Annotated in this window: 37 protein-coding genes and 1 pseudogene; 20 read left to right on the top strand and 18 right to left on the bottom strand. The window is 72.0% G+C overall.

Annotated features, from left to right (window positions below):
* The first annotated feature begins 75 nt into the window (after positions 1 to 75).
* From EAO76_RS01190 to EAO76_RS01180, 3 genes are read left to right on the top strand one after another with little or no spacing between them, the layout of a single operon-like run.
* Positions 76 to 423, top strand: a complete 348-nt coding sequence (locus EAO76_RS01190; protein WP_148832389.1) for an acyl carrier protein — start codon at positions 76 to 78, stop codon at positions 421 to 423.
* Positions 416 to 7,216 carry a type I polyketide synthase gene (locus tag EAO76_RS01185; protein WP_148832387.1) on the top strand — a complete coding sequence of 2,267 codons (6,801 nt, stop codon included), beginning with the start codon at positions 416 to 418 and terminating at the stop codon, positions 7,214 to 7,216. Before EAO76_RS01190 ends, EAO76_RS01185 begins: the two co-directional genes overlap by 8 nt.
* Positions 7,200 to 9,098, top strand: a complete 1,899-nt coding sequence (locus EAO76_RS01180; protein WP_148832385.1) for a non-ribosomal peptide synthetase — start codon at positions 7,200 to 7,202, stop codon at positions 9,096 to 9,098. The genes EAO76_RS01185 and EAO76_RS01180 overlap by 17 nt, the downstream gene beginning before the upstream one ends.
* A gap of 291 nt (positions 9,099 to 9,389) precedes the next feature.
* Here the strand turns inward: EAO76_RS01180 and EAO76_RS01175 are convergent, their stop codons facing one another.
* A complete protein-coding gene (locus tag EAO76_RS01175; protein WP_148832382.1) occupies positions 9,390 to 10,934 on the bottom strand; it encodes a PH domain-containing protein in 1,545 nt (514 codons plus the stop codon).
* 262 nt (positions 10,935 to 11,196) lie between these two features.
* On the opposite strand from EAO76_RS01175, the gene EAO76_RS01170 reads away from it, so the two are divergent.
* Complete coding sequence (locus EAO76_RS01170; protein ID WP_148832380.1) at positions 11,197 to 11,433, top strand: hypothetical protein; 237 nt, start codon at positions 11,197 to 11,199, stop codon at positions 11,431 to 11,433.
* Between the two features lie 93 nt (positions 11,434 to 11,526).
* On the opposite strand, the gene EAO76_RS44290 is transcribed toward EAO76_RS01170, so the two are convergent.
* The 3 genes from EAO76_RS44290 to EAO76_RS01160 all read right to left on the bottom strand — a co-directional run bounded on the left by EAO76_RS44290 (position 11,527) and on the right by EAO76_RS01160 (position 14,466).
* Positions 11,527 to 12,399 carry a hypothetical protein gene (locus EAO76_RS44290; protein WP_187438416.1) on the bottom strand — a complete coding sequence of 291 codons (873 nt, stop codon included), beginning with the start codon at positions 12,397 to 12,399 and terminating at the stop codon, positions 11,527 to 11,529.
* 3 nt (positions 12,400 to 12,402) lie between these two features.
* A complete protein-coding gene (locus EAO76_RS01165) occupies positions 12,403 to 13,767 on the bottom strand; it encodes a hypothetical protein (protein WP_187438415.1) in 1,365 nt (454 codons plus the stop codon).
* Positions 13,768 to 13,872: 105 nt separating this feature from the next.
* Entirely contained in the window at positions 13,873 to 14,466 is a 594-nt protein-coding gene (locus tag EAO76_RS01160; RefSeq protein ID WP_148832424.1) for a TetR/AcrR family transcriptional regulator, read from the bottom strand.
* A 292-nt stretch (positions 14,467 to 14,758) separates the two neighbouring features.
* Here EAO76_RS01160 and EAO76_RS01155 point away from each other — a divergent pair, with 292 nt between their 5' ends.
* On the top strand, positions 14,759 to 15,940 hold the full coding sequence (locus tag EAO76_RS01155; protein WP_148832378.1) for an NAD(P)/FAD-dependent oxidoreductase: 1,182 nt from the start codon (positions 14,759 to 14,761) through the stop codon (positions 15,938 to 15,940).
* 56 nt (positions 15,941 to 15,996) lie between these two features.
* Complete coding sequence (locus EAO76_RS01150) at positions 15,997 to 16,530, top strand: hypothetical protein (protein WP_148832375.1); 534 nt, start codon at positions 15,997 to 15,999, stop codon at positions 16,528 to 16,530.
* Positions 16,531 to 16,643: 113 nt separating this feature from the next.
* On the opposite strand, the gene EAO76_RS01145 is transcribed toward EAO76_RS01150, so the two are convergent.
* From EAO76_RS01145 to EAO76_RS01125, 5 genes are all read right to left on the bottom strand, one after another.
* Positions 16,644 to 17,423 carry a sporulation protein gene (locus tag EAO76_RS01145; protein ID WP_148832373.1) on the bottom strand — a complete coding sequence of 260 codons (780 nt, stop codon included), beginning with the start codon at positions 17,421 to 17,423 and terminating at the stop codon, positions 16,644 to 16,646.
* Positions 17,424 to 17,495: 72 nt separating this feature from the next.
* On the bottom strand, positions 17,496 to 18,824 hold the full coding sequence (gene thrS / locus EAO76_RS01140) for a threonine--tRNA ligase (RefSeq protein WP_262375209.1): 1,329 nt from the start codon (positions 18,822 to 18,824) through the stop codon (positions 17,496 to 17,498).
* A gap of 157 nt (positions 18,825 to 18,981) precedes the next feature.
* Positions 18,982 to 19,446, bottom strand: coding sequence for a hypothetical protein (locus EAO76_RS01135; RefSeq protein ID WP_262375208.1), 465 nt, complete (start codon positions 19,444 to 19,446; stop codon positions 18,982 to 18,984).
* Between the two features lie 43 nt (positions 19,447 to 19,489).
* A complete protein-coding gene (locus EAO76_RS01130) occupies positions 19,490 to 20,971 on the bottom strand; it encodes a HAMP domain-containing sensor histidine kinase (protein ID WP_148832420.1) in 1,482 nt (493 codons plus the stop codon).
* An 89-nt stretch (positions 20,972 to 21,060) separates the two neighbouring features.
* Positions 21,061 to 21,753: a response regulator transcription factor gene (locus EAO76_RS01125; RefSeq protein WP_148832367.1), complete on the bottom strand. Its 693-nt coding sequence runs from the start codon at positions 21,751 to 21,753 to the stop codon at positions 21,061 to 21,063.
* 149 nt (positions 21,754 to 21,902) lie between these two features.
* On the opposite strand from EAO76_RS01125, the gene EAO76_RS01120 reads away from it, so the two are divergent.
* Genes EAO76_RS01120 through EAO76_RS01105 form a run of 4 tightly spaced genes read left to right on the top strand, consistent with a single transcriptional unit; the run spans position 21,903 to position 25,649 of the window.
* A complete protein-coding gene (locus EAO76_RS01120) occupies positions 21,903 to 22,583 on the top strand; it encodes a hypothetical protein (protein WP_148832422.1) in 681 nt (226 codons plus the stop codon).
* Complete coding sequence (locus EAO76_RS01115; protein WP_148832365.1) at positions 22,580 to 23,659, top strand: peptidoglycan-binding protein; 1,080 nt, start codon at positions 22,580 to 22,582, stop codon at positions 23,657 to 23,659. The genes EAO76_RS01120 and EAO76_RS01115 overlap by 4 nt, the downstream gene beginning before the upstream one ends.
* Positions 23,656 to 24,459: an ABC transporter ATP-binding protein gene (locus EAO76_RS01110; RefSeq protein WP_148832362.1), complete on the top strand. Its 804-nt coding sequence runs from the start codon at positions 23,656 to 23,658 to the stop codon at positions 24,457 to 24,459. Before EAO76_RS01115 ends, EAO76_RS01110 begins: the two co-directional genes overlap by 4 nt.
* Positions 24,456 to 25,649, top strand: a complete 1,194-nt coding sequence (locus EAO76_RS01105; protein ID WP_148832360.1) for an ABC transporter permease — start codon at positions 24,456 to 24,458, stop codon at positions 25,647 to 25,649. Before EAO76_RS01110 ends, EAO76_RS01105 begins: the two co-directional genes overlap by 4 nt.
* 58 nt (positions 25,650 to 25,707) lie before the next feature.
* Here EAO76_RS01105 and EAO76_RS01100 read toward each other — a convergent pair whose 3' ends face one another.
* From EAO76_RS01100 to EAO76_RS01085, 4 genes are all read right to left on the bottom strand, one after another.
* Positions 25,708 to 26,298: an SMI1/KNR4 family protein gene (locus tag EAO76_RS01100; protein WP_148832357.1), complete on the bottom strand. Its 591-nt coding sequence runs from the start codon at positions 26,296 to 26,298 to the stop codon at positions 25,708 to 25,710.
* 58 nt (positions 26,299 to 26,356) lie between these two features.
* Positions 26,357 to 26,923: an SMI1/KNR4 family protein gene (locus EAO76_RS01095; protein ID WP_148832418.1), complete on the bottom strand. Its 567-nt coding sequence runs from the start codon at positions 26,921 to 26,923 to the stop codon at positions 26,357 to 26,359.
* A gap of 136 nt (positions 26,924 to 27,059) precedes the next feature.
* Positions 27,060 to 27,455, bottom strand: coding sequence for a hypothetical protein (locus tag EAO76_RS01090; protein ID WP_148832355.1), 396 nt, complete (start codon positions 27,453 to 27,455; stop codon positions 27,060 to 27,062).
* Positions 27,456 to 27,634: 179 nt separating this feature from the next.
* Positions 27,635 to 28,291, bottom strand: coding sequence for a maleylpyruvate isomerase N-terminal domain-containing protein (locus tag EAO76_RS01085; protein ID WP_148832353.1), 657 nt, complete (start codon positions 28,289 to 28,291; stop codon positions 27,635 to 27,637).
* A 269-nt stretch (positions 28,292 to 28,560) separates the two neighbouring features.
* Here EAO76_RS01085 and EAO76_RS01080 point away from each other — a divergent pair, with 269 nt between their 5' ends.
* Complete coding sequence (locus EAO76_RS01080; protein ID WP_148832351.1) at positions 28,561 to 29,547, top strand: alpha/beta fold hydrolase; 987 nt, start codon at positions 28,561 to 28,563, stop codon at positions 29,545 to 29,547.
* Positions 29,548 to 29,637: 90 nt separating this feature from the next.
* Here EAO76_RS01080 and EAO76_RS01075 read toward each other — a convergent pair whose 3' ends face one another.
* Entirely contained in the window at positions 29,638 to 30,852 is a 1,215-nt protein-coding gene (locus EAO76_RS01075) for a beta-ketoacyl synthase (RefSeq protein WP_148832349.1), read from the bottom strand.
* 229 nt (positions 30,853 to 31,081) lie between these two features.
* On the opposite strand from EAO76_RS01075, the gene EAO76_RS01070 reads away from it, so the two are divergent.
* Complete coding sequence (locus EAO76_RS01070; protein ID WP_148832347.1) at positions 31,082 to 31,825, top strand: GntR family transcriptional regulator; 744 nt, start codon at positions 31,082 to 31,084, stop codon at positions 31,823 to 31,825.
* 311 nt (positions 31,826 to 32,136) lie between these two features.
* Positions 32,137 to 32,514, top strand: coding sequence for a peptidase inhibitor family I36 protein (locus tag EAO76_RS01065; RefSeq protein ID WP_148832345.1), 378 nt, complete (start codon positions 32,137 to 32,139; stop codon positions 32,512 to 32,514).
* 177 nt (positions 32,515 to 32,691) lie between these two features.
* Here the strand turns inward: EAO76_RS01065 and EAO76_RS01060 are convergent, their stop codons facing one another.
* Both EAO76_RS01060 and EAO76_RS45750 read right to left on the bottom strand, forming a co-directional pair.
* Complete coding sequence (locus EAO76_RS01060) at positions 32,692 to 33,267, bottom strand: ankyrin repeat domain-containing protein (protein WP_262375215.1); 576 nt, start codon at positions 33,265 to 33,267, stop codon at positions 32,692 to 32,694.
* 106 nt (positions 33,268 to 33,373) lie between these two features.
* Positions 33,374 to 33,637, bottom strand: a pseudogene (locus tag EAO76_RS45750) (alpha/beta hydrolase); the annotation flags it as partial.
* Positions 33,638 to 33,749: 112 nt separating this feature from the next.
* On the opposite strand from EAO76_RS45750, the gene EAO76_RS01050 reads away from it, so the two are divergent.
* The 3 genes from EAO76_RS01050 to EAO76_RS01040 all read left to right on the top strand — a co-directional run bounded on the left by EAO76_RS01050 (position 33,750) and on the right by EAO76_RS01040 (position 36,052).
* The gene (locus EAO76_RS01050) at positions 33,750 to 34,310 is read left to right on the top strand and encodes a hypothetical protein (RefSeq protein ID WP_148832343.1); all 561 of its coding nucleotides are present in this window, start codon (positions 33,750 to 33,752) and stop codon (positions 34,308 to 34,310) included.
* A 417-nt stretch (positions 34,311 to 34,727) separates the two neighbouring features.
* Complete coding sequence (locus EAO76_RS01045) at positions 34,728 to 35,108, top strand: peptidase inhibitor family I36 protein (protein WP_262375204.1); 381 nt, start codon at positions 34,728 to 34,730, stop codon at positions 35,106 to 35,108.
* A gap of 272 nt (positions 35,109 to 35,380) precedes the next feature.
* Positions 35,381 to 36,052: a hydrolase gene (locus tag EAO76_RS01040; RefSeq protein WP_148832339.1), complete on the top strand. Its 672-nt coding sequence runs from the start codon at positions 35,381 to 35,383 to the stop codon at positions 36,050 to 36,052.
* Between the two features lie 92 nt (positions 36,053 to 36,144).
* Here the strand turns inward: EAO76_RS01040 and EAO76_RS01035 are convergent, their stop codons facing one another.
* A complete protein-coding gene (locus EAO76_RS01035; protein ID WP_148832337.1) occupies positions 36,145 to 37,788 on the bottom strand; it encodes a TROVE domain-containing protein in 1,644 nt (547 codons plus the stop codon).
* A 298-nt stretch (positions 37,789 to 38,086) separates the two neighbouring features.
* Here EAO76_RS01035 and EAO76_RS45745 point away from each other — a divergent pair, with 298 nt between their 5' ends.
* The 4 genes from EAO76_RS45745 to EAO76_RS01025 all read left to right on the top strand — a co-directional run bounded on the left by EAO76_RS45745 (position 38,087) and on the right by EAO76_RS01025 (position 40,516).
* A complete protein-coding gene (locus EAO76_RS45745; RefSeq protein ID WP_262375203.1) occupies positions 38,087 to 38,212 on the top strand; it encodes a hypothetical protein in 126 nt (41 codons plus the stop codon).
* Positions 38,191 to 38,448, top strand: a complete 258-nt coding sequence (locus tag EAO76_RS47455) for an ankyrin repeat domain-containing protein (protein WP_376470420.1) — start codon at positions 38,191 to 38,193, stop codon at positions 38,446 to 38,448. The genes EAO76_RS45745 and EAO76_RS47455 overlap by 22 nt, the downstream gene beginning before the upstream one ends.
* Positions 38,427 to 38,801, top strand: coding sequence for an ankyrin repeat domain-containing protein (locus EAO76_RS01030; RefSeq protein ID WP_148832335.1), 375 nt, complete (start codon positions 38,427 to 38,429; stop codon positions 38,799 to 38,801). The genes EAO76_RS47455 and EAO76_RS01030 overlap by 22 nt, the downstream gene beginning before the upstream one ends.
* Positions 38,802 to 38,950: 149 nt before the next feature.
* Positions 38,951 to 40,516, top strand: coding sequence for a hypothetical protein (locus EAO76_RS01025; protein ID WP_148832333.1), 1,566 nt, complete (start codon positions 38,951 to 38,953; stop codon positions 40,514 to 40,516).
* 21 nt (positions 40,517 to 40,537) lie between these two features.
* Here the strand turns inward: EAO76_RS01025 and EAO76_RS01020 are convergent.
* A partial coding sequence (locus EAO76_RS01020) for an SGNH/GDSL hydrolase family protein (RefSeq protein WP_222872128.1) occupies positions 40,538 to 41,278 on the bottom strand: 741 nt, incomplete at its 5' end.

The following is a 41,278-nucleotide window of genomic DNA, read 5'->3' as shown; positions in this document are numbered from 1 at the left end:
TCTCCCAGCCGTCGAGTAGGGGGCGTGCGCGGAAGTCTTCCGGTTGCTCTCCCGGCTCCTCTTCCGGCCCCCGCGGTGCCGGAAGAGGAACCGGGAGAGCAACCGGAAGACTTCCGCGCACGCCCCCTGCTCGACGGCTGGGAGAAGGCCGCCGACTCCTCGGAACGGCTCTGGCTCATCCGGTCCTTCCTGGAGCGCACCCTCCTCGGCGTCCTGGGCGAGACGGGCGACGAACGCCCGCGCGTCGACCCCGACAGCACCTTCGAGGACCTGGGCGTCGACTCCATGTCCCTGCTGGAGCTCCATGACCTCGTCACGGCCGCCACCGCGGTGGAACTCCAGGAGTCCGCGCTCTTCGACCACCCGACGATCAACGACCTCACGGCACACCTGAACACCGAACTGGAGGCACTGCGTGGCTGAGAACACAACGGGGCCCGAGGACATAGCCGTCGTGGGCATGGCCTGCCGCTACCCCGGCGGCATGAACACCCCGGAACAGCTGTGGGCGATGGTCGACGAGGGCCGGGACGCCATCACCGACTTTCCCGACAACCGAGAGTGGCACACCGAGGATCTCTACGACCCGAGTTTCGTGCGGCAGGGCGGGTTCCTCCACGACGCGGACGTCTTCGACGCCGACTTCTTCGGGATCAGGCCCGCCGAGGCGATCTCCATGGACCCGCAGCAGCGGGTGCTCCTGCAGGTCGCCTGGGAGGCGGTCGAGCGGACGGGCATCGTTCCGTCGAGCCTGAAGGGCTCCCGGACCGGCGTCTTCGTCGGGCTGATGCCGAACGAGTACGGAATGCCGCTGTGGAAGTGGCAGGACGCGACAGCCGGTTTCATGGGCACCGGCACCTCACCGAGCGTGGCGTCCGGACGGATCGCCTACCTCCTGGGCCTGGAAGGCCCCGCCCTGACCATCGACACCGCCTGCTCGTCGTCCGGCGTGGCGATCCACACCGCCGTCCGGTCCCTGCGCAGCGGCGAGACGGACCTGGCGCTCACGGGCGGCTGCACCGTGCTCACGGGGCCCGGGATGTTCGTGGACTACGCCAAGAAGGGCGCCCTCTCACCGGACGGGCGCTGCCGTACCTTCTCCGACACCGCCAACGGAACCGTCTGGGCCGAAGGCGCGGGCGTCCTCGTCCTGGAACGCCTCTCGGCGGCCCGGCGCAACGGGCGCCGCATCCTCGGCGTCATCAAGGGGACCGCCGTCAACCAGGACGGTGCGAGCAACGGCCTCACCGCACCGAGCGGCAGGGCCCAGGTCAAGGTGATCCAGCAGGCGCTCGCCGACGCCCGGCTCGCGCCCGGCAGGATCCAGCTGGTGGAGGCGCACGGTACGGCCACCAAGCTCGGCGATCCCATCGAGGCCAACGCCATTCAGGCCACCTACGGAGCGGACCGCGGCGACGAACCCGTGTGGATCGGTTCGTTCAAGTCGAACGTCGGCCACACCATGGCCGCGGCGGGGGTCGGCGGTGTCATCAAATGCCTGAGCGCGATGCGCGCCGGCACCATGCCCAAGACGCTGCACGTCGAGAACCTCAACTCCCATGTGGACTGGTCCTCCTCGGTGAACGTCCTGCGGGAGAGCAGGCCATGGCCCGAAGAGCCGGACGGCCTGCGTCGGTGCGCCGTCTCCTCGTTCGGAGTCAGCGGCACCAACTCCCATGTCATTCTCGAAAGTTGGAAGGAGGAATCGACGGCTCCCGTGACCCCGGCGGACACCTCCGACGACACCACGCAGGCGCTCACCCTCTCCGCCAGGACACCGACCGCGCTGCGCTCGCACGCCGCCAGGATCGCCGGACACCTCATCTCCGGGACCTCGTCCGTGGCGGCGACCGGCCGGGCACTCGCGACCCGGCGCGAGCACTACACCCACCGCGCCGTCGCCGTCGCGGGAGGACGGGAGAACCTGGCCGCCGCGCTCCGGGCGTTCGCCGACGACACCGGCCCCTCGGAAGTCGTGCACGCCGAGGCACGGCGCATCCGGCGCCCGGTCTTCGTGTTCCCCGGGCAGGGGTCCCAGTGGGATGCCATGGCCGTGCAACTCCTCAAGAGCTCCGACGTCTTCCGGCTGAGGGTCGAGGAGGTCGCGGGAGCCTTCAAGCCCTATCTCGATTACGACTTGCTGGCGGTGCTCAGAGGCGAGGACCGGGAGACGGACCGGGAGCGCACGGACGTCGTCCAGCCGCTCATCTTCACCATGATGCTGGGCCTCGCGTCGATGTGGGGGCTCGCCGGTGTCCGGCCCGCCGCGGTGGTCGGGCACTCCCAGGGCGAGGTCGCCGCCGCCTGCCTCGCCGGTGCTCTCAGCCTCGACGGGGCGGCTCGTGTGGTCGCCTGCCGCAGCCGCGTTCTGGAGAACGAGGGACGCGGCGGCATGGTGGCCGTGGCGCTCGGCGCCGAGGAGGCGGTGATCGCCACGCGCGAGGCGGATGCGCGACTCACCGTCGCGGCGATCAACGGGCCCGCCTTCACCATCCTGTCCGGTGACGACGAACCCGGCCTGCGACGTCTGCTGGACCAGTGCGAGGACCAGGGCGTCTACGCCCGCCGGGTCCCGGCCAAGTGCGCCTCGCACTCCCCCGTCGTGGCCGAACTCGAAGGCCCGATCAAGGCCGGACTCGACAGTCTCCAGACCTCCGCGGAGGACGTGGCCTTCTTCTCCACGGTCGAGGGCGACCGAGTGCGGGGCCAGGACCTGACCGCCGCGTACTGGTACCGGAACCTGCGCGAGCCGGTCCGGTTCGCCGAGACCGTCACGGCCATGGTGTCGCACGGCTACGACGCCTTCATCGAGATCAGCCCACATCCCGTGCTCCTCACCTCGCTGAACCAGATCCTGGAGCAGGCCGACAGCGATGCCCCGGTGTGCGCGACCCTCCACCGGGACCAGGGTTCGTACGAGCGGTTCCTGACGGCTGCCGCCGAAGCCCACGTACAGGGGCACGACATCGACTGGGCCGCCCTGCACACCGGTACGTGGTCCAAGGCTCCGGCTCCGGAGGACCTTCCCACCTACCCGTTCGCAGGACGCCGGTTCTGGCTCCCGTCGCAGATGGACACCACGGCGGTCCCCGCGCCGCCCGCCGTTCGGCCGAGCTCGAACAGGGCACGGATATCGGCCGGCGGCCACCCGTTCCTGACCTCCGTGGTCGAGACGGTCGACGGCACCACGGTGCTGAGCGGGCACCTGTCCGTCCGCAGCCACCCGTGGTTGCTGGACCACCGGGTCGAGGACACGCCCCTGCTGCCCGGTACCGCCTTCGCGGAACTGCTGCTGTCGGCGGGGCACGAACTCGACTGTCCCGCCCTCGACGAGATGGTGCTCCGGGACCCGCTGCTCCTGCCGATGGACGGGGCCCGGGTCGATGTACAGGTGACCGCGCGCCCCGCCGACGCACAGGGGCAGCGGGCCGTGGCCGTGTACTCGCGTCCCGCGGCCGGCGCCGAGTGGCGGCATCACGCGGAGGGCCTGGTGTCCCCCGGGACCACGCGGCCGAATCCCGCCGGCCTCCCGACCGGACCCGGTGCCGGACGCCTGGAAACCGGCACGCTGTACTCGCGGCTGCGCGAGAGGGGGTACGGCTACGGCGACGCGTTCCGAGGAGTACGCGAGGGAGAGCACGGCGACGGCTGGAGCCGTTCCCGCGTGGTCCTGCCGGACAGCGCCCGTATCAACCACAGCGGCTTCGCGCTGCACCCGGCGCTGTCCGACGCGGCCCTGCACGCCGCCGTGGCCGGTGGCCTGATCGACACGCCGGCGGCCGGGGACATCGCAGTCCCCTTCGTCTTCAACGGCGTGCGCACCGGTGACCGCGACGACGCCGACCAGTGCTGGGCCGTTGCCCGGCGGGTCGCTCCCGACGCGATCGCCCTCACCCTGACCGACGACGACGGACACGTGCTGCTGAGCGTCGACCGCATGGTGGTCCGCGGCCTGGAGCGACCCGCCCGGCAGCCGGAGCAGGATGAGGCCGGGCTCTATACGACCGACTGGGCGGAGGCCGAGGGCGAACCCGGCGCGAAACGCCGTCTGTGTGTCGTGGGCGCCGACGGGCCGCTCGCCCCGTTGCTGCGCGACACCGCGCACGGCGGGATCACCGTGGCCACGCTCGACGAAGCCGTCATGGTCGTCAGGGCGCTGCCCGGCGACTGGCAGGTCGTCCTGCCCGCCCCGTCGACCGGCTCCGGGACCGCGGCTCACGTCCATGACACGGCGGAGTGGACGCTGAGGGCCGTCCAGCAGTGGATGCTCGCCGAGGACCTCGCCGGGCGGGCCCAGCTCACGTTCGTCACGCGGAACGGGGTGGCCGTGCCCGGCGATGACGCGCATGACCTGGCATCGGCCGCTCTGTGGGGGATGGTGCGCACCGCGCAGACCGAGACCCCGGGGCATATCCGCGTCATCGACGTCGACGACGCCGCGGTCGCCGCATCGGGCCCGACCGAGGCGGCGCTGCAACGGTCCGAGGCCCAGCTGGCCGTGCGCGCCGGCCGCGTACTGCGCCCGTACCTGTGGCCCCACTCCTCCGTCGCCGACACCTTCCCGGACTGCGGCGACGGCACCGTCGTGATCACCGGCGGCACCGGCACGATCGGCCGTGCCCTGGCCCGCCACCTCGTCACCCGGAAGTCCGTACGGTCCGTGGCGCTGCTCAGCCGCAGCGGTCGGCAGGCGCCCGGCATCGCAGCCGTCACCTCCGACCTCGAACGTCTGGGAGCCTCGGTCCGCGTGTTCGAGGCCGACGTCACCGACGCGGAGCGCCTGCGCACGGTCCTGGCCGAACTGCGCACGGAACGTCCCCTGGTCGGCGTCGTCCATGCCGCGGGGCTCCTCGACGACGCCATCGTGCCGAACATGACGCCCGGACAACTGCAACGGGTGCTGGCGAGCAAGGTCGACTCGGCACTCGCCCTGGACGCCGCGACGCGTGAGGACGACCTGCGCTTCTTCACCGTCTTCTCCTCCCTGTACGGCGTGCTCGGCGGCCCCGGGCAGGCCAACTACGCCGCGGCGAACACCTTCCTGGACCACTTCGCGCAATGGCGCCGGGCACAGGGCCGACCGGCGAACTCCATCGCCTGGGGGCTGTGGGACGAGGCGACGGGCATGACGGGACACCTCAACGAGGCGGATCTGCTGCGACTGCGGCGCAACGGAGTCGCGCCGTTCACGGTGCCGGAGGGACTTGCCCTGTTCGATGCCGCACTCAGCAGCGGCACCACCGCCGTGACAGCGGCGCGTCTCGCGGTGTCCGACGCGATGGAGGACGGCCCGTTCCTGTTCTCCCGCCTCGTGGAACTCGAAGCGGCACGGACCGGGAAGGCGCGGACCGGGAAGGCCCGGACGCCCGTACCCGCCGTCGTCCCACCGGCGCCGGTTCCGCAGCCGCAGCCGGAGCCGCGGGAGACGCGGCAGGCGCACGAGAAACAGGAGACGCCCACCGCTTCCGCTCAGCCGCGTGCCGGGGCGGACCGGCCCACCCGTCCGCAGGAGACGGCCACCATCCTCGACCTCCTGAACTCGACGGACGCCTCCCACGACCAACGCGTCGCCGGCCTGCTCGCGGTGGTCAAGGAGAGCGTGGCCGCGCTGCTCGGCACCGAACCCCGGCGCGTGGATGCCCAGCAGTCCTTCTACGAGATGGGCTTCGACTCCCTGACCTCCATGGAACTGCGCGTCCGTCTCGGCCGCAGGCTCGACATCCGGCTGGGCGCCACCGTGGTCTTCGACCACCCGACTCCGGAGGCACTCGTCTCCCATGTCGTGGAGCTTTTCCGGCCCGACGACGGGCAGGAGTCGGACGACTCAGAGGAGTCCGACCCAGGCCGGGTCACCGAGCCGGGCTCCGCGCAGGCCCCGGGGGCGGCGGAGCCCTCCGGGCCCGACTCCGCCCCGTTTCCCCTGACCAAGCTGCAGGAAGCGTATCTCGCGGGGCGCGCGGGCGACTTCGAACTGGGCAACGTATCCACGTACTTGTACGTCGAGGTCGACCTGACCGACTTCGACGTGGCGGCGGCCGGGCGCGCGCTCGACCGGCTCGTACGGCGTCACCCGATGCTGCGGGCCGTCTTCGACCCGAAGGCCGGGAGCCAGCGGGTGCTGGGCACGGTGCCACGTGTATCGATCCCCGTCGAGAACCTGACCCGGCTCACGGAGGACGAGCGCGAGAAGAGGCTCGCCGCCATACACACGGAGCTGAAGGCGAAGGAGTTCGACGTCACGGCCTGGCCCTTGTTCACGGTGCGTGCCACGGTCATCAGCCCGACCGTGACGCGACTGCACTTCGGCATCGACGTCCTCGTCTCGGACGGCAGCAGCACCTCCGTCCTCTTCAGGGAGTGGGCGCAGCTCTACGACGCCCCGGACCGGGAACTCCCCGAGCTCCGGTCCGGGTTCGACGAGTTCGCGATCGGGATGCGAGAGCGGGCCACGACGGCGGAAAGCAGGCAGAGCAGGTCGTACTGGGAAGGCCGGCTCCCGGGCCTGCCCCCCGCTCCGGAACTGCCCCTCGCCGTCCGCCTCGCCGATGTACGGCGCCCCGTGTTCACCAACCGCTTCGTACGCGTCGAGGCCCCGGACTGGGAACGGTTCAGGCGCAATGCTGCGGCAGCCGGCCTGACGGCGTCGGGCGCCGTGCTGGGGGCGTACTGCCATGTGCTCGCTGCATGGTCCAAGACACCGGACTTCACGATCACATGCCTGGTGTCGCAGCGGGACGCGATGGCCGACGTGGACACATCGAATGTCATGGGCAACTTCTCCTCCACCAGTCTGCTCGAAGTGCGTGTCGACCGGGCCGCTCCGTTCCGGGACACGGCCCGGCGGATCCAGCGCCGGTTGATGCAGGACATGGAACACACCGTCCACTCCGGCCTCGACGTGCTCAGGGACCTCGGCCGCATGGACGCGAGCGCGGGGCGGGCGCGTATGCCGGTTGTCTTCAACAGCACGATCGGTGGGGCCGCGGCGGGCGGCCAGGAGACCGGACCGGTGGGTTGGCTGTGCCGCATGGGGAAGACCGGCACGCCGGTGTGGAGCGGGGTCCGCACCCCGCAGGTCATCCTCGATCACACGGCGTTCGAGGAAAACGGAGGTCTGATCCTCAACTGGGACGTGGTGGAGGAAGTGTTCCCGGAGGGCGTCGTGGACCGCATGTTCGCGGCATACGAAAGGCTGATTCGTGAACTCTGTCGCTGACTCCGCCTGGTTCGCGCCCGCCTGGGCGAACGACCCCGAGTTGGGCCCCGGCGGGCTCCGGCCCGCTCCGGAGCACGAGTTCCCCTCGGACCACACTCTCCATTCCCGTTTCATCGAGCGAGCCGCGCGTACTCCCGGAGCCGTCGCCGTGATCGCCCGGGACCGGCGGCTCAGCTATGCCGACGTCGACGCGGAATCGGCTCGGGTGGCGTCCCTCCTGGCAGCACACGGCACCACCACGGGAACGCTGGTCGGCGTGGTGATGGACAAGGGCTGGGAGCAGGTGGTCGGCAGTCTGGGCGTGTTGCGGGCGGGAGGCGCGTACGTTCCCATGGACCCGCACTGGCCGGCCCGGCGCCTTGCCGATGTGATCGCGGCCGCGGGGCTGGACACGATCCTCGCCCAGCCCGCGGTACGCGATGCCGTCGACTGGCCCGACGGCCTCACGGTGCTGGACGTCGAGGCGCCCACCCCGTTAGGGAGGACCGCGGCCCGCACGGCGGCGGACCTCCCGGTGACACCTCGTGACGTCGCGTACGTGATCTACACCTCGGGCTCCACGGGCGTCCCGAAAGGGGTGGTGATCGAGCACGGGGCGGCGGTCAACACGATCCTGGACGTCAACGACGAGCTGTCGCTCACCGCGGACGACCGTGTTCTCGGCCTCTCGGCTCTCAACTTCGACCTGTCGGTCTACGACATCTTCGGCCCTCTCTCCGTCGGTGGCGCGGTCGTGCTGCCCGGTCCGGAGGACGCACGCGAACCCGGCAACTGGCTTTCCCTGATGGCCGAGGAGAGCGTCACGGTGTGGAACGGGGTTCCCGCCCTGATGGCCATGGTGTGCGAGTACCTGACGTCGTCGCAGTACACGGACCCCCGGTCCTCGAACGCCCGGTCCGCACTGCGCGCCGTCCTCATGAGCGGGGACTGGATTCCCGTGGCCCTGCCCGTCGAGATCCGGCGGTTCTTCCCCCGCGCGGAACAGTGGAGCCTGGGAGGCGCGACCGAGGCGTCGATCTGGTCGATCCGGCACCGGATCGTGCCCGAGGACACGGCGTTGCCGTCCATCCCCTACGGCACGTCCATGCGGAACCAGAAGGTCTTCGTGGCCGACACACTCCTACGGGCACGCCCCACCTGGGTCGTGGGGGAAATCTGCATCGCCGGCATCGGCCTGGCCCGTGAATACCTCGGCGACGCGGAGAAGACGGCGAAGAGTTTCACCGTCTCCCCGGACACCGGAGAACGCGTGTATCGGACCGGTGACTGGGGACGTCTCCTGCCCGACGGCGAGATCGAGTTCCTCGGCCGCGACGACATGCAGGTCAAGATCGGCGGTCACCGGATCGAGCTGGGTGATGTGGAAGCCGCGCTGCTGCGATGCCCGGAGGTCGCGGGCGCTGTCGTCACGGCCCCGGGCGACCGCAGACGCAGGCGACTCGTGGCGCACGTCGTGCTGGAGGCGGGCGCCGGACGGACGGGCGCGGACATCAAGAAGGCCGCGGGGGAGCTCCTGCCGCCGTACATGATTCCGGCCCTGGTGACCGTGTGGGACGCACTGCCCCTGACGGCGAACGGGAAGGTCGACCGCGCCTCGCTGGCCCGGCACGAGGAGGAGCCGGACACGGAGGGCGAGAACGCACGCCCTGCCACGGAGGAGGAGCAGACCCTGCTCTCGTTGTGGAAGGGGTTCTTCGAAACGTCCTCGCTCTCCGTCCTGGACAACTTCTTCGAACTGGGCGGAGATTCCCTGCAGGCCGTACGTCTGATGGCGAAGGTGAGAGAGGAGCTGGACGCCTCCCTGCCCGTTTCGGCGCTCTTCTCCGCACCGACGGTCCGGTCGCTGGCGGCCCGCGTGCAGGAATCGCGCGCGGCCGCGTAACCGCACAGGTCTCCGGCCGGTGTCACCGACACCGGCCGGAGACATCCGTCGGGTGGCGGACCGACACCGGGGAGCCGCGCGCGAGGAGTGAGGTCCGCGCTCCTGCTCAGGGGCACACCGCCCGGCGAACCGATCGCGGCGGTACGGATCACCGCCGGTGTCATGCCGTCGGCACCGGCGGTGACGTGCTGTCGGCACCGGCGGTGACGCGGCGCCCGGTCGCAGGGTCCGCCCCTCGCCCACGGCCCTCGCGACCGCTGCCGAGCACCCCGGACATCGTGACCGGAGGTCTCACCCCGTCGCCGGGCGCAGTTCGCGGAGGATGCGGGAGAGGTCGTCCGGGGCGGCCGCGAGGCGGACCGGCTCGCCCGCGTCGTCGAGTTCGGCGATGTGCCAGCTTCCGGGGACGATGTCGCCGTCGCCGCCCCGGACCCGCCGGACGGTCTTGAGGACGAGCCGTTCCACCGGGATCGGCTTCGCCGCGAAGCGGCCGGGGCCGGGGTGGGGTGTCACCGCGGGTGGCCCGTCACCGAGGACGATGTGGGTACCGAACAGATGCGGGTTGTAGTCCGTGGGCTCCAGGAAACGGGCGGCCACGAAAACCTCCTCCGTCCGGGCCTCTCCCTCCTCCCCGACGGACTCCGCGGCCGTTCGGGGCGTACGGACCCGGGTGGCCCGCCAGGCCAGGACGAACATGACCAGCGTGGCCGACGAGCCCACGGCCGCCCAGATGATCGACGTGGGAGAGCCGAACGGGGTCGTGGGGTGGAGGTAGCAGAGCGGCAGCAACCACAGGGCCGTACCGACCAGTGCGCCCGCGAACGGCAGCACCGACGGAAGCACCTCGTCGTCGGGCAGTCGGCGCCCGCGCAGATGCAGCAGCACCCGAGCGCCGGGAAAGCCCGCGAGCAGGGCCAACAGGGCCGCCAGGACGGCCACTTCCCCACCGGAGGGGACATGCTCGCGCCACACGTGGTGCGCTCCGGCGACCTTCCGTGCCCCGCCGTGCCAGAAGGTCACCTCGACCCTGTCGCCCGGCTCGAACCCCTGGGCACCCTCCTGGGAGACCGAGAGCCGTTCCAGCGGGCGGCCGTCGGTGAAGTACAGCCAACTCTTCTTCTTGGGCCGGCCGATCTCGGTCCTCTCGATCACGGCGGGCACGATGGTCAGGCACTCGCGGCGCTCCTCGGCGGTCGTCCCGGCGGTGCACGGGGTGGCCGATTGCCATGCCCGCGTGCGCGAGGCGGCGTCCGGAACGGCCGGGGCGGTCGCGCCCGCACCCACGAGCAGCAGCACGCACAGCCCCAGGGCCCCGACCGGAACACGTCCGGCGGTGCGGTACGAGATGACGGGAACGCGACTCGAACCGGGATTTCCGTACCGGGCGTGCAGCGCGCGGAGCGCGTCCAGTTCCGCGTCGAAGGCCGCGCGGTCGTCGGACGACCAGCTCTGCGGCAGCGGCAGGAGCGTCCTGCGCCCGTCGCGCAGCGCCATGCTCACCCGCCGGACTTCCGGAGACCGGGGGTTGTGCTCGTGCTTCAGGAGTATGCGCAGGTCGGCGATGTCGTCCCACGGCACGCTCCGGCGGCGCAGCAGTGTCCGGACGTGCACGCCGTACGCGTCGGCACGCACCCGCCCGGTCACCATGCCCAATGCCAGGACGCCCACCGGTGCGAGCAGCAGGCCGACGCCCATCCACACGTCCGGGAACCCGCCCCCGTACACGACGCGCACCGCGACCAGGCATGCCCCGGCGGCCCCGAGGTGGACGAAGAACCACAAGGGGCGCTGCCGGAGGGGGCGACAGCTCACTTCCCGTTCCCGGACATCGTTCATGTGCGGAATCCTGGCATCGGCCGGGCCACGCCTTCTTGTGCGATGTCCGGCAACCCTCGGCCCGCCACACTGCCGACCTGACGCAGCCGCCCTTCTCGCCGATGCCGGGAGACCGCCCCCGCTCCAGCGGTCCCGCCATGCGTCGCCCCGCCATCTGGTTCCCGTACGACGGGTACTGAGTCACCATCAGCGGAACAGGCCGTGCGGGACTACCGTGTGAGGAGGCCGGCGGCGACCGGCTGTCGTGGAGAGGGAGGGAAGCGTGGGGAAGAACCTCCTCGTCCTGCTCTGCCTCTTCGGGGGAATCGGCCTCGTGTCCCTCCTGCCGATGCTCCTCATCGCCACGCCCGAGCAGTGGTGCCGTACCTGCAAGCACCAGAGCCGTGACCACGAGGGCGGGACCGGGGCATGCACCGGGGACGACTTCGCCCCGGGCGAGTTCACACCGAGTGGCACCTGCCACTGCGCGGCATACGTGCCGAACAGGGAACTCGGCTGAACCATGCCCCCCTCACCGCGACGCCTCCGGTCCTCCGACCAGGACGGCCCTCCCAGCCTTCGGTGGGGAGGGAGGGCACCGGCCCGGCCGGGGTCATGCCAACCAGCGTTCCGCCCTGGCCTGCTTGTCCGGGTCGCCCGATGCCCGGGCCCCTTGCAGGAGGCGGGCTCTGAGCGGTGCGGGAAGGGCGTCCACGTCCTGCTTCTGCTCGGGCCGGCTCTTCCAGCCGACGAGGTGACGGACCGCCCCCGCGTCGTGGCGGGCATCGGCCCGCGGGTCCTGCAGACCGGCGATGATCTCCACCATGGGCACGTCCCCGAGCAACAGCCCCGGTACCGCCTCGTGCGAGGGGAAGCCCGAGCACAGGCCGCTGCCCGCACCGCACCAGGCCAACAGCAGCAGCGCCCGGTTCATCGGATCCGGGACCGACTGCCGCAGCCGGTCCCGTGCCGCGGCCAGGAGCTGGGGCGACGCGCTCCCGCCGGTTCGGGAGAGCCTGAGCATCGCCTCGGAGAACTCGCTCAGGGCGGGCGGCATCGCCGCGAGCCACGACTTCTCCTCCTCCTTCGCCTGCTGGTACCGGAGCTCGTCCTCCTCGAACTGCCGCAGGGGGCCGGGAACGCCGTGCAGGTCCAGCCAACGCAGGAGCGACCGGCCGTCGACGAGGACCGCGTCGCCGTCCCAGCCGTCCCAACGAAGCGTCACACCGTGGTGGAGGAACGCGGCGGTCAGGAACAGGCCGCGTGCGTCCAGGAACTCGAACTGGATGTCCCCCGAGCACATGCACACACCACCGGGCAGTGAGTCCACCGCCATGGCCGTCCGCAGACCACCGAGCTCGTCGGGACGGGAGAGGTCCACGACGACCCCGCTGCCCGCCGAGTCCTCGTGGAACGCGGTGGCCTCCGTCAGCCGGACCTGGGCGGCGTACCCCAGGACACTGTCCAACGCGGACAACTCACCCATCACTCAACTCCGTTTCGCTCCACTCGGTTTCACCTCGTGCCGACCCATTCCATCGCACCCCGCCGGACTCACCGGAACCGGTCCGGGTGCGGCGGGTCCATGCCGCCCGGTCACGGACGCGCCGGGTCTCTCCGCCTCCGTCCCCGTACGGTCGAACCCGGTGGCGCAGACGGGGCGGGTGCGGGCGTAGTAGGAGCGGGAGGCCAGGAGGAGGCCGAAGCCCAACCCGCCGAACGCCAGCCCTCCGAAGGCCGCCAGCCACAGGGTTCCGGCGGGGGTGGCGCCCAACTCCGCGTCGGGTTCCGGGGCGGGCAGTACCCCGAGGGCCGCGAGCGGGGCGTAGACCACCAGGACGACGCCGTACACCGACAGGCCGACGGCCGTCAGCCAGGCCGGGACCAACGGCAGCAGGCGCGGCACCCGACGCCCGGAAAGGAACGGCACCCAGCGGGGAAACACCTGCCCCCACCGGTACATCAGGCCGGTCAGCAGGAAGACGCCCAGCCCCGCGGCCAGTACGGTGACGTCGATGCCCACCGCGGCGAGCGCCCGTACCGCCTCCGATCCGCCGGAGTCGGACTCCTTCCACTTCTCGGCGGTGACACCGAACGCGTCACCGCCCAGCGTCCAGACGGTCTTGACCGCGGCCCACGGCAGCAGTCCGCACAGCAGCAAGTAGGCCGCCTTCCGGGTACGGGGCGGGGCGGGGGAGGCGTCGGGATGGCGGACCGGTGCGTCACGACCGTCGTCGTGTCCGTGCCCGCTCCCGTCCCCGCTTCCGTTCCCGCTTTTGCTTCCGCAGCGGGGGCATCTGCCGGTCAGCCGTCGGCGGTGTGACAGCCCGACCAGGACGAGACAGGAGACGAGGGCCGTGCTCAGCAGCACATGGACCAGCCCGGTGACGCTCTCCGGTCCCGAACCGGACGCCAGGGTGACGAAATAGGCGGGCAGGGCGGCCATGCCCATCGCGAACACCGGGACGGTGAGGGCCAGTCCGGCCGTCACCACCCGCCGGCCCCACCGCCCCGGCGGTTTCCCGGCGACCCGGCAGACGGCACCGGCGACGAGGGCCAGAGCGGCCAGGACGAGCTGGGCGGTCGGCGAGTACGGGGTGTGCCGGGCGAAGGGCACGGTGCTTCCCGTCACCGCCCACGTGGTCTCGACGGCGGCGTACACCACACTGCTCGCGACGGCGGCCGCAGGAACCCACTCGGGCCATCGCCGGCGCCGCACCCCGCCGTGCCCGTGTCCTGCCGAAGCATCGGACGATGCCCCGCCCTGCGCGTTGCCCGTCGCGGAGACGACCACGATGACCTCCGGGTTCCTCGATTCCTGGTCACCATGCTGGCCGGGTGCGCCTTCACCCACATCACTCCTGAGAGCGGTGCTCCTCACCCGCGTGGGGGAGGTGGGGAGGTGGGGAGAACAGGGAAGGTGGAAGAGCCCCGTGGCCGGTCGGGGTGTGCGACTGCTTCACCCCTCGGCGGGGGCGAGGCCGTGCCAGCCGTTCTCCAGCAGTTCGAAGGCGCGGACGACGGCCTGGCGGGGGTCGTCGTGGCCGAGGGCGGCACGGGGTGCTTCGAGGGCGAAGTGGGCCAGGGCGGTGCAGGCGGGATCGTCGGCCGGCAGACCGCTCTCCTCGGTGATCACCCGGGCCAGGGCGGAGGTGTGGCGCAGCCACATGGCCTGGAGGTAGTCGCGCAGGGGCGGAGTGTCGTTCACCAGACGGGAGAAGGAGGCGAAACGGGCGTCGCCGTCCACGGACGCCATGCGATGGCGCAGCGCGTGCTCGCGCAGGGCCGCGGGAAGGGACTGGTCCCGGGGACGCTCGCGCACGGCCGCGAGCAGCCGTGCTTCCTGGTCGGCGTCCTCGTCGAAGACGAGAGCTTCCTTGACGGGGAAGTGCTTGAACAGCGTCGTGGTCGACACGTCGGCGGCGTCCGCGATCTCGCGGATGCCCACGTCGTCGTACCCGCGCTCCAGGAACAGCTGCAGGGCCGCGTCGGCGATGGCCCGGCGGGTGGCGGCCTTCTTGCGCTCGCGGCGGCCCATGGGGGCTGACGTCATCGGGACGTCGGCGGCAGTACTGGTGTCGGCGCCGGTGCTGACACCGGCACCGGTTTCGGTATCGGCCATGCCGGGACCTTACCTCTTCAGTTGCCCAGCTTCAAAAGTTGACTCGTTGCACTTAGTGAGTCGTTGTGCTTTTCTGGGACGGCGGTCGTGAGGGTCCGTCAGGCCCCGGCCCTCCTTTCCTGCTCTCCGCCCTCCTTCCACCTGCCCTTCGGCACCGTCCCGGGGCCCGGGACTCGCCAACCACACTCCACGGCACCGCCGTGCGCGCGAACGGAGCACCACCATGAACACCGCCCCTTCCCCCCGGATCGTCATCGTCGGTGCCGGACCAGGTGGACTCACCTGTGCCCGCGTCCTCCAGCGGCACGGCATCGCCGTCACCGTCTGCGACCTGGACACCTCTTCCGAGGCGCGTGGCCAGGGCGGCACCCTTGACATGCACCCCGAATCCGGCCAGTACGCCCTGCGCGCGGCCGGACTGCTGAACGACTTCCTCGCGCTGTCCCGCCCCGAGGGCCGGCAGATGCGCGTGGTCGGCCGGGACGGCCGGATCGTGTTCGACGGCATACCGCCCGAGACCGACAGCGCCGAGGGCGCCCCCGAGATCGACCGCGGCCGACTGCGCGGGCTCCTGCTGGACTCCCTCGAACCCGGCACCGTCCGCTGGGCCCACAGACTCACCCGGGTCGAGCCCCTCGGAGACGGCGTCCACCGCCTGCACTTCGCCGACGGCACCACCACTGACGCGGATCTCGTCGTCGGCGCCGACGGGGCCTGGTCCAGGGTCCGCCCTCTGCTGACGGACGTGACACCCGGCTACACCGGTGTCACGTTCGTCGAGGCAGGCTTCGACGACGCCGACACCCGTCATCCCCGACTCGCCGCGCTCACCGCCGCCGGCACCATGATGGCTCTGCACGACCACCGGGGCTTCGTCGCCCAGCGCAATGGCGACGGGCACATCCGCGTCCACATCGGCATGCGCGTCGACGAGGACTGGCACCGGCGGGCCGGGCTCGACCTCACCGACACCGCCGCCGTGCGCGACGCCCTCCTGAAGAAGTTCACCGGCTGGGGCGACGACCTGCTCGGCTTCATCACCGACACGGACACGGGCTACGTCAACCGGCCCCTGTACGCCCTGCCCGTCCCGCACACCTGGCCCCACACCCCCGGCCTCACCCTCCTCGGCGACGCCGCCCACCTCATGTCCCCGTTCTCCGGGATGGGTGCCAACCTCGCCATGCTCGACGGCGCCGACCTCGCCCGGGCCCTCATCGACCACGCCACCACCGCCGACGCGGCCATCGACAACACCATCGTCGACCGGGCCGTCACCGCCTACGAGCAGATCCTCCTGCCGCGCTCCGTCGAGGCCGCCGAAGGAGCGGCCGAGGCCATCGACGAGGCATTCGGCCCCGACGGTGCCGCTCAGGTACTCGCCCACATGACCGGCCGGCACTGACCCCGGCGCCCGTGGCGACGCACACGCGTGCGGGCGAGCTCTCTGGGCCGGCACACATGAGTGCGCCGGGACGGAGAAGCTATCCATATGTGGGACCGGCCGAGTTGAGGGCCGCGGTCCGGCCCGGGAGCGGCGGTCGCCGGATCGGTTCGGCGGCCGACTTCGACAGCTGGGCCGGTGGGCTGTCCGTGTCGGAACCGGCCGAGCCGTTCACCTTCGTGGTCGCCACGGACGGTGTGCTCCGGTTGGCGCCGCGACGGAGCGAGCACGTGGCCTGCGCCGGTGGGGAGCCGGTCCTGGGCGCCGGTGAGATCGGCTTCGTCCACGATGCGGGCCGGTGGGCCGTCGACGGGGTCAGCAATCATTCGACCGGGTACTGCCCGGATGTCACCTCGTGGCCGGCGGTCGCCCGGGCCCTGGACCGTACGGGCCTCGGGCGTCCGTCAGGCTTCACCCACGAGGTGGTGTTCCGGCGCTGCCCCGGCTGCCGGGAGCACGACATCGTGCGCGAGGACGACTTCGTCTGCGTCTTCTGCGGCGACGACCTGCCCCGGGAGTGGAACATGGGCCCCACCGGTCCGTCGCACTGACACGACGGACCGTCATCCGCCCTTGCTCGCCCGGGGCCCTCGCCGGGGTGGTGACGTACGTCTGTCACCGGGGCCGCGTCGGTCGGCGAGCGCCGTGCCCGGGGGCCCGAACCTCAGCGGTCCAGGAGCGCGAGCTCGGCGAGCGCACCGCGTACCCGCTCCCCGAAACCGACTTGTCCCACCTCGTGGTGCGCGGCCGGGAAGGAGCGTACCGGGGGCTTCTCCTCCCACTCGAACACGGAGCGGGCGGCGCGGCGGACGTAGACCATGGCGCCGACCACGTTCTGGTGGAAGACGACCTCCAGCTCCCCGAACCGGCCCGGATTCGCGGGGTTGTTGACGAAGAAGATCTGGTACAGGCCCTGGTGCGCCTCCACGTCGGGGATGTACGAGTCGATCAACTGCGATCCGTCGACCCGGTAACCCTCCTCGGCGAACGTTTCCAGGACCGCCTCGTACAGCGGCGGTGCCACGATGTGCAGGAAGTCCAGGTCCCTGACCGGTGATTCGCTCTCCCAGCGCAGCCGGGTGGTCAGGGACACATCGACACCGAGGGCCTGGCCGCCGAGCTCGGTGACCGGACACTCCCAGGGCAGCCGCCCGTTGAACGGAACCCTCTGTTCCGTGCCGGGCTCCACATCGAACGAGTAGCGGCCGACATCCAGGCCGACCACGTTCTCCTCCCTGAGCGTGCCGTTGTAGTAGTAGCTCTTGGCCTCGACGTCGAGGTTGAGGTGATCGACCTTGAAGCCCTGGCCGCCGCCCTTGAGGACGACTTCGCCCTCGATGATGTGGCCGGGCAGCGGAGCGATCGTGGTGATGTGCGTGTCGATCTCCGGCGGTTCCTGGTCGGCACTGTTGTTCTCCAGCCCGAACAGTCTGCGAAAGCCCATGTGTGTTCCCTCCCCTATGGCTACGGCGCAGCATAACCACTGGTCAACAGCGGATCCCGGGCGCGTCGTCCGCTACGGGGCGGTGTCGGACCACAGCTCGGTGCCGTGGGCGGCGACGAGGGCGGCGATACGGGCGAGCACCTCGTCGACCGGTCGCGGACCGATCCGGCGGCCGTCGCGCAGCCGCAGGGCGGCATGGTCGTCCACGGCCTCCCTGGCGCCGATGACGGCCTGGTAGGGAACCAGGCGGGCCTCCCGGATCCGGGCACCCAGGCTGCCGCGGTCCGGCGCCACGACCTCGGCACGCAGCCCCAGGTCGACGCAACGCCGCACGAACGCCTCGGCGTTCGGCAGTTCGGCTTCGGAGACCGGGAGGGCCACCAGTTGGGTGGGGGCGAGCCAGGCGGGGAAGGCGCCGCCGTGCCGTTCGACGACGTGGGCGACAGCCCGCTCCACGCTGCCGATGATGCTGCGGTGGACCATGACCGGGCGGTGCCGGGCACCGTCCGCGCCGATGTAGTGCAGGTCGAACCGCTCGGGCTGGTGGAAGTCGATCTGGATGGTGGACAGGGTGGATTCCCGGCCGGCCCCGTCGGCGACCTGGACGTCGATCTTGGGCCCGTAGAACGCTGCTTCCCCCTCGGCCGCCTCGTGGGGCAGACCGGAGCGGTCGAGGACGTCGACCAGCAGGTCGGTGGCGCGCCGCCACTGCTCGGGCGCGGCGACGTACTTGCCACCGGGGCCGGGCAGGGAGAGCCGGTGGCGGGCCGGGGCGATGCCGAGTGCCTCGTACGCCCGGCGGATCATCTCCAGCGCGGCCCGCGCCTCCTCGGCGACCTGGTCCAGGGTGCAGAAGATGTGCGCGTCGTTGAGCCGGATGGCCCGGACCCGGGTCAACCCACCGAGCACACCGGACAGTTCGGAGCGGTACATGCCGCCGAGCTCGGCCATGCGCAGGGGCAGCTCGCGGTAGCTGTGGGAGCGGGAGCGGTAGATCACCGCGTGATGGGGGCACAGGCTCGGCCGCAGCACGACCTGCTCGCCGCCGAGGTCCATCGGGGGGAACATGTCGTCGCTGTAGTGCGCCCAGTGCCCGGAGATCTCGTACAGCTCCCGCTTGCCGAGCACCGGCGAGCAGACGTGCCGGTATCCGGCCCGCCGTTCGGCGGCGCGGATGTACTCCTCCAGGGCGTGCCGGACGGTCGCGCCGTCGGGCAGCCAGTACGGCAGGCCCGCGCCGATCAGCGGGTCGGTGTCGAACAGGCCCAGTTCACGGCCGAGTTTGCGGTGGTCGTGCATGGCGGTCTCCTCGCGGACATCGGGCGGGTGACCGCAGGACGAAGCCCCGGGGCACTCGCCCCGGGGCTTCGGACTGAGACATGGGTCAGCGCGCCGGGACACTCTCCGGCGTCGTCGTCATGGCGGCACGCTTCATGCCGGGGACGTTAGCAGGGCGGGCCGGCGTCCGCCCGGGCTTTTCCCGTCGGGCGGGTTCGCGAGGGTCCGATCCGCCGTTGCGGACCCGTCCGCCCGGCCCGCTGTCGCGGACCCGTCCGGCTCACCTGTTGAGGAAGTCCGCACACCGGTAGGGGCCCAGCGCGGCGCCCTCGGACGGCCGCAGGGTCACCTCCACGTCATCGGCCCCGACCTTCGGTTCGAGCACGGACTGGGCGCGCGCCAGCGTGCACACCACCTGTCCCGTGCCCTGGTCGCGCCCCGAGTCGCCGTAGAGACCGTCGATGCTGACCGTGACACGGGGGCCCGAGCCGACCGCCGAGTAGCCGCCGAGGTGGACGAGGGAGATGAGCCCCTCGGGCGGCTCCTGCCCGAGCATCTTCAGCACCCCGCCGAGGTCGTCGATCTCCTTGTCGATCAGGGGCACCGCGCGCAGGCCGTCGGCGGACGCGTAGTACAACCGCATGCCGCGCGTCAGCCCGGACGCGGGTTCGCCCGCGCCTATCACCCCGGTCGGCTGGACCCCGCACCCCACCAGGACGATCCCCAGCACAACAGCCGCTCCCACCGGTCGACCCCTCACTCCGCTCCCTCTCCCGTACGTCGAACTCTCACTCCGCGTCCTCCTCCGTATGCCGCAGGGGCAACCGCAGCGTGAACACCGCGCCGCGCCGCGGCCCGTCGGCGGCCGTGTCGGCCACATCGGCGATATCAGTCGCGTCGGTCACCTCGATCGTGCCGCCGTGCAACCGGGCGTTCTCCAGCGCGATCGCCGTACCGAGGCCGCTGCCCTGTCCGCTGTCGTCGGCCGCACCGCGCGTGCGGGCCGCGTCCGCCTTGTAGAACCGGTCGAAGACCCGCTCCCGGGCGTCGGACGGCAGCCCGGGGCCGTGATCGGCGACGGACAGGACCACCCACTCCCCGTCCGCCGCACGGGACGTCCCGAGGGTCACGGTGACCGGCGGGGCGCCGTGCCGCAGCGCGTTGCCCACCAGGTTCGCCACGATCACATCGATCCGGCGCCGGTCGACCACCGCCCGCACACCCTCGCGAAGGTCCGTCCGCACCCGGTCCGTCCAGCCGCGCAGCGCCAGCGACGCCCGTACGGTGTCGGCGAGGTCGGTCTCGGCCGCGTTCAGCCGCACCGCCTTGGCGTCGAAGCGGGAGATCTCCATCAGGTCCTCGACCAGCCGGGACAACCGGGCCGTCTCCGCACCGACGGTACGGGCCGCCCGCGCCGCGTCCGGCGGCAACTGGTCGGCGTCCTCCTCCAGGACGGTCGCCACCATCGTCATCGCCGCGAGGGGCGTGCGCAGCTCGTGCGACACGTCCGCCACGAAACGGCGCGCCTTCGCCTCCTGCTCGCGCAGCTCCGCGTCGGACGCCTGGAGGGCGTCGGCGGTGTCGTTGAACGTCCGTGCCAGGTCGGCGAGTTCGTCGTGCCCGGTGACGGCGACCCGGCTGCCGAGGTCCCCGGCCGCCAGCTCGCGGGTGGCCCGGCCCAGCTTCCGCACCGGACGCAGGACCGTCCCCGCCGCCAGCAGCGCCAGGACGGCGGCCAGCAGGACCACCGGCACGATGCCGGCCCGTACGGAGTCGAGCAGGGCGGCCGTGTCCTCGCTCTCGGCCCGCAGATCGGTGATCGCGTAGACCTCCAGGCCGGAGGCCCGGCGATCCCCGTCGGCGAACATGACGGGCGTACCGACGACCAGGTAGGGCTCGCCCCGCCACCGCACCCGCTGGAACCCCGCGCCGTCACCGGTCATGACGGCGGCGCGCAGCTCGACGGTGATCCGGGACTTCGTGTCGGCGAACGAGTCGGAGGTGGCGGACAGGTCCTGGTAGCGGGCGACCACGATCTTTCCGCCGATGCGCTCCGACACCTTCGCCGCGAACCGGGACAACGACTGCTGGTCGGGCGGCAGGTCGAAGTCGACGGCCACCGCGCCGACCTGTTTCCGGAAGTCGTCCACGGCCGCGTTCTGGGTGCGCTGGAGGACGGCGGTGCGGGCGTCCCGGTAGGCGAGGGCGGTCGAGGTCGCCGCGCTGATGAGGGCGACGACGACGAAGGTGACGACGAGCCGCACGCGCAGGCCACCGGTGAACTGCCTACGGCGCCGTCGCGGGCCGCCGCTCCCACGGCCGCCCCGGCCGTTCCTGCGGCTGCCACCGCCCGTACGGCTCACAGCGGCCCGAAGCGGTAGCCGAAGCCCCGCACCGTCTGCACGTACCGGGGCTTGGCCGGTACGTCCTCCAGCTTGGCCCGCAGTCGCCCCACCGCCGCGTCCACCAGCCGCGAATCGCCGAGGAAAGTGTGGTCCCACACCGATTCGAGGAGCTGCTCGCGGCTGAGGACCCGGCCGGGGGCGGCCGACAGCTCCAGCAGCAGCCGCAGCTCGGTGGGCGGCAGCGGGACGGGGATGCCGTTCTTGGTGACGGTCAGCCCGGCGCGGTCGATCACCAGCCCGGCGAGATCGCCGTCCGGGCCCCGGCGCGCCGACGGCTCCGCCCGGCGCAGCGCGGCCCGGATGCGGGCCTCCAGCACGGGCGCGGTGACCGGCTTGACCACGTAGTCGTCGGCGCCCGCCTCCAGACCCGTCACGACGTCGTGGTCGTCGCCGCGCGCGGTCAGCATGATGATCGGCAGGGCGGCGGTCCGGGCCCGGATGCGGCGGCACACCTCGAAGCCGTCCATGCCGGGCAGCATCAGATCCAGCACGGCCAGCTCGACCCTCCCGCCGGCCGGGCCGTCCAGCAGGGCGAGGGCCAGCTCCCCGGTGGCGGCGGTGTCCACGCCGTACCCGTGCCGACGCAGCACGAGCTCCATCCCGTCCCGTACGGACGCGTCGTCCTCGATGAGCAGTACATGCGGCATGGGGCCGATTATGGGCGTGCCGCAACCGTTTCCCCCACCCCGGACGGGGACGGAGGCGCAGGTCGGAGGCATTGTTACGTTCTCATCATGTGGCCATGGACGGGCCATCATCCGCGGCGGCGAGCGTGGGACGCATGAACTTCCCAGGCATGAACCTCCCCGACACGAACTCCCGTGCTGCCGCCACGAACTCCCGCGCCGCCGCCCGGCTGCGTCTGGTCACCCTCGTGGCACTGCCCCTCCTCGCACTCTCCGTCGCCTGCGGCGGCGGCTCCGGTGATGAATCCGGCGGGGCGGACAAGAAGGACACCGCGATCGCCGACGTACCGGACGCGCCGACGGCGGGCACCGCGAAGGGCGACGGCGGACCGAGCGCCCCGTCCGCGGGCAGGAGCGCCTTCTACGACGCCCAGCTGAAGTACGTCCAGTGCATGCGTGCCAAGGGCGGCTACAAGGACTTCCCCGACCCCAGGCTCAGCGGGTACCTCGACTGGGACAAGGTCAACGAGATCGGCTCCCAGCCCGGCCGCAACGAGGGCATCAAGGGCGGCAGGAACGGCGTCTGCGTGCCCGAGTTGCAGGCCGCCATGACGGCCGAGCCCGAACGCGACCAGCAGAAGTCCTACGAGTCGATGCTCGCGCACGCCAAGTGCATGCGCGACAACGGCGTCTCCCGGTTCACCAACCCGACCATGAGCGGCGGCAACGCCCAGCCGGGTGGCGACCCGAACCCGGCGTCCCCGTCCATCGACTCGAACTCACCGGCCTACAAGAAGGCCCGCGAGGCGTGCGCGTCGAAGCTGCTCGACGGTCTGGACGGCATGCAGTGAGGCGCGGCACCGCTCTGCGCGCGCTCGGCGCGGCGACCGCCGCCGTCGCGGTCACCGGGGGAGTCCTGCTCCTCGGCGACGGCGGCGGCGCGGGCACCCCGGGACGGGGCGACGACCTGCCGCCCGCCACCACGACCGTCGTGCGCACCGACCTCGTGCAGTCCAAGACGGTCGACGGCAGGCTCGACTTCGCGCAGCGCCGCCCGGTCAAGTCCGCCGTCGAGGGCACCGTCACGGTGGCCGCCGTCGAGGGGAGGACGCTGACCATGGGGCAGGCGCTGTACGAGCTGGACGACAAGCCCGTCACCCTCCTCTACGGGCCGGTCCCGATGTTCCGCGAGATGAAGCCCGGCGACCGGGGCAGCGACGTGCTCCAACTGGAGCGCAACCTGCGGGACCTGGGCTACGGGGCGGGGCTGTACGTCGATGTCTGGTACGGCAAGGACACCGAGGCCGCCGTCAAGCGGTGGCAGAAGTCCCTCAACCGCGACACCACCGGCCGGGTCGGCAGGGGCGACGTCGTCTTCCAGCCGGGACCGGTCAAGGTGGTCTCCGCCGACGCGGCGCTCGCCGACCGGGTGGGCCCCGACGGGCCGGTCCTGACGGTCGCCTCCACCAAGCCCGTCGTACGGGCACAGCTGGACCAGACCGACGGCCCGCTCACCTCGTCCGGCACCAGGGTCGAGGTCACCCTGCCGAGCGGGCGGACCGTGGCCGGCAAGGTCGCGGGAACGGTGCGCCCGGAGGAGTCCGGGTCCGGCGGCGGCGCGGGCGCCGAGGAGGGCATCACCGTCGAGGTCGTCCTGGAGGGCGGGGCGAAGGCCGCGTCCGGCGAGGACCCCAAGGCGCCGGCGAGCGTGAAGTTCGTCAGCGAGGCGCGCGAAGGCGTCCTCGCGGTACCCGTCGAGGCGGTCGTCGCCCTGCGCGGCGAGAACGGCGGCTACGGCCTCCAGATCGTCCGGGGCACCACGTCGAAGATGGTGCGGGTGGAGACGGGCATGACCGCCGACGGGCAGATCGAGGTCAGCGGCCCGGACCTGCGCGAGGGCCTGAAGGTCGGGGTGGCGGCGTCATGACGGTGCCACCGGTGGTCGAACTGCGGGCCGCCACCAAGTCGTACCCCGGCGGCGTCCATGCCCTGCGCGGAGTGGACCTCACCGTCGGGGCGGGCGAACTGCTCGCCGTCGTCGGCCCGTCCGGCTCCGGCAAGTCCACGATGCTCAACATCATGGGCACCCTCGACAGGCCCACCACGGGCACGGTCAGGATCGCCGGGTACGACGTGTCCGGGCTCTCCGACTCCAGGCTCTCCGCACTGCGCGCCCGCCACATCGGCTTCGTGTTCCAGCACTTCCACCTGGCGGCGGGCCGCGACGCGGTGGACAACGTCGCCGACGGACTGCTGTACGGGGGCGTACCACCGGGGGAACGGCGCGCGCGGGCGCGGGAGGCACTGGCCAGGGTGGGGCTGGAGCACCGCGGCTCGCACACGCCGAACGAACTGTCCGGCGGCGAGAAGCAACGCGTGGCCATCGCCCGCGCCCTGGTGGGCAATCCCCGGCTGCTGCTGGCGGACGAGCCCACCGGGGCGCTGGACACCGCGTCCGGCGGGATCGTCATGGAGCTGCTGCACGAGCTGAACGCGTCCGGAACCACCGTCTGCGTGATCACCCACGACAACGAGATCGCGGACGCGCTGCCGCGCCGGGTCCGCTTCAGGGACGGCGAGATCGTCTCGGACACCCGCTCCGGGGCGCGTCCGGCCCCAGGTACCGATACGGGCTCGGGCACGGGTTCCGACATGGGATCCGGCGGTGGCCGAGGCACGGGCCGTGGTACGTCCCCCGCCCCCCGCACGGCGGAGGACGGCACATGAGGAAAGACCTCAGGCCCTCCCGCCTCTCGCCCCGCGACGTGCTCCGCGTCGGCGCGGTCGGTCTCCGCGCCCGCCGGGCGCGCGTGGTGCTCTCGGCGCTCGGCATCGCCATCGGCATCGCGACCATGGTCGCGGTCGTCGGCCTGTCCGAGTCGAGCCGTGCGGACCTGATGGCCCGGCTCGACCGTCTCGGCACCAACCTCCTCACCGCCGAGGCGGGCAAGGACGCCATGGGGGAGGAGGTGCGGCTTCCTAAGAACGCGGTCGCGATGGTCGAGCGCATCGGCCCGGTGCAGCACGCCACGGCCACCGCCGACATCGACGTCCGCATCCGCCGCAGCGACGTGGTCCCCGAGGAACGCACCGCGGGCGTCACCGCCCAGGCGGTCCGCCGCGACCTGCTGTCCGCGCTCGGCGGCGAGGTGCGCAGGGGCGTCTGGCTGGACCGGGCCGGCGAACGCCTCCCGACGACGGTCCTCGGCGCGGTGGCGGCGGACCGTCTGGGCATCACCCGCGTCGGCGAGACGATCATGATGAACGGGACCCGGGTGGCCGTCGTCGGCATCCTCGAACCGCTCGAACTGGTCCCCAACCTGGACCGGGTGGCCATGGTCGGATTCCCCGCCGCCGAACGTCACTTCGGCTTCGACGGCCACCCCACCACCGTCTTCGAGCGCTCCACGGACGCCTCGGTGGAGGACGTACGGGCGATCCTGGCCCGCACCATCAGCCCCGGCAAGGAGACGGGCATCAAGGTCTCCCGCCCCTCGGACGCACTGGCCGCCAAGGCCGCCACCGACGAGGGACTGACGAACCTGATGCTCGGTCTGGGCGCGGTGGCCCTCCTGGTCGGCGGGGTCGGCATCGCCAACACCATGGTCATCTCCGTCCTGGAGCGCCGCCAGGAGATCGGCCTGCGCCGCGCGCTGGGCGCGACCCGGGGCGCGATCCGGCTCCAGTTCCTGACCGAGTCGTTGCTGCTCTCGGCGCTGGGCGGGGTGACGGGCGCGCTGCTGGGCGCGGCGGCGACGTACGGCTTCGCGCGGTTCCAGGGGTGGACGGCGGTGGTCCCGCCGCAATCCCTGGTGGGCGGTCTGGCCGCCACCCTCCTGATCGGTGTGGTCGCGGGCCTCTACCCGGCGATCCGCGCCTCCCGCCTCCACCCGACGGTGGCCCTGAACGCGGCCTGAGGCGGCCGGGGGACCGACCGCCGGGCGGCGGGGCACAGGGTGCCCCGCCGCCCGGCCGCTACCAGGGCTCCCCGGTGGACGGATCGAGCCCGGCGTCCCAACGCCGTTTCTGCTCACGCCAGTTGACGAACGACTGCTCCTTCGGCAGGACGACGCTGATCGTCTCCTCCTGGAACTCCTCGTCGGTGAGCAGCCGGTGCAGGAACTCCGCCATCCCGAAGGGGTGGACCTGGAAGGGAGGAGCGGTGTGCCGTCCGCACACGAGCACGGGCCACCGGTCGGGATCGTCGCCCGTGGTCAGCCAGCAGTAGATGTCCGCGCCGCTGGTGACGCCCCAGGCCAGGATGGAGTCCGGGGCCACGTCGAGGGCGGCCCTCCCGCCGCACATCTCCCAGGTGCCGCGGGCGTTCGAGGTCTCCTGCCGCAGACCGGAGCCGTCCGAATACGCGTCGGGCCGGGGAACCGGCAGCAGTATCCCGATGTCCCGGCTGAGTTGTCCCGCCCCGTACGTCTTCATGAAGGCGACGTAGTCGGCCGGGAACCGGGTGCCCCAGATCCCCTCGACCTCGCTCCAGTCGATCCGCTCGTCGACGCCGTGCGCCGTCGGAACGACCCGTTCGAGCGCCGCCGTTCCGGGTGTCGTGCTCACTTCCGCTCCCTTCCCTCCCGTACGTCCCCGCGGTGCCGCGCCCCGAAGGCGCCCGGCCTCACGAGGCGTCGTACCAGTACTTGCCGGCCGCCCAGTGCCCGACCCATCCGGCGAAGCCGGGCTCCGACGTGGTGTGGCCGAACTCGGCGCCGAAGGGCACGGCGCCCTCGCCGCCGATGTTCCAGACGTGCCCACGATGGGGGCCGGCGACGACGAGGTGCCAGTACATGCCGCATCCGTCGGTGCCCAGCACGATCGAGCCGTGGTAGAAGACCTGCTCCAGGAGCGCTTCGATCTCCTCCTCGGGCCGCGGATCGTCCTCCTCCCCCTCCCACACCCACGCGCCGGTCAACGGGAAGGGCTTGGCCAGTACGCGCTCGGGGCGGCCGTTGCCCCAGTCCTTGGGCATCTCGGTCAGGGCGACGAGCCCGTACTCCGGCGGCCCCGAGAAGGACCCGTCGCAGATCTCCGCGACGAACGTCCGGTACGGTTCGGGCAGCACGATCCCGTGCGCGGCCTCGAAGGCGCACACCGCGTCCCATCCCAGGGGCGGGGCGCACGAGTCGGTGTCGAAGGCGGCACGGAGCGCCTCCAGGTCGGCGGGGACGGCGTGATCCACATTCATGGGCATGGGGCCCATGGGTATCACTCCCCACCGACACCGCCCGCCGCCGCCCCACGACCGTGCTCCCGCCGCGGGCGACGACGGCACCGTTTCGACCCGTCGGCCCCGGCCCCGATCCGGGGCCGACGGGAACGGCTCATCGGTCGGTGCGCGGGTGGGGAGTGAGAACGAGCGAGGACAGGCAGGTGACCGCGGCGAACGCGGCCAGGGACCAGAGGGGGAGCAGGGTGCCGATCCCGTCGTCGATGAGGTCGATCCCGTGGCCGACGGTGATGAACCAGCCGACGGCGCCCACGAGGACCATCGGGTACACGCGGCGCTCCCGCAACAGCCTCATGCCGATCCACAACACCAGCGGCATGGCCAGCACGGTGTTGAGGATCGCCGCGGTGAACGCCTGGTCCCCCGTGCTCGCGGGGGCTTCGCCCATGTTCGCCGAGGCCTGGCTCCACAGGGACAGCGACAGACCGTCGGACAGGAGCAGGTGGGATATGGCCGTGGCGACCACTGTCACGGCGAGTGCTTTGCCCACACGCCGAATTCGGGGGGATGAATCCATGATCACACAGTAGGCCCCGGCCCCGTGCGCCCGAGGGGCAGGACCGATCACCGGGCGCACGGGGCCGGTCGGCGCACGAATGCCCACCGGGCACGCGGGGCCGGTCGACACGCGCATGCCGCGGCCCGCCGAATGCGCGCCGGCCGGACCGGTCAGCCGAGGACGAACGGCAGCCGCGCGGCCAGTTCGCCCAGCTCGGCCTCCTCCGCCCCGGTCGGGGCGCGCCGCCCGGTGCCGATCAGCAATGTGTCCCGGTCGGAGAACGACGGGGGGAACACCGCACCGGCGATCCGCTCCAGCATCTCGCGGGTCCGGGCGAGCCCCTCGGCGGGCGGCTCCGCGGCGTCCGGGAGGTGCGCGATCAGGTCGAGGTGGTGCAGCGTCCACTCCAGGACGTACGCGGAGAGGTAGTCGCCCGCGGTGAGAACCTCGTCGCGGGTGCCGACCCGGGTCGCGGGGTCGGCGAGTCCGGCGGCGCGCCCGGCGGCCGAACCGACGTCGTCGAGGTGGAACTTGAGCAGCCACGGCTCCTGGTACGCGGCGGCCAGGCGGACGGTCAGCGCGTCGAGCGGGTCGTCGCCGGTCGGCGGCTCCCCGGTGACTTCCCAGTAGGTCACCGCGTCCCGGGTCGGTTCCGTCCCGGCGGGGGTGGCGAGGGTGATCAGGACGTCCTGGGCATCGATGACCAGATGGCACACCAGGTCCCGCACGAGCCAGCCGGTGCAGCCGGACGGCCGTGCGAAGTCCTCGTCCGAGAGCTCGGCGACCGCTGCGAGCAACGCCGTCCAGGAGCGCGAGAAGAGATCCACGCCCGCAAACTAGCAGCGCCCGGTCCTCCGCGCGGGGCGTCCACTCCATCGGGAACGACGAGGCGCCGCGGGCGAGGGCGCCGAACGGGTGCCTTCGAAGCACCGGAACGGTTCACGGTTTGCCGAAGCGGCAACAGGGCTCGCGGCAGTCCCCGCACTCGGCACATGATCGTGTTCCGGGCCGCGGTCCGCGGCCCACGCCGTGTCACCCGTACCCGCCGATCCCGTATCCGCCCCGACCCCGTACCGACCGACACCACGGAGGATTCATGCCGCAGTCCACCCGGTCCACAGACGTCACGCATCGACTGGTCGCCTCGCCCGCCGGCCGGATCCATCTGGTGGAACAGGGCACCGGGCCAATGGTGTTGCTGGTGCACGGGTTCCCGGAGTCCTGGTACTCCTGGCGCCACCAGCTTCCGGTGCTGGCCGCGGCCGGATACCGCGCGGTCGCCGTGGACGTCCGCGGCTACGGGCGTTCCTCCAAGCCCGGGGAGATCGCCGCGTACCGGATGCTCGAACTGGTCGAGGACGCCGTCGCCGTGGTGCACGCGCTCGGGGAGCGGAGCGCGGTGATCGTCGGACACGACTGGGGTTCGGGCATCGCCGCGCACTCCGCCCTCCTCCGGCCGGACGTCTTCCGCGCGGTCGGGCTGCTGAGCGTCCCCTACGCGCCGCCCGGCGGACCGCGGCCCAGTGAGGTCTTCGCGCGGATGGGCGGGGACGACGAGTTCTACATCTCCCGCTTCCAGGAGCCCGGCCGGGCGGAGGCCGAGATCGAACCGGACGTCCGCGGCTGGCTCGCGGGCTTCTACGCCGCTTTCTCCGCCGACACGATGCCCGCCGCCGACGACCCGGACCCGCACTTCGCGGGCCGCGGCGGGCCGCTGCGCGACCGGTTCCCCGTCGACCGGTCGCCCGCCTGGCTCGGTGAGGACGATCTCGACTTCTACGCCGGGGAGTTCGAACGGACCGGCATGAGCGGGGCGCTCAACCGGTACCGGAACATGGACCGGGACTGGGAGGACCTCGCCGACTTCCGGGGCAGGCCCATCACCCAGCCGTCCCTGTTCATCGGCGGGGCGTCGGACGCCTCCACCACCTGGCTGGCCGACGCGATCCGGGCGTACCCCACCACCCTGCCCGGCCTGGTCTCCTCGCACGTCCTCGACGGCTGCGGCCACTGGATCCAGCAGGAGCGCCACGAGGAGGTCAACCGGATCCTGACCGACTGGCTGGCCGCACTGCCCGCCTGAGACACGCACCGCACCGTACCGGCCGGGCCCGGGGCCGTACCGGTCGGCGCGGAGGCCGGGGAGGGGGCGGGGGAAAGCCGGGAACCGCCGTCACTTCGTGAAGACGAGGCTGACGTTGTGTCCGCCGAACCCGAACGAGTTGGCCAGTGCGGCCGACCACCGGCCGGTGCGCCGCTCACCGCGCACCACGTCCAGTTCCACGCGCGGATCGAGTTCGTCGAGGTTGCGCGTGGCCGGTACCGTGCCGTCCCTGAGCGCGAGCAGGGCGGCCATGGCCCCCATCGTTCCGGACGCGCCCATCATGTGACCCGTCATCGACTTCGTCGCCGTCACCGCCGCGTGGTCGCCGATCACCTGGCCGATCGCCTCGGCCTCCGCCAGGTCGCCGGACTCCGTCGAAGTGGCATGGGCGTGCACGACCCCGATGTCCGCCGGGGCCAGGTCGGCGTCGCGCAGCGCCAGTCGCATGGCGAAGGACTGGCCCTCCGCGTCGGAGGCCGTGATGTGGTTCGCGCTCGAACTCACGGCGCCGCCGGCCAGTGTGCCGTGGGCGCGGGCGCCGCGGGCCCGGGCGAACCCGGCACGTTCGAGCACCATCATTCCCGCGCCCTCGCCCATGACGAACCCGGACCGCTCGACGTCGAACGGACGGGACACGGCCTCCGGGTCCGTGCACCGCGTCGACAGGGCCTTCATCTGGGCGAACGCCGCAATGGTGAAGGGGTGCAGGCACGCCTCCACCCCACCCGCGACGACCACGTCCGCCCGCCCGCCGCGGATCAGGTCCTGCCCCACGGCGAGGGCCTCCGCCCCGGAGGCGCAGGCGCTCACCACGGTCCTGGCCCCTCCCTTCGCGCCCAGGTCCATGCTCACCCAGGCGGCCGGCCCGTTCGGCATGAGCATGGGGACCGTGAACGGCGACAGCCGACGGGCCCCGGCGCGTTCGAAGACGTCGTCCTGTTCCAGCGTGGTGATGACGCCACCGGTCCCCGTACCGATGACGACGGCGAACCGTTCGGGCTCGACCTGCGGGGCACCGGCGTCCGCCCAGGCCTCCCGCGCGCTGAGGACGGCGACCTGCTCACTGCGGTCCAGCTTCCTGGCCTGGGTCCTCGGCAGCAGGGAGGCGGGGTCCACCGTGAGCCCGGCCGCGACGTGCACCGGCAGGTCGGCGGCCCACTCCTCGTCCAGGAAACGGACCCCCGACTTGCCGTCCAGCAGCCCCGACCACGACGACGGCGCATCGGCTCCCAGCGGCGTCATCGCACCGACACCCGTCACCAGTACCCGATCATTATCAGTCATACGAGCCCCTTGAATTGTATGAATGCTACATACCGCTCGACTTGCTCTCATGGGGATCATGCCAGCATTCGATAGGGAAGCCGGGAGGGAGGTCGACCGATTTGAGGGCGAGAGATTATGGAGTCCCAACAAATACCGGTGATCCATTTGTTAGGACATAAGGACGTACGGAGCTAGCATGGGCTGGGACATACTTGCATCCGTCGGCAGCAGTCCCAGGAGGGGTGACGTGGAGCCGTTCACGAAGTTGATCACCATCGACCGGGGCAGTCCCGTACCGCTGTACTTCCAGGTCGCGCAGCAGTTGCAGGAACTCATCGAGACCGGGGTGCTGCCCCCCGGCACGCGCCTGAGCAACGAGATCGCCATGGCGGACGGGCTCGGCCTCTCCCGCCCGACCATGCGCCAGGCCATGCAGCACCTGGTCGACAAGGGGCTCCTGGCCCGCAAGCGCGGGGTCGGCACGCAGGTGGTCACCAACCGCATCCGCCGCCAGGTCGAGCTCACCAGCCTCCATGAGGACCTCGAACGGGACGGGCGCCGACCGCGCACCGAGGTCCTCTCCCTGGCGACCGTCCCCGCCGACCGCGACGTCGCCGCCGCGCTGCGGGTGGACGAGGGGGCGGACGTGGTGGCCGTCGAGCGCCTGCGGTTCGCCGACGACGAGCCCATCGCCCTGCTCCGCAACCACCTGCCGGCCGGTCTGCTGGAACTGACCGGGGAGGCGCTCACCCACAACGGCCTGTACCAGCTGATCCGGCGGTCCGGTACGGACCTGAGGAGCGCCGCGCAGACCATCGGCGCGCGCCGCGCCACCGCCGCCGAGGCCCGGCTCCTCGACGAGGCGCGCGGTGCGACCCTGCTGACCATGACCCGTACCGCGTACGACAGTTCGGGCAGCCCGGTCGAGCGCGGCTCCCATCTGTACCGCGCCTCGCGGTACTCGTTCGAGATGACGGTCGCCGCCCACTGACCGACACCGACCGCATGCCCCCACCGATGGGGCGGGTCGTCCGTCCGTACGGAGCGAGGGCGTCCCGCACGGGGTGGGACATTCGGTACGGGGTGGGACAACCCGTATGGGGTGAGACGTTCGCACGGGAACGCCCGTCCCCTTCCCGTCGGCCCGCCACCTGGGACCACGTCCCAGCAGGTCGGGGCGTGGGCCGTCCCACGAGGACGTCATCTCCGCGGCGGCTGTGGCGGCCCCCGCCTCCCGTCCCGCAGTCTCGATGTCGAGCCGGCCGGTGGGTCGGCTCACTCAGGACCCAAAGGGGAGGGCACATGAACATGACCAGGAAGCTCGCAGCCGCGGCCGGGGGCATCGCGCTGACCGGAGGTCTGCTGGTCGGGACCGCGGGCTCCGCCGGTGCGTCACCGATCACTCCGCAGGCGGCGGCGGACTGTCCGTCCGGCTACTTCTGCGTCTGGTCCGGGCAGAACTACACCGGCCACCGGCAGCAGGTCGCGGGCAAGAACGCGGACCTGACCAAGTACTCGGTCTTCCTGAGCTTCAAGTCGTGGTACAACCACGGCGCTTCCTGCGACTTCAAGTGGTACTCGGGGAAGAACTACAGCGGCTCCAGCGGGATCATCCCGAAGGGGTACAAGAAGTCCGACAGCGTGTCCCACTACATGAAGTCCAACACCTGGGCCTGCTGACCGGCGGCCGACCGGACACGGGAGGGCGGCACCCCGTCGGGGGTGCCGCCCTTGTGCCGTCACCGGGGCCGAGGAGGAATCCGGCTCACGCCGTCCCGTGATTTCCGTCCCTCGATCCCTGTCCCGCGATCCCTGTCCCTCGATTCCCAGCGGCCCTGCCGCGTTCTTGCCGTCGGCTCACTCGCCCAGCAGCCGGGCGACCTCGTCCTGGCCGCGTCGGCGGGCGTGCTGGAGCGCGGTCATGCCGGTCCCGTCCTCGATGCCGGGGTCGGCGCCCGCGTCCAGGAGCAGTTTCACGGTCTTCTGGTGGTCGGTGCCGCCGTCGCCGAGGATGACGGCCTCCAGCAGGGCGGTCCAGCCGAGGTCGTTGACGTGGTCGACGTCGACGTCGATGTCCGGGTTGGTGGTGACCTCCCGGATGTAGGCGACGTGACCGTGCTCGCCGGCCGGGATGAGGGAGGTGCCGCCGTACCGGTTGACGATGGTGTAGTCCGGGTCGGCCGCCGCGAGGGTCCGGGCCATGGCGGCGCTGCCGGTCACTCCTGTCACCAGCCACGGTGTGTCGTGCTGCTGGTCCAGGGCGTCCGGGTCGGCACCGGCGTCGACGAGGACCCGGGCGGCCTCGACGTGGTCACCGGTGGCCGCCAGCAGGAGCGGGGTGCGGTCGTTCTCGTCGCGGGCCTCCGGACCGGCGCCCCGCCCGATCGCCTCGCGCACCGCGTCGGCGTCACCGGAGCGCGCCGCTTCGAGCAGCGCCCGGTCGGCSGCCGACCGGGCGGGCGTGCCGGTGGGGGACGGGGGGCCGGTCCTGGCGGCCGAGGGCTTCTGCCCGGCGTCGCCGTCGGACTGGGCGCCGCACGCGGTCGCGAGCGCGGCCAGGCCGACGAGCGGGGTGAACAGGAGGGCGGCGCGTCGTGTCGGCGGAGAAAGCGGCGTAGAAGCCCGCGAGCCAGCCGCGGACGTCCGGTTCGATCTCGGCCTCCGCCCGGCCGGGCTCCTGGAAGCGGGAGATGTAGAACTCGTCGTCCCCGCCCATCCGCGCGAAGACCTCACTGGGCCGCGGTCCGCCGGGCGGCGCGTAGGGGACGCTCAGCAGCCCGACCGCGCGGAAGACGTCCCCAGGCGGTTGCCGGGGAGGTGGCGTTCCTGCGGCGTCCGGGTCGACACGGCGATGGTCGCCACCGCGTCGCGCCCACGGCGCCACCGTCAACGAGGTCGCCCTCGCCGCCCTGGGCATGGTCCTCGCACGGCTGCGGCGCGAACACCGCACGACGGACACGGGGCGCGACGCGGTGGCGACCATCGCCGTGTCGACCCGGACGCCGCAGGAACGCCACCTCCCCGGCAACCGCCTGGGCGTCCACCGGCTGGTCCTCCCGCACCGGGCCGGCACCCTGGACGAATCCGTCGCGGCGGTGGCCCGGCAGACCGGCGCCGTCCGCAACAGCCGTCAACGCGACGCGTTCCGCGCCCTGTTGGAGAACCGGGCCACCCCACAGACCGCCGCCCGGGCGTACCGGGCCGCGCTGCGCGCCCGTGTCACACCGCTCGTCGTCAGCAGCGTGACCGTGCCCGACGGGCTCGTCGCCTTCGGCACGCCGCTGTCCTCGGCGGCGCTGCTCCTCAACGTCTTCGAGGACTTCCCGGCCTACGTCTCGTTCACCCGCGCCACGGACCTGGTCCGCTGCAGCGCGGCGGCCGACGCCGACCGCAGTTCCCTGCTGGCCGTACCGGACCACTGGGCGGAGCTGCTTTCCTCCAGTTGGCGCGCCATCGGCGGCGGCCCGGACCAGTAGGCCCCCGAGCACCGTCCTCCCGCCGCCGACCACCACCCTCCGACCACCCCCGAACACCACCCTCCAGCCGCCGACCACCGTCCTCCGGCCGCCGTCCCGGCCGGCCCCGGTCGGCGGCACTCCGGCCCATGACCGCGGTCCCTGCAACGGTCTTTGGCCCGACGATCCTCCGTTCCGACGGAAACCGGCGCAGGCGCGTGTACGTACGCGCGCGTGAAATGGCGCCGAAATATCACCTATTAGTGTTGATCGACATCACCCCCCGAAATTCCGAGAAGCCCACGAAACCAAGAGAAGAAACCTTTATTCACAGATTGACCCGCCTCGGTCGAGCATTGCCAGCCGGTCCATGAAATTCCTACGCTGCCCACGGTTGATCCCAAATGGTCGACCACGGAAAACGAAATGGAGAAAAGCATGGCCCGATTCAAAATCTCCTCCTCGCGCCTGTGGACCGTCGCGGCCGTCCTGGCGTTCACCGCGGGCACCGCCTCCATGACCACGAACCCGGCGGCGGCCGACTCCGACCAGTGCCCGTCCGGGTCCTTCTGCGTCTGGGAGCAGTCCAGTTACCGGGGCGACTTCCGGCACTACACCTCGTCGAACCCCAACGTCGGCGATTACATGAACGACCGCATGACCTCGTACTGGAACCGCACCGGAAAAACGGTCAGCGTCTACGAGCACTCCAACTACGTCGGGTGCATGATCACGATCGCGCCGGGCAAGTACGAAGCGGCCGTACCCTCGCACTTCAACGACAAGATGACCTCGCTCCGCGTCGGCCAGGGCTGCTGACGCCGCCCGGGACAACGGCGCCCGCCGGGTCGGGTTCCGGCCCGGCGGACCCCCTCGAACCCTGAGCCCTTCGAGCCCCGGCCCGAACCCCGGACCGGGGCTCTTCGACTGCCACGACCCACCGGACGGGGACCGGGAAACCGGTATCGCGCCGCGCCCCCGCAGCCGCACCGGCCGACCCGGGACGGAAGATTCGCGACCCATCCGGATATATTGTTTAATATTTAAGAATTACAGGAACGGAAGATCCGGACGCGAGAAGGGAACACGTCATGACCGCCGATTCCGCACACGCCAAAACCGCCCCCGAGCCCATCCGCGACCCGCGGGCCGATCACCTGCTCACACCGGACAACTGCGCCGTGGTCTTCATCGACTACCAGGAGGGCCAGTACGCCACGGTGGGCTCGGCCAGTCGCGAGGAGATCGACCTCGGCGCCGTCACGCTCGCCAAACTCGCCCGCGCCTATGAACTCCCGACCGTGCTGAGCACGGTCGCCGTGGGAATGGGTGTCAATCGGGCCACGGTTCCGGAGATCACGCAGGAACTGCCCGGGGTGGCGGAGATCGACCGTACGGGGGTCAATTCCTGGGAGGACGCCGACTTCCGCGCCGCCGTCCGGGCTACGGGGCGCAGGAAGATCGTGATGGCCGGGCTGTGGACCGAGGTCTGCCTCGCCTTCCCCACGCTGGACATGCTCCGCGAGGGGTTCGAGGTCTACCCGGTCGTCGACGCCGTCGGAGGTGTCTCCGCGGTCACGCACGCGACGGCGATCGAACGGATGACGCAGGCCGGTGCGCAGCCCATCACCTCGCTCGCGTTCGGCTGCGAGCTCATGCGCAACTGGGCCCGTCCGGACGCCGATCTGTACCGGGTCGTCATCAACGACTACTTCCGCCGCAAGCAGGCCATCGGCGAGAAGACCGGGACCCTCTTCGAGTAGGCCGACGGCCTCCACCGTTGCTCCGCACGAGGCCGGACCGGTTCGATCCGGCCGGAGCCGCTTCGATCCGGCTCCGGCCGGATCAGGCGGGCTCAGGCGGGCTCAACGGTCCACGGCCAGGACGCCTCGTGGCCGGCCTCGATGAGACCGATCATCCGGAACGCGGCGTCCGTGAGGCCGCCGAACGTGTGCCGGTGGGGGCCCGTGGGGCCGTGGGCGGGCCGGTACCCCGCCAGGTTCCACGTGTAGACGGGAATGTCGGCCGGGACCGGTTCGGCCGGCCCGCGGGGGTGACGGGGAACGGCCTGCTCGTCGGTGACGATCACGACCCGGTCGTGTTCCCGGTAATGGGTCCGCACCGCCTTCGTGGTGTGGGTGCCGCCGAGATCGTGGAACCGTTTCAGCACCTCGAGCACCGGCTCGCCCGGCTCGAACGGCACCTCTGCGCTGCGCCAGCCGAACTCCACCAGATCGGCCTGCTCGGCGCGCATGGCCAGCCCGGTGCCGAACACGGCGGCCGCGTCCGCCCGGGTCAGTTCGGACCGCTCGGAAACCGTGTCCCAGAACATGGAGTCCGAACGGTCCACCAGGATCAGCGTCCGGCCGGGCAGGGACGGCACGTTGGCCAGGGAGTGGCCCAGTGCCCGTTCCAGCGCGGCTGCCCAGCGCCGCGACGACACCTGCTGGTGGGCGGCCAGGTAGCGGAAGGGGAACTGCCGGGACCGGGCGACCTCGGAGGCGTCCGAGAGCCGTGCGGCGACCCGGGCCGCGACCTCGTCCGAGACCCCCGCCTCGTCGAAGTTCCGCAGGTTCCGCAGGAGCGCCATCGGTGCCATCGTGGGGATCACGGCTTCCCAGGCGGCGGCGTCCATCGGTCCGTGGAGCCAGCCCGCCAGCGCCTCCCACGTCATGCCCGCCCCGGCCAGCCGCTCGGGGCCGCCGGGCCCGGTCAGCAGCGCCCGCCGCTCGTCCAGGGCCGATTCCATCAACGCCCGGTGGGCGGTCAGCAGCCGGTCGGAGGCCGGTGGTACCGCCCGCCCCGGATGGTGACGGCGGTCCAGGATGTACTGGAAGAGCGCCCCCTGCCAGGGCTTTTCCGGGTCGGGGGAGGCGTGCACCAGGTTGAGCACGTCGCCGAAGCGGAAGTTCTTGGACTCGGTGTCGTACTTGAGCAGGGACCGGGACGTGTACAGCCGGCGCACGCCGTCGGCGATGCCCCGCTTCACGGGCTGCGGCACGTTCCGCCCGTACACCGAGGTCCAGTACGCGAGCAGTTCGCCGGGTTCGTCGGCGCGCCGGAGCACCGAATCGATCACGGACCGGTTGGACGGGCCTTCGGACACCCCGGCCGCGAGCCGGGCCCGCACGTACGTGGCGGCGCCCACCAGGCAAGCCGTGCGCATGTTGCCCTCGCCGCGGAGCCAGCGCAGCAGGCCGGCCGTCCACACGGGGTCCTGGACCGCGCGTTCACCGACGAGACGGATGTAGCGGTCGTCCCGCTCCTCGCCGCTCTCGTAAAAGGTCCGCTGGGACACGAAGTTGCCGACCGCGAGGAGGAAGAGCTCCTCTCGGGGCTCGCGGACGAAGGCCGGGCCACCCTCGTGGGTGCGGAGGCCCGGCCCGGCGGGCCCGTGTCCGGGCTGTGACCGGGACAGCGGAAGGAGCAGAGGTTGTGGCCGGTGTTGTGGCCGGGGCTGTGAGCGGGCGGCCGACGAGACGTGCGGGGTCACGAGCATCTCGGACCAGACCTTGGAGACGCGCGGGGCGTAACGGGGCAGCGAATCCTCCGGGATTCAAGGGATCGGACACCCCCGGCCCGGAGGCCCGACAGGGTGAAAACGGCCGCGCCCGCCGAGATCAAAGGGGCGGCGGCATCACTTGGTTGTCATGAGGAAGTAGCCGCAGCCGGGCGCATCGGAGGCGCGGTCGCGCCGCCAACGTACAAGGGTCCCCGGGTCTCGCACCAGCGATTAACGGGGGCTCGCTCGTGCTCGCTCGTCGAGGGCCCCGGCCGGGTGGAGGGCCCTGGTCGCAGTGTCGATGTCATCCGCGCAGGAGGACGGGGAACTGCTCGCCGCCCCGGTGTCCGAGCAGGCCGCGGACGGTCCGGGTTCCCCGTCGCCGGAGATGATGGAGCCATGGACATGCCCGATCGGCTGACACGGGCCGCGGAGAACGGCGATGCGGCAGCGGTGGCGCGGTTGTTGGACGCGGGCGCCGAGGCGGACGCCCCGAACAGTGTTCGGCGTACGGCGCTGGATCTCGCGGTGAACGCGGGGCATGTCGATGTCGTCCGGCTTCTTCTCGCCGCGGGGCGGATCCGTGCCGACGGACGGGTGAGTACCACGAGTCGACGCCGATGCTCCGGGCGGCGATGCGCCCCGACCCCGAGATGATCCGGGTGCTGCTCGATGCCGGGGCCGTCATGGATGCCCAGGGCCCGATGGAGTGGGTGCCGCTGGTGGTGGCGGCGACCAGTGGGGATCGGGGCCACCCGCAGACCGTGGTTCTGTTCCTGGACCGCGGGGCGGACATCGATGCCGTGATGAAGGGCAGGACGGCTCTCGAATACGCGCTCACCACCGGGAGGACGCTGATGGCGCGTTGGCTGCTCGGCCGCGGTGCGGCACCGACGGAGTACGCCCTGGGCCTGGCCGTCGGCCGGGCGCGGCAGTCGCCGGAGAACGCGAAGAAGTACGCGCCCGTCCTCGGCGCCCTGCACGCACACCCCTCGGAGCTCGATGACTGAACCCCGACCGTTCCGGACCCGAGCGCCAGCCGCTCCGGACGAACCCCGGCCATTCCGAACTCGAAACGCCGGCCACTCCGGACGAACCCCGACCGCCCCGAATCCGAACCCTGGCCGCCCCTGCCGCGGTCCGGGCAGGATGTCCTCCTGTGAACCACGTGCTGTGCGGCCTCGCCGCCAATGAGGCCCTGCCCTTCGAGCTGGTGGGGCGTCTGATCGCGGTCGCGGACGAGGAGGTCGCCGACAGCCTCGCCCGTCGCGCGGACCTCAGCCGCGAGCAGGCGGTCGCCCTGGCCGCCCGCGTCGAGGAGAGCGCCGTGCTGCTCGCGTACGAGGGCCGGCTGACCGCCGCCGACGTCGACCCCCGCACCCGGCCGCAGGCCGCGCTCGCCCTGCTCGACGAGCGTTCCGGCGACCCGGAGTGGGCGCGGTTCTTCGCCCGGGACCCCGACGTCGAGCACCGGTTGAAGCTGGCCGCCTGTCCCGGGCTTCCGGCCGATGTGCGGGAGACACTCGCCGCCGACCCGGACGTACGGGTCGTCGTGGAACTCGCGTTGTGGACCACGGCGGACCTGGCGGCCCGTCTGGCGCACCACCCGCATGCCGAGGTCCGCCGCGCGGTGGCGGTCAACGAGGCGACACCACCGCGGGTCCTGGCCATGCTGGTCGGCGGCGAGGGGGTGGCACCGGCGGAGCGGTGCCTGGTCTGCGACGGCGAGGAGACGCCCTGCGCGCACGATCCGAACTGTCCGCGGCCCGACTGCAACCTGCGGCCGGGTGCCTCGTGCGACGGCTCGCACGAGTCCGCCCTCCACGAGCTGGCGGAGCAGGCGTCGCAGAACCCCGCCACACCGGTCGGGGCTCTTCTCCGGTTCGCCGATCATCCCTCGGCGCTGCTGCGCGGCGGGCTCGCCGCCCGCCCCGACCTGCCGCCGGAGACCGCCGTGCGGCTCTCCGACGACCCCGTTCCCGGTGTCCGGGCCCAACTCGCGGAGAACCCGGCGATCGACGACGCCGTGATCCGTGTGCTGGCCGCCGATCGCGGCCACGATGTGCGGCGCCGTCTGGCGCACAACCCTCGTGTGCCGCTCGACGTGCTCCCCGTCCTGGCCGCCGCCACCAGGATCGGCTCGTCCCTGCTGCCGCGCATCGCCTCCGCCTCCCCCTCCGAGGTCGAGGATCTGGCCAGGTCGTCGAATCCGGTGCTGCGGATGCTCCTGGCCGAGCGGCGCGATCTGCCGGCCGGGATACGCGACGCGCTGGCCGACGACCCCGACGCGAGGGTGGCCAAGTCCGTCGCGCGGCACCCCGGCCTCTCGGAGGCCCGGTTGCGGTCCATGGTCGAACGTCACGGGACCCAGGTCGCCGCCGGGGTGGCGGCCAACCCGGGGACCCCGCCCGCCCTGTTGGAGGATCTGGCCGGACGCGTACCGCCTGCCCGGAAGGCCCTGCGCGAGATCGCCCGGCACCCCGGCGCGACCGGCCCGGCGCTGCTCGTCTGTCTGGCGGACCGGCAGGCGCGGCGGGTGGCCGCCGGACATCCGGCCGTGCCGCCGGAGGTCCTCGTCGAGCTGCTCGCCGACGACGACTGGCAGGTGGGGCGAGCCGCTGCCGCCAACCCGTCCCTGCCGGCGGCCGTCATGGCGGAGCTGGTGTCCGGGGCCGACGGGACTGCCGGAACACGCCCTGGGTCCGGTGCCGTCGGCACCGGCTGACCGGGAAAGGAAGGGGCCGGGTCAGTCGCCCGGATACTCCCGGGCGTACTGGGCCAGGGTGGTCGCGATGGCGGCGAAGGCGACCGCGTGGCCGCGGGCGTTGGCGTGGACGCGGTCGGCGGCGTAGATGCCCGGGTCGGCGGCGAGCGGGTGGTGGTGGGTGTCGATGTGGATGCCGCCGAGTGCGCGGGCCAGGCCGGCGGTGACGCGGTCGAGCTCGTCGAAGCGGCGGGCCATGTTGTCGGCGTGTTCCGGCGGGACGAGGCCCGACCGGGCGAGGTCGAACAGGCCGATGGTGACGACGAGGGCACCGCTCTCGGCGAGGGGTGTCAGGAGCGAGGCCAGTTCGGCCCGCAGCTTCTCCGGGTCGAAGCTGCGGAAGGCGTCGTTGCCGCCCGCGCTCACCATCACCACGTCCGGCCCGAAGTCCAGGGCGGGGATGAGCTGCTGGTCCCGGATCTCGTCGAGAAGCAGATGGGGCGTGGCCAGGTTGACCGTCGCGAAGTCGGGGCGGGTGGCGGCGAGGGCGTCGGTGAAGCGGTCGGCGAAGGATCGCTCGCGATAGCCCGGGAGGAGGTCCATCACACCGGCGGTGACGCTGTCCCCCATCACGACCAGCCGGTTCCACGGGAGGTCGCGGAGCAGTTCGGCGGCGGTGTCCGGGGCCATGCAGTACGGGTCGGACAGTTCGGCGGTGAAGTCGGCGAGGCCGGCGAGGTCGGGGAAGTCGGCAGGGGCAGTGGGATCGGCAGGGGCGGCGGG

The organism is Streptomyces sp. sk2.1 (assembly GCF_008120935.1).
Classification (GTDB): domain Bacteria; phylum Actinomycetota; class Actinomycetes; order Streptomycetales; family Streptomycetaceae; genus Streptomyces.
This window is presented reverse-complemented; position numbering and strand designations above follow the sequence as displayed.

Excerpts from the sequence above, each read along its gene's own strand:
- EAO76_RS01175 (WP_148832382.1), bottom strand. The coding sequence starts at position 10,934 with ATGAACGATGTCCGGGAACGGGAAGTGAGCTGTCGCCCCCTCCGGCAG.
- EAO76_RS44290 (WP_187438416.1), bottom strand. The coding sequence starts at position 12,399 with ATGGGTGAGTTGTCCGCGTTGGACAGTGTCCTGGGGTACGCCGCCCAG.
- EAO76_RS01160 (WP_148832424.1), bottom strand. The coding sequence starts at position 14,466 with ATGACGTCAGCCCCCATGGGCCGCCGCGAGCGCAAGAAGGCCGCCACC.
- EAO76_RS01155 (WP_148832378.1), top strand. The coding sequence starts at position 14,759 with ATGAACACCGCCCCTTCCCCCCGGATCGTCATCGTCGGTGCCGGACCA.
- EAO76_RS01150 (WP_148832375.1), top strand. The coding sequence starts at position 15,997 with ATGAGTGCGCCGGGACGGAGAAGCTATCCATATGTGGGACCGGCCGAG.
- EAO76_RS01145 (WP_148832373.1), bottom strand. The coding sequence starts at position 17,423 with ATGGGCTTTCGCAGACTGTTCGGGCTGGAGAACAACAGTGCCGACCAG.
- EAO76_RS01125 (WP_148832367.1), bottom strand. The coding sequence starts at position 21,753 with ATGCCGCATGTACTGCTCATCGAGGACGACGCGTCCGTACGGGACGGG.
- EAO76_RS01120 (WP_148832422.1), top strand. The coding sequence starts at position 21,903 with ATGAACCTCCCCGACACGAACTCCCGTGCTGCCGCCACGAACTCCCGC.
- EAO76_RS01110 (WP_148832362.1), top strand. The coding sequence starts at position 23,656 with ATGACGGTGCCACCGGTGGTCGAACTGCGGGCCGCCACCAAGTCGTAC.
- EAO76_RS01105 (WP_148832360.1), top strand. The coding sequence starts at position 24,456 with ATGAGGAAAGACCTCAGGCCCTCCCGCCTCTCGCCCCGCGACGTGCTC.
- EAO76_RS01095 (WP_148832418.1), bottom strand. The coding sequence starts at position 26,923 with ATGAATGTGGATCACGCCGTCCCCGCCGACCTGGAGGCGCTCCGTGCC.
- EAO76_RS01080 (WP_148832351.1), top strand. The coding sequence starts at position 28,561 with ATGCCGCAGTCCACCCGGTCCACAGACGTCACGCATCGACTGGTCGCC.
- EAO76_RS01075 (WP_148832349.1), bottom strand. The coding sequence starts at position 30,852 with ATGACTGATAATGATCGGGTACTGGTGACGGGTGTCGGTGCGATGACG.
- EAO76_RS01065 (WP_148832345.1), top strand. The coding sequence starts at position 32,137 with ATGAACATGACCAGGAAGCTCGCAGCCGCGGCCGGGGGCATCGCGCTG.
- EAO76_RS01050 (WP_148832343.1), top strand. The coding sequence starts at position 33,750 with ATGGTCCTCGCACGGCTGCGGCGCGAACACCGCACGACGGACACGGGG.
- EAO76_RS01045 (WP_262375204.1), top strand. The coding sequence starts at position 34,728 with ATGGCCCGATTCAAAATCTCCTCCTCGCGCCTGTGGACCGTCGCGGCC.
- EAO76_RS01040 (WP_148832339.1), top strand. The coding sequence starts at position 35,381 with ATGACCGCCGATTCCGCACACGCCAAAACCGCCCCCGAGCCCATCCGC.
- EAO76_RS01035 (WP_148832337.1), bottom strand. The coding sequence starts at position 37,788 with ATGCTCGTGACCCCGCACGTCTCGTCGGCCGCCCGCTCACAGCCCCGG.
- EAO76_RS47455 (WP_376470420.1), top strand. The coding sequence starts at position 38,191 with ATGGACATGCCCGATCGGCTGACACGGGCCGCGGAGAACGGCGATGCG.
- EAO76_RS01030 (WP_148832335.1), top strand. The coding sequence starts at position 38,427 with ATGCGCCCCGACCCCGAGATGATCCGGGTGCTGCTCGATGCCGGGGCC.